The following is a 49,753-nucleotide window of genomic DNA, read 5'->3' as shown; positions in this document are numbered from 1 at the left end:
TACGTTCCCATCTATTTTTAAATGGGAACTTCGCATCTCACTTATTTTCAAGCAACGTGTGAACAGTCCACGCTTACGCCTTACACTACTTTTCACAACCGTCAGGCAATAAAAAAGCGCCCGCAGGCGCTTTAAAGTAACAATATTGCTATATCGCCAAAGAGTCGCAGAACAACCCCTAGGCTTGTTTAACCTTTAGTTAACCCAAACTCGGGCATTGCGGAACATTCGCATCCAAGCGCCATCTTCATCCCACTCTTCTGGTGCCCAGCTATTGGTTACCGCACGGAACACACGCTCAGGGTGAGGCATCATAATAGTCACTCGGCCATCGCTGGTAGTGACACCACTGATACCTTTTGGAGAACCGTTCGGATTCGCAGGATAACTTTCTGTTACCTTGCCATAGTTATCCACATAGCGAAGGGCCACGCTGTTAGACGCTTGCAAATTAGCCAGATGGGTTTGATCGGCAAATTCAGCCCGTCCCTCACCGTGAGCCACGGCGATCGGCATCCGCGAACCCGCCATGCCTTGCAAGAACACAGATTGACTCTGCTGCACTTCAACCATCGCCACCCGTGCTTCAAATTGCTCCGACATGTTGCGCACAAAATGCGGCCACAGATCAGCACCTGGAATCAGCTCATGTAAGTTAGACAGCATCTGACAACCGTTACAGATACCTAACGAGAAAGTATCGTCGCGATTAAAGAAGGCCTCAAACTGATCACGAGCACGACCATTAAACAGTATTGATTTCGCCCAACCTTCACCAGCGCCCAAAACATCACCGTAAGAGAAACCACCACAGGCAACCAGACCTTTAAAGCGGTCTAACTCAACCCGTCCAGCGAGAATATCACTCATGTGCACATCAACCGCCGCGAAACCAGCCCGGTCAAAGGCCGCCCCCATCTCAATTTGGCCGTTAACACCCTGTTCACGAATGATCGCCATCTCAGGACGGCTACCCGTCTGAATGTATGGCGCAGCGATGTTGTCATTCACATCAAAGGTCAGTTCAGCATTCAGGCCTGGGTTTTCTTTATCCAACAGCGCATCAAACTCTTGTTGCGCACAGACGGAGTTATCCCGCAGTGATTGCATCCGATAAGACGTTTCAGCCCAAATACGCTGTAAGGTGGTACGCGATTCCGTGTAGATCTCTTCATCATCGAAATGTACACGCAATTCATCATCCAGATTAACCGAACCGATCACCTTAGTGACTTCAGCAAGGCCTGCCGCATTAAGCTCGGTCAGCACCTGCTGAATATCAGCTCGTTTAACCTGAATAACCGCGCCGAGTTCTTCAGCAAACAGCGCTGCAGCAAACTCAGATGCATCGGTCGCCAACATATCCAGATTAATATCAACACCGGTATGACCCGCAAACGCCATCTCAGCCACCGTGGTCAACAAACCACCATCGGAACGGTCATGGTATGCCAGCAGCAGACCTTGCTCGTTAAGCTCTTGAATCGCAGTGAAGAAAGCCACCAACTGATCTGCATCATCAACATCAGGGACATCTTGACCCACTTCGTTATAGACCTGCGCCAATGCAGACAGACCCAGACGATTTTTACCGTTACCCAGATCCAACAGGATCAGGTCGGTTTCGCCAGCGTCAGTACGCAGTTGCGGCGTCAGCGTTTTACGCACATCTTTAACTGCCGCAAAACCGGTGATAATCAGCGAAGTCGGCGCGGTAACCGATTTTTCATCACCGTCATTCCAGACCGTACGCATCGACATTGAGTCTTTGCCCACCGGAATCGTAATACCCAGTTTTGGACAAAGATCCATACCGACCGCTTGAACCGTATCGTAAAGTTTTTCATCTTCGCCCGGATGACCAGCAGCACACATCCAGTTAGCCGAGAGTTTAATATCGATAATATCGCCGATCCGCGCCGCCGCTAGGTTGGTCACGGTTTCACCGACCGCCATCCGACCGGAAGCGGGGGAATCAACCAGTGCCAGCGGTGTACGCTCGCCCATCGCCATCGCTTCACCGGCATTGGTGTCAAAAGAGGCGGTGGTTACCGCACAGTCAGCCACCGGCACTTGCCATGGACCAACCATCTGATCACGAACAACCTGACCGGTAATTGAGCGATCACCAATGGTAATAAGGAAGGACTTAGAAGCCACTGCCGGCAATGTCAGAACCCGCTTCACGGCATCTTTCAGTTCAATAGCAGAGGCATCAAAGGCAGGCACTTCATAGCTAATACGTTCAACTGAACGGTGCATTTTAGGTGGCTTACCAAACAACACGCTCATCGGTAGATCAACAGGTTTGTTGCCAAAGTGAGCATCACTCAGAATCAGGTGTTTCTCATCAGTAGCCGTACCCACGATGGCATAAGGGCAGCGCTCACGAGCACAGATTGCCTCAAAACGCGGCATATCTTCCGGCTGAACTGCCAACACATAACGCTCTTGTGCTTCGTTACACCAGATTGCCAGCGGCGACATACCTGGCTCATCATTATTGATATTACGCAGTTCGAAATCACCACCACAACCGCCATCTTTGACCAGCTCAGGGAAAGCATTGGACAGACCACCGGCACCCACATCGTGGATAAAGGCGATAGGGTTGGTATCCCCTTGCTGCCAGCATTGATCAATCACTTCCTGACAACGACGCTCCATCTCTGGGTTGTCGCGCTGTACTGACGCAAAATCCAGATCCGCCGATGAACTACCGGACGACATAGAAGAAGCGGCACCGCCACCCAAACCAATCTGCATGGCTGGCCCACCGAGGCAGATCAGCTTAGCACCGACCTCGATTTCGCCTTTATCCACATGGTCGGTACGAATGTTACCGTAACCTCCGGCGATCATAATCGGCTTATGGTAACCACGCATCTCTTCACCGGCAGCCCCGTTAACCTTCTGCTCAAAGGTACGGAAATAACCGTTCAAAGCAGGACGACCAAACTCATTATTGAAAGCCGCACCACCGATTGGGCCATCAAGCATGATGTCTAATGCGGATACGATACGCTCTGGCTTGCCGTAATCAGATTCCCATGGCTGAACAAAACCGGGGATTTTCAGATCAGAAACCGTGAAACCAGTCAAACCCGCTTTCGGCTTAGACCCTTTACCGGTCGCACCTTCATCACGAATCTCACCACCGGACCCAGTCGCCGCACCAGAATGAGGAGCAATTGCGGTCGGATGGTTATGGGTTTCCACTTTCATCAGGATCTCAATACTCTCCTGATGATAGCTATATTCTTTGGTCTCAGGGTTAGGGAAGAAACGCCCCGCTTCTGACCCCACCATCACAGCGGCGTTATCTGAATAAGCCGATAAGATATTCTCGCCACCCAACTCATTGGTATTACGGATCATCGCGAACAGTGATTTATCCTGCGCTTCACCATCAATATCCCATGAGGCATTGAAAATTTTATGACGACAGTGCTCTGAGTTTGCCTGAGCAAACATCATCAGCTCGACATCCGCTGGGTTACGCCCCAGCTCGGTGAAGCTGCTAACGAGATAATCAATCTCATCATCAGCCAAGGCCAAGCCTAAATCGATATTTGCTTTTGCCAACGCCTCGCGTCCACCGGATAGCACATCTACCAGCGTTAACGGAGCAGGAAGGTCGGTACGGAATAGCTGTGCAGCGTCATCGACACTCTCAAATGTCGCCTCAACCATGCGGTCATGCAGCTCTGTACGTACGGTTTCTAGCTCAACTTCCGTCAAGGGCTGGTCAGAATACACAAAATAGGCAGTCCCGCGTTCCAGTCGCTTAATGCTCTGCAGGCCGCAGTTTCTAGCGATATCAGTCGCCTTAGACGACCACGGTGAGATCGTTCCCGGCCGGGGAACGACTAAAACCAATTGACCTGATGGCTCTTCCGCTTTAGCTTTAGGGCCGTAGCAAAGGATACGCTCCAGCGTGTTACGTTCCTGATCAGACAGGTTTTTTTCCAAATCAGCGAAGTGCATATACTCACCATAAACGCCGGTGATATGAACAATTCGAGATTTCAGGACAGATAGCAGCTTTTCGTGTCGAAAAGCAGAAAGAGCAGGCGCTCCACGCAGTACCAGCATGTTAGTTTCAAGCCTCTTGAGTCTGTCTAACAGATAGGTTGTATGTAGGAGAAAATTAAGGCCGAATTTTACTGAAATAGCGGAATAGTTACCAGAAAAAGCCCACCATCTTATGCGAATAAATTCATTTCACGTTAAAGAGCTCGTTTTCCTGCTGATTTCAGTGTCCCTGTTTTTGGCTTTATTCCTATTTGATCAGAGCCATCGCACCCAAGTTGAAGCCATTCAGAAGACCGGCACACTGCGAGTGGCTACCCGTAACACCCCGACAACCTATTATCAGGACAACAACGGTAAAGCCACCGGATTTGAATATGAGCTGTTAAATGCCTTTGCTGACTACCTCGGCGTCGAACTCGAACTCATCATCCCAGACAGTTTCGGCGACATTTTCACCTTAGTCAAAAATCGCAGCGCTCATGTTGCCGCAGCAGGATTAACAGTCACCGAAGAACGTAAACAATATTTCCGCTTCTCTCCGGCCTATGCCTACTCCACACCGACACTGATTTACCGTGAAACCCAGGGCAAATCGATCCCGAAAACACTGGCTGATTTAGCAGACAAAAGTATTAAAGTCATTGCGAATAGTAGTCATGCCGAACTCTTACGCAGCTTAAAAGAAACCCATGAGTTTCTTAAATGGCAGGAAACCTCCACCAGCGGCGTGACAGAACTGCTTGAAGATGTTTACGAACAAGAGATCGACTACACCATCAGCGATGACTTTGTGTTTGATGCGCAAAAGTCGTATTTCCCCGGCCTAAAAAAATCGCTGGTGCTCAGCGAACCGAAACCGGTCGCATGGTTGTTAATCAAACAAAACGATCAAAGCCTGCAACGGGCAATGAAACGCTTCTTTGACCGTCCTGATACTCAAGACCTTCTGGTTAAGCTAAAAAAGAAATACCTTACTCGCCAAACCCGTCTTGGTTATGTTGATATTCAAACTTTTCGCCGTGATCTAGATGAGCGCTTCAGCCAACTAGAGCAATACTTCATGATGGCCGAACAGGAAACTGATATCGATTGGCGACTACTGGCCTCAATCGCCTATCAAGAGTCTCACTGGAATCCAGAGGCGGTCTCCCCTACAGGCGTTAAAGGCATCATGATGCTCACGAAAGCCGCCGCCAAAGAAGTTGGGGTCGTCAACCGAACCGATCCGGTTAAAAGCGTAATGGGCGGGGCCCGCTATCTTAAAAAAGTGATGGCTAAAATACCGGAACGAATCCAAGGCAAAGAACGCATCTGGTTTGCCCTTGCCTCCTATAATATCGGTTATGGGCATCTTGAAGATGCACGGGTATTAACCGCCCGCGCTAACCGGGATCCTGATAAGTGGAGTGATGTAAAAGAGTTTTTACCCCTGTTAACACAACCTAAGCACTTTTCCACCGTGCGTCATGGCTATGCTCGCGGCTATGAACCAGTGCTCTATGTAAAGAATATCCGCAACTACTATGACCTGCTCGACTGGGAATTACAGAAAGCGCGGATTGAAGCGGCCAAGCCACCGCTTAGTCCAGCCGCAAACGAAGGCGAAATTGTCATCCCCGGCAACGCCTTAGATAACGGTGAAGCAGCGGTTCAAGAGGTTATCGATTCCATCCCTTCAACCCTATAGAAAGCATCGACGCTATATTATATTTCGATGACAAATGCTGATTTTTTCATCAATTACGATGCCAGATCTCCACATCTACAAAAAAGCGCTTTACAATGACTGACTAAATTATCGGCGGGGTGAGTCTGGTCCAATGTTGCGACGCGTTGCTTTTATCTATCTATCCGGACTCAGTCTGTGTATCTCGCTGCCGGTACTCGGTGAACCCGAAGATCCGCTAAGCTACTATTCCAGTGAGCCAAATAGCACCGAAAACCAAGCGATTACCACCCAGCCCGAAGTCGATACAACTTCTCAGGCAAGCACAACCTCACCACTGGATACCCCTAGTCAGCCACTGCCGGAAAAAGCCGTGCCGGTTGTTATCCTTAGCGAGCCTCAATCCGCCAAACCAAGCGATAACGAAACTGATACTACACCGCAAGGCGATACAGCAACCGCGCTCATTGATCCTGAACCTAAGACAAACAACACAGAATCCGTTGTCGATAGCGTAAAATCACAAACAGAGAAAACAAACTCTACCATCGACGAAAAACCCAAGACAGACAACGTCGCTACTGACAGCGTAAAATCACAAACCGTAAAAGCAACCGCGACAACAAGTATCAAACCCGCAGCCGCCCCCGAGTCTAATAAAACAGCTCCCGTGGTAACCCATGTTCAACCACAGTCTGACAACGCCACTAAAACAGCCACCCGCAGTAAACCTCAGATAGAATCCACGCCCACTAAAACAGCCAAAGCACCCAATCAAGAGATCGTGACCATCTGTCATGAAATTGGTAATAAACTCGGCAGCGTTTCCAGTAAAGATTGTCTCGATGCCGCCTTTGATGCCCCTCGCTTCTACTCAAACAAACACCGTCCACTGCTAGAAAAACATTTCCACGCCAATCCAGGGCTAGAAAATGCGCCCCGCATTCTCTTTTTAGGCGGCATCCACGGCGATGAATACTCCAGTGTTAGCCTGTCATTTAAGTGGCTAAAAATACTCGAACAGCATCACAGCGGTATTTATGACTGGCACTTCATGCCACTCACGAACCCTGATGGTCTTTTGCAGAAGAAATCGACTCGGGTCAACGCCAACAACGTCGACCTGAACCGTAACTTTATTCCATCAGAAACATCCGTCGATCCCATTAAGCACTGGCAAACCTATGCCAAAAAGCGCGCCCGCTATTACCCCGGCACCAAACCACTTAGCGAACCCGAAACTCGGGCTATTCATGGGCTGATCAATGAACTTAAACCCGACATTATCGTCTCGGTTCACGCCCCTCACGGCATTCTTGATTATGACGGCAGCATCACACCGCCACAAAAGCTCGGCCCACTGCATCTAAAGCAGCTCGGCACCTACCCCGGATCTTTGGGTAATTATGGCTGGTTTGTGAAGCAAACCCCGGTGATGACCATCGAATTGAAACATGCGGGTATTATGCCGTCGAAAAAAGATATTGATCATATGTGGACCGATCTTATCCACTGGATCAAACTGCGCACCGAAGGTGACGGCACCCTACTAGCGCGAAAAGCGAGCAATGAGTAAAGGCCAAAAATAACTCATCGCCAAACAGACGTTTAAGACTCTGGTGCTACAGCCGCTTTCGCGGCTAATTTTTGCGCTTTTTTCTCCGCCCGCCGCCGTCTAAAAAATTGGCTAATCGCATCGCTACACGGCTTTGCCATTACCCCCGCCGTAAATTCGGGCCAATGATTCAGCCAAGACTGATCAAATAGCTGATTATTGCTGACCACCGCGCCCGCCTTTGGCTCAACGGCACCAAACACAACCCGCTTAATTCGTGCATGCACTATGGCCCCGGCACACATAGTACAGGGCTCAATAGTGACATAGAGGGTTGCCCCCACCAGACGATAATTTTCAGTTTTTGCCGCCGCATCACGCAGGGCCATAATTTCAGCATGGGCAGTAGGGTCATGACCTGAGATCGGCTGGTTCCAGCCCTCACCTATCAATTGATCATCGAGTACCACCACGGCACCTACCGGTACTTCATTCAGCGCCGCCGCCCGCTCTGCTAGCAGCAACGCCTGAGTCATCCACTGTATATCATCATTTTCATTCATAGGATGGAAATATACCAAAAGCCGAACAGAACAAGGAGATTTATCACAGGATAAAGTCGTCACCGCTAAGCCTTTGCGATATCACTCGCCGCTACTTCCATAATGCTTGCACACTGCTTGCTTTTTCTCCAGTTAAGCTAAGTTTAAAATCGATCGGTAATCTAATGCCGAAGACCTAACATCCGTCATAACCGTTTATTGGAGTCATCATATGAAACATCTCCCTCTCACAGTAGCAGCGCTGGGATTACTTTTAACCACCGCCGCCATGGCGGCACCTGAACGTCGCGGCCCACCAAAAGAAGCGATTGAAGCGTGCGCATCGATAAACCAAGGAGATAGCTGTCGTTTTAAGGGGCGACAGGGTGAAACACTCACTGGCGTCTGTGAAAGTAAACGTGATGATAAGCTGATCTGCGCCCCCGAAAACCTTCCGCCACGGGACTAAGCAGGTAAGGCTCAGTAGATAAAGCCCTGACCTTATATCGCCAGACAACGCTACTAATATACCCCATAGAACAAAACTCCCAGAAACAACGTTTTCTGGGAGTTTTTGCTTGCATTCTATACAACCCATTTGGTATCAACTCACCCGAATCACAAAGGTAAAACTTGGTTTAATTAGCACTAATACGGGTTGCAATACAGATCGACATCAAGCCGTTGGATCATATTTATAACCGACCCCATAGACCGACTGAATCACATCCTGCCCCGGCAACAAGCCTTCTAACTTACGCCGCAGTTTTTTGATATGGCTATCGATCGTCCGTTCGCTCACGATACGACGGTCAGCATAAATACGATCCATTAACTGGTCACGGGAATAAATTCGCCCGACGGACTGACTAAGGGTCTGTAATAGATGAAATTCCACCGCAGTTAGCTCTATCGATTGCTGACCAACCACCACCAGTAATTGATCTTCGTGCAGCTGTAGCTGGGGAGTGCTCACCGCAGTTAAAGCGGTTTGCTGCACTCGGCGCAGCACCGCTCGTACCCGGGCAACCACTTCACGGGGACTGTAGGGTTTACAGATGTAATCATCAGCCCCCAACTCCAAACCTAATAGTCGATCAATCTCTTCTACCCGCGCCGTCACCATAATAATCGGCACATTGCTAAAGGCACGTACATGACGACAGATATCCAGCCCATCCATCCCCGGCAACATCAGATCTAACAGAACCAGATCCGGTTTATGTTGCCGAATCCACTGCGACGCCTCGAGGCCATTATGCAACTGCTGCACCTTAAAGCCGCCCTGCTCCAGATAACTGGCCAACAAGCGTGCCAGCTTGGCTTCATCTTCGACAATCAGTATGGTTTCGTTCATGCCGATTCTTCCATGATAAGAGGTAATTCGAGAGTAAAACACAGGCCGCCGAGAGGTGATAGCGTGACCGTTAAAGAGCCACTGTGGGCTTCGGTAATATTCTGACAAATAGCCAGCCCCAGCCCGGTGCCGCCGGTGTTACGATTCCGTGACGTTTCAGCACGATAGAGACGATCAAACAACTTCGGCAATTCCGACTCACTCACTCCCGGTGCCGAATCTTCCAAGGTTAAATAAGCCCGACCGCCCTGTCGTTGCAAACACATGCGCGCGCTCCCATTCGCATCGGTATAGCGCAGCGTATTCTGCAGCAGATTCGTTAATAATTGATCGATACGGTCCGGATCGGCAAACACAATTGCACTGACATCATCCAGCCCCGTCGTTGTCATCTGGATCGATTTTTCAGCTAACGCCGGGGCAAACCCCTCCAACGCATCCCGCACCGCCGCACCAAGATCAACCGGAACTTTGTGATAGTCGAGGGCACCAATATCAGACATCGACAACTCATAAAGATCATTAATCAACCGCGCCATCAATTGGGCCTCCTGATGTAACGAATTTAACGAATGAGTATCGAGCGCATAGATACCATCGCGCATGGCATCGATTTCACCGAGCAAGATCGATAAAGGAGTACGCAACTCATGAGATATATCCGCTACCCATCGACGTCTAAGCGTCTCATTCTGACTCAGCGTCAGTGCTAGTTCATTAAAATCCTGAGCTAACTGGCCCAACTCATCATGATTTTTATGGATAATACGTGGGCTATAATCACCCGAAGCTAAACGTCGAGTGGCGAGTGTTAACGCTTTAATCGGCCCCACTAAATGATGCGCCAATGGCAGCGCCACCCCGGCCGACAACAGCAACATAACCAAGGCGATAATAAAATATGCTTTAGTTTGCTGTTGAGAAAACTGAACATCCCGCGCCGCTAAAAAACCACTATTGTCTTTTTGCATACCGAGATAACCAACAAGATCCCCTTGGCGAGTTTGAATAGGATGAAGCTCAAAATCAGTCAATGGCTCATTCGCAGCTCCATAGATCATCCGCTGCTGCTGATCCAATAACCGAATACGCCACTCCAGTGGTCGAGGCATCCCAGCCGGCGGCTGCATCAATTTGCCCGGTGGCCAACCTTCGCGTCTCACCTGCTCCACATGATCCTGCAAACGCTTGCCCTTCATCGGCAGCGCTACAACGGAGGTAATCAGCTGCAACCAACGTGTGGGGGAATCGGCCAAAGCATCCCACCCCTCGTCCACCTCATAAACGGCGGCTAACTCATCGACCAGACGTTCAGTCACCTGATTCTCACGCTCTTCAACATAGCGAATAAAACCCGCATCGAAAGACCATTGCACGAACAGATACATCCCCCCCACCAGCAACAACGCAATCGATAACTGCGCGACAAAAATCTTTCGGGTAATGGTCATATTCAATCATCTAGGCTTGGCGAAAAAGTTAATCTCTAGTATGCATTGAAATGGGCAAAAAAAAAGGAAGCCGCCACGAGGGCTTAGCATCAACCTACGAATTTTAAGGCAGCGTAAAGCCCTGCTCTGATCTACTCAGCCAAGCTTTTGCCCATACCCTGTGTCCACCTCAATCAAAAGATGCCTCCCTAATAAATTGTCTAGGAAACATTAAACAAACCACCCTGCAAGCTTGCAAGGCATAACAGCCACCATTATAGTTGTCAGTAACAACATAAATCATCAAGGTTTACCTCTATGCCCGCTAATTTAGAGCGTGCTGAAGCGCTATATGAAGCCGTCAACCAGCTTATCCGGGTTCACCAATTCCGTGACCGGGATTACATCTGTTCCCACGATGTATCAGTAGCACAGTGTTATGCACTTGAAACCTTATTCAAACGTGGCCCTTTAAGGCTGCAGGCACTCGCCGATGAGATGTATCTAGACAAAAGCACCACTAGTCGTGTGGTCGATTCGTTATTGCGTAAAAAGTATGTGCTCAAGCTGTTAGATCCATTAGACCAGCGGGCGGTCCAATTATCTCTAACATCGACGGGGGAAGCGCTCTACCATACCATTCACCAAGACTTGATCCTGGAAGAGGCCTCGCTAATTAAAGATATTTCGCCAGAGGTTGTTGATGGAACCCTAACCCTTATTCGACAGCTAACCAAAGCGGCACGCGCGCGCCTGGGTTCATAGCTTAGTTTTTTTAACTTATTAGTTGTTACTAACAACATAAATCATGGAGGACAGACTTATGCACGATCAGTTAACCCATCTCCCAGTGGCCATTATTGGCGCAGGCCCCATAGGCTTGAGTGCCGCCGCCCAACTACTCAAGCGAGGCTTCACTCCCATCCTGTTTGAAGCGGGTAATCAAGCAGGCGCCAACATCGCTCGCTGGGGACATGTGCGGATGTTTTCCCCTTGGTCTTACAACATTGATGACGCCGCTGCCACATTGTTAAAGCAGCAGAACTGGCCTCAACCCGCAGCCCATGAGTTTCCCACCGGCAGCGAACTACTTGAGCAATATGTGACGCCATTAGCCGCTCACCCTGAGATCAACCCTCATCTGCATCTTAATACGCAGGTTCAATATGTAAGTCGACTCAACCATGATCTGTTACGCACCGAAGGTCGAGATCAAGCGCCGTTCGTGCTACGAGTATCAAGCCCTGAAGGTGAGCAGGATATAATTGCCCAGGCGGTTATCGATGCCTCCGGCACCTATCAAACGCCTAATTGGTTGGGTACACACGGCGTCCCAGCGTTAGGTGAAAGCGAGTCTACCGAGGCCATTGCCTACGGCGTTCCCAATATTCTCGGATCGGCGCGGGCACAATATATAAACCGCTCGGTACTGGTCGTCGGTGGCGGTCATTCCGCTTTTAACGCACTACAGGATTTAGTTAAGCTCGCCGATGAGCATCAAGATATGCGCGTGCTTTGGGGGGTAAGAAGCACCTCCGTAACTAACGTTGTTCGTTCACCCGAAAATGATGAACTGCAAGAGCGCCGACGCCTTGAAGTGCGAATTCAGAAGTTACTTGAACAGGGACGTATCGAAGTATTTACCGAACTTGAGATTGACACGATTCAACGTAAAAACGGTAAGTTAATGGTACAAAGTGGATCAAAAGCATTGCCGCCCGTCGATCGCATCATCGCCGCCACAGGCTTCCGACCAAACCTTAACCTACTTGCCGAGTTACGCACCTCGTTGGACCCCGCGACTCAAAGCCCCATACGATTGGCGCCATTGATCGATCCAAACTTACATAGCTGTGGCTCAGTGCCTGAACATGGTTTGGCTGAACTGTCGCATCCAGAACCCGGCCTATTTATCTTAGGCATCAAGAGTTATGGCCGTGCGCCGACTTTTCTGCTGAGAACCGGTTATAAACAAGTTGCCGCTGTTGTCTCTGCGCTGGGTACACCCGAAGCATTGACCATTAGTCAGACATTTACAGCAGCATCCGCAGTTACTACTTGCCAAGGGTGAATAGATTAACAGCCAAGCGCGGCTTTATTTCCGCGCTGGGCCTCAGTCAACTCGTCTCTTGGGGAACGCTGTATTACAGCTTTCCTCTCATCGCCGAAGCCATGGCCGCTGAGTTGGGATGGCGCCGCGCCGATATTTACGGTGCCGCAACACTCGGCTTAATAGCCTCGGCGTTGGGCGCCTATCCAATTGGTGCAATGATTGATCGCGGACATGGCCGCAAGCTGATGGTCGGGGCAACGATTGCGGCCTCTGCGGCCTTGGTAGTTTGGTCTTACATAGACACTATCTTGTCATTGTATGCCGTTGTTATCACATTGGGCGTACTGCAAGCAGCGTTATCCTACGAACCCGCCTTTGCGGTCACAGTGCGTCAACTGGGTACGCAACAAGCACGCTCCGCGATCACCGCCATTACCCTCTGGGCGGGATTTGCCAGCACCGTATTCGTGCCTCTATTACAATTCATGCTCGATCATTGGGGTTGGCGAGATGCGCTACTGGGCTTAGCGGTGATTAATATCACCATCGCCGCACCGCTCTATCATTGGGCCATCTGGCCGGCAGATATTAATCGCTATCCTGTACAGCAGACATCAAACCCTGAAGAAAGCGCCATTCGACCGATATTACGCAGCCCTAGGTTCTACCTACTCACGGCATCTTTCTGTGCCTATATGGCACTCTTTTCTGGCTTTACCTATCATATCTATCCACTGCTGATCGCCCTCTCCTCGGACACTCAATCAGTGGTCTTTGCGATTGCCCTTATCGGCCCTGCACAGGTGGGAGCACGTCTACTATTGCTATTATTCGAGGAGATCACCATAAAGCGCCTTGGTTTACTGGCCGGTATCGCATTCCCACTGGCTATCCTGCTGTTAAAAGCGCCGTCCTCTAGCCTCACCTTGGCAGGTTTATGTATTCTTTATGGCGCAGCCAACGGTATCTTTACCATCGTTCGAGGCATGGCTGTACCCGAGCTTCTTAGTCGTCAAAACTACGGCACCATCAATGGCATTATGCTAGTGCCAATGTCACTGGCTCGCGCCGCTGCCCCTTGGGCTGTTGCCGCATACTGGACCCATTCAGGCACACCCCATAGCGCCATACAGTTGCTACTTATTTTGGCGATATTAGTGCCCCTACTCTTTGGTGCAGCGATTTACGTAAAGCGCACTCGTTAGGCAGACTCTCACTACCGGTGGCCTTTTAGATACTCAAATTAATGGCGTTCAACCGAGAATTTTTAATTCATCTACTGTGGGTAACGATTAAAAACGCTATCGACATGGCTAGCGATAAAAAAGAAAAAGCCCGCAACAATGCGGGCTTAGATATTTTTAGCTAGTCAACCTAATAACTCGGTCGAGCTCTTTACAATCAATCATTGTTAAAATAAAAATTTTAGCAATCTAAAAAATCATCAACATATACCATGAAGTTTCAACAGCACGACACCTAAAACTTGCAAGAATCATTATTTTTGCTATAAAAATTTCTATAATGAGCTGTAATGTTTATTCACGCATAGACAACTGTCATATCAATAATCTGTCAGCTAAATCTCACTCAGTATTTTACATTACCACTACAGATAGTTATATCTAATTTATTCACTCTCACATTAACTTATAATCACGTCACGTATCCTAGTCCAATCCGACTGACACTTCCTCCGACACGCTGGATGAAATTAAGCGCATATTCATATCTCAATTTCGCCACAACTTCTGCCTTTTTGAGCTCAGATTTAAGAGAATCATTTTCAAGTTCGAGCTGAATTTCGAGCAGTTCTAACTTACCATCGGTTATCACCCCGCCGTTCTTTGCGATCATTGAGCGCCAAAAGACTTTAGGCTCGGCTGGTTTTTCCACATCCATCTTAGGGCTTCGGATACCTAAACCAATGACACTACCTTCGTATTCGATATAACAGTACGAACCACTATTGATATGGTTGGAAGTAAGCTGAGCAAGGTTTGAAACCTTTTCTAGTTTCAGTGCAGTAAATGGCCTTAGCGTTGAATCTCTGCCCTTGGAGAAAGCAATAGTATTCTGTCCAGGCTGTAAATCACAAGCAGGTGTTGCGCACACCCACCAGCCATCACCGAGTTTAAACACATGCCCGCTATCAAGCTGCTCATTTACAGTCTTACCATCCACCGGTAACTTTGATGGCAAACAACACACATGCTTATTGTATTGGCTTACGGCTTTAGCACCTTCATCACTTTCATCCAGATTGACATCATAATGATTTTTAAACTGGAATTCCGACAAACGATCCGCCTCAAAAATTCGTGAGCCAAAGTCTACAATTTCCTCCTCGATAAGAAATGAGAGCATTTCAGATTGACGACTGACATGTTCGCGCAACTTTTGTCTTCGTAAAATATCAATTTGAGTATCTTCAAGCTTTAGTTCACTCGGCTTAAGAATAGTATCGTAGAATTTTGCAAATGCATGCTTTTGACTAAGAGACTTATCTTCGACATCTGCGCCCATTCTACTTATTTCATCCCGATACTTGGCTGATAGAAGCCTAGATGGAGTAGGTTTCCAATCCACCAACGCATTTTTTAATTCGGTTATAAGAGTTTCAGGACCTTTTTTAACAAAGCAAACAAATCCTCGTGAAGTACGTAACCACTTACAGCTCGATTTATTTTCCCAACCTAATCCAGCAAAGGATTCTCCGAAAAACAATTCAGCTTTGATTACCTCAAACTCAGATACAGCCCAAAAAAGAAACGTCCTCTCTTGAGCTGGGTTAAGCCCTAAACTGCCAGCCCAGCGGTGAAGCTCGGACAACTCGCCGCGGCCTCTCATAAACTCCCCAACGATAGCTTCTTTAACACTCCCGTCAGGCGTACGTAATTTTAAGTATGATGCTAGATCCATTTTATGGATCAGGTCGGCCCGACGAAATTCATCCGCATCCTCAGCCTCTTCGATAACACCCTTCAGTTTATCAATACTATCCCAGCATTTTTTGTCAAATCCTGAAGAACATGTTTGCATAAGTGACATCACGCACTCATGAAACACGTTATCTAAATTCTCACTTGTATGAATTACGACCAGATTAAAATGTTGGTTACTTAATACAGATGAGAGAATTCTTCTCGCCGCATTCCCGCCAGTTCCTACCTCCGTACCTTCTAAATTGTAATCTAATATCAACAGGTCAGATTGATGCAGATGGTCTGCTAACTCTTGCGGAGTCTCGCTCCCAGCAGTTTTATTCTCATTATTAGAAAACACGCCATCATGGATGTCGATAATAAAACCAGGATTCTGGCGACGAAATTCCCTAACGAGGCTAGATACCTCTTTAGCTGTAGCAGACTGATACCAACTCTTTCTTGTAGATTGGATTTCAATTTCATCAGATTTATCAACCCCCTCCAGCTTGGAGTTGAAAATTTCTTCCCACGTTGGATATTGATCATCAACAATTAGAACCGAGCGAAGCGGTTTTATAAATGCCTCATGAACCAAATCAGCAAAGCCAGTTCCATTAGCCAAATTTAGCCTCCTTAAAATCAATTACAAAATTTGCACCGTCTAACCGTCGATATTTCCGTTCAGTCGAGAATTGAATTGAATGTCCTCCAGCCATTAAGTTCACGCGACTTAGATACAAACCAATCCCACGGCCGCCACTCGATTTTCGGGTAAAAAACATTTTAAAAAGGCTTTCTTGGTCTACTGGATTGATGCCAGGCCCATTGTCTGAAATGATGATTTTTTGATCTTCGACCGACAAAAGTACTTCTGGATCGTTTGTTTGAGAAGTTACAAGCCAATAGACACTGTTGTTGACTAAGTTAACAAACACAGGGTACAACCGTGATGGTTGCTCATAAACCGAAAATGATTTGAATTCCTCTGTGGCAGTGATTTGTATCCGCCGATTACGAGCTACGGCATTAAAGAAACCACTTAGATACTCGAAGACTTGCTCTCCAGTAATTACCCGACGCGTTCGAGCTCCGGAAACTTTAAGTGGGGACAAAAACTCAAGCTGTTGCGCTAAAGCATCAAACCCAGCTTCAATCAACTGAGTACCAGGAACGTCTCCGGCTTTGCGGATTTGCCGAATTCCTTCTCGGATCATTCTTTCATTTGAATTGAGTTCATGCCCCAAAATTTCAACCGTTACACCAAGCTGTGCAACCTGATTTAAACGATTTAAATCATCTTTTAGAACAATATTATCCGCAGTACCCTGACGAGCAATTAATTCAATATTAATATTCTCACTCATCACTTCAAGGGCAGCTAAGTATGATTGAAAGGTATCTTCATTCTCAGCTTCGAGTGTCTCGTAAAGCAATTTCATCTGTTCCAACGCATCATCTAACCCCAGTTGCCCCTGTTTTACCCGTTCAACAAGCGGCATTGCATCTTGGTGGAATACCTTATTTCGTTCGTTGAATAGCGCAGCAACACGTGCTCTTTCAGAACCCTGTAATTCATCTATCGACTTTCGCCACGAACGCAGACGAGCCTGAAGACGGCTTGCATGACTGCTTAATTGCTTTTGTGCAAGTTCTTCTGGTTTGGCAGGACTGATGCTTTCAATTGCTTCTGCCCGCTTCTCCTCGAGTGTTTTTATACAACCCAAAACCTCTGCATACATCGATCGGTACGCTCGATAATCGTCTTCAGCAGTTCCAAGATTCGCAGGAGCACCAGCGACCCGCAATTCGTTGAGTTCTAATGTTAAATCAGAAATCAGCTCTTGTAGATCACTAATGCCTCTCTCATCCTTGACATCTGTGTCAGAAACGAAAATAGCCATATTGCTGTAGAGCGTTTTCAGAGTTGGCAGACTCTTTCTCAAGCGAGATCTGAATGTTTTGGCGTTTCTCTTCAAGAGCTCCTTACGTGCACGCTCAGCCTTTTCCTTCTCATTCCTAGATTTAATGTCGGGAAGAAGATCTTTCCTAAGTTCAGAGTTACTCCCGAAATAATCATAGGCTGCACGCTTCAAAATATTCATGACAAGCCCACGTAAAACCTTTGCTGCACGGTTATCGATGAAGCCTTCCCGGCCCGCCTTATCTCGTAGATTAGGATTTAGATCCCGCGAAAGTGCAATGCGTCCAAACATACGTCGCTTATTCCAAAATTCACGGCCCGCATTTACGCTCCGACGCGTTTCAATCTCAAAAAAATCATTTGCCTCTCGACCATAAGGAAGGACTCTGAGGCCATCTCGGAAAATCAAAAAGCCACTGTAGGCTTCCAGGTTTGAAAAGCGAGCAAAGTCTTCGTCAGATAATGTGGAACTGTTTCGCACCTGTTCAAAAGTTGCCACATGTATACTGAACGGACCGACAAAAGTTGTCAGCCCTTCTGGAATTTTCAGATCAGAAGGTGGTCTGATTTCATAATCTGTACCGAACTGACGCCATTCGCCGTATGCCTTAACCTGCCCATGAAAGACACCATGCTGGTCTACATTCCCAGATAAAACATGCTCCATTTGTTCGGTGACCTCACGGCTCACCAAAATCAGATCATCTTCAACAACATTATTAGAAACACCCGCTTCCCACGTTTTAACTTCGTAGGAAAACTCAAGGTCAACTGCATTGAATTCAGTGGCATTCGAACTAACATAGGGATCCGTAAATGCGTAAAGAGTCGAAATAAAATCATCTTTTGTTTTACTAGTATTGCTATCTTTCTCGCCAGAAGACAGTAAGGCTCTCAGATCAAAGTTAATGTCCGAAACAACAAGAGCAGTTCCCTTTTCCGAAATACCTTCCCAAACAGGCCAAGACGCAAGATGATTCTCTTCAAATCGTGCCTCTACGATTGTCTTGGCGATGAGTTCTGACGGCTTTTCCGAGAACAGATCACTATCATCAGCCAGTTTATCGTAGGTTTCCCACGCGACCTTCAGTCGGCTGCTTCTCTTCTCATCATTTGGGTTGCCCCAAATATTATCGGTTAAGCGATCGAATAGCTCTGGTAGCCTCTGAAACAGCTCATCTTTTTTTGCGAAGGTCACCACAGGCACTTCTATATCGGAAAGAATCAAATAAGGATTTTCAAAAATTCGCCAATCAATCAGCGCAGCAACAAAATCATTCGTCCTGCGCTTGCTGACAATTAGCAAAAGTGGCCCAAGATTCGCTGACGACAGCCTACCAATACCCTTTTGCCCTTGCTTCGTTCGTCTTGCTAGACCATCACGATCATCCGAATCAGATACTTTATTATCAAACTTTGAATCGGTTCCCACCACTAACCAACGATTGACAAATTCGTCATAACTCATACCATGCCCATCATCGAATACTGCCGCAACAGGTTCTGGGCCGTCAAACACATGCAAACTGACGTTTCGCGCATATGCGTCATAAGCATTTTTCCAGAGTTCCGAAATAGCAGTTGGACAATCGGCAATTTGTTCTCGACCTAGGTGATCGACTGTTCTGGCTTGGGTGCGAAAGGCAAGTGTTTCAATCATGCTATCTCACTTTTGTGCTCTTCAAGGCTCATGGAAGCGTGAATTTTGGCTTGGTTATTTTTTTTATCAAGCAAATAAGTTTTTATATGTTGGATCAAATATTTCCCTAGATCAACAGGCACTGCATTACCAATTTGCCGCCCAGCAGCAGTAAGCCCTCCGAGAAATGTGAAGCTATCAGGGAATGTTTGTATCCTTGCAGCTTGCCTTAATGTAATTCCATGATGCTCTGTCGGATGAACAAAACGACCTTTAGATGGATTAATGCATGCTGTAGTCATAGTGGGTGCAGAGGTAGCTGGATTGATTCGACCATATACGTCTTTATGTCCATCATGTTTTTGATGGCACGGAAGAACTCTACCTGAATCTTTGCGGCTTCCTCCATTCGGAGGGGTATTACGAAATGCATTCACCAAATCATCTCCATGATTCATATGAATATTGTTTTCATCGTTCTCAGGTGCAGGTTTAAATACTTCCTTACATGGAACCCAAGGTTTTTGTACCAAATCTGCCTTTTCTGGCGCTGAATGTGTTCCTTTTGGTGGCCAGACAAACTCAAGCATATCAGCTCTATCCCTAACACCTAAAATGAACACTCGCTTCCGTCGTTGCGGCACACCAAAATCTCGGGCATCCAAGACAACGGGAGCCATGACATGATAACCAGCCTTCTCCCCCTCCTCGTAGAACTTATCAAGATAGGGTTTGTGGCGCTCCCAAAGGATGCCTGGGACATTTTCCATGAGAAACACACGTGGGCGAAACGCTTTGACAAATCGAAAATAAGCAAGAACTAGCTGATTACGAGGATCATTAACACCCGCATCCAAAATCCTATGTGTTGAAAAACCTTGGCATGGAGGTCCCCCAAGTAGCAAATCACACTCGTCACTGCCAAGGTTTTCAGCACGTACTGTATCAGGAACATACTCTAGTATACTTTGATCTAAAACCTTTGCATCTCGCGCCAATTCGTATTTTAGCAAGTTAGCTTTATAAGTCTTAACCGCATAAGGGTCGTTTTCAATAGCAATTGCTATTGAACAGCCAGCTTGGACAGCAGCAAGCGAAAAACCACCCGCTCCCGCGAACAAATCGACAACGATAGGCTTAGCTTTACATTTCTTTTTGTCCATTACAGTTTTAAGCGCTCAACTAAAGTTAGCTTAATCAATATGTCAATTGGGCAAATACTTGAAGCACAACGACGATAAAACAATTTTAGTAGGCCAAACCTACATATCCATTTCAGTGTCATAAACTGTGCAATTCCATTCACACTTTACCTCGCGAGTCTAACGTGTGATACAAGCGAAAGATAGTCCAAAAAACTGATTTAAAAAGCGAAAAAGGCATACCAACTTACCCGTTAAATTACACAGGCGAACCCTACTTGATCTTATAAAATACCTGTCTGTATATTTAAGAATTCCGGTTACATCAAGACACAAGTAGGAAACCATCAATAACATAAATGATTTACTCATTATTTATGTAGAAAAAAATAACTTTTACGAAAACTGAATAAATATTAATTTAAAGCCCCTAGCAGTCCTGCTCTAGCCACAGCCTAAATTATCCTAAAAGAACTAAATAAAAAAAAGAAAAAGCCCGCAATCATACGGGCTCTAAAGTGTTTCTTGCTAAACAGTGCAAGGTGCTACTTAACGGTTAATTATTCCCACTCAATAGTCGCCGGTGGCTTAGAGCTTACATCGTAAGTCACCCGAGAAACGTGGGCGATTTCATTGATGATTCGACCTGAGACGGTTTCCAGCAGCTCATAAGGCAGGTGCGCCCAACGAGCGGTCATGAAGTCGATCGTTTCAACGGCACGCAATGCGATCACGTACTCATAACGACGCGCATCACCCACAACGCCTACCGATTTAACCGGCAAGAAAACAGCAAAAGATTGGCTGGTTTTATGATACCAATCGGCTTTATGCAGTTCTTCCAGGAAGATCGCATCGGCTTCACGCAGAATGTCCGCATACTCTTTCTTCACTTCACCCAGAATACGCACACCCAAACCTGGGCCAGGGAACGGATGACGGTAAACCATATCGTATGGCAGACCCAGTTCTAGGCCGATTTTACGCACTTCATCTTTAAACAGTTCACGCAGTGGCTCAACCAGATCCATCTTCATATCGTCTGGCAGGCCGCCAACGTTATGGTGGGATTTGATCACATGCGCTTTACCATTTTTAGATGCCGCCGATTCGATCACATCCGGGTAGATAGTGCCCTGCGCTAAGAAGTTAACCTCCTTCAGCTTTGTGGCTTCTTCATCAAAGACTTCGATAAAGGTGTTGCCAATCACTTTACGCTTAGCTTCTGGATCGCTCTCGCCTTTTAGGCGTCCGAGGAACAGCTCTTCCGCATCAACGCGGATCACCTTGACCCCCATGTTGCGGGCGAACATTTCCATCACCTGATCGCCTTCGTTCTTGCGCAGCAGGCCGTTATCCACAAATACACAGGTCAGTTGATCACCGATCGCTTTATGTAACAGTGCTGCGACCACGGAGGAGTCAACACCACCGGACAGACCTAACAATACTTTCTGAGTACCGACCTGTTGCTGAACTTTTTCGATCAGATCAGCAATGATGTTGGCAGGATTCCACAGCGCATCGCATTCGCAGATTTCACGTACAAAGCGTTCTAGGATACGGCCGCCCTGTTTGGTGTGTGTGACTTCTGGGTGGAACTGAACACCGTAGTAGTTTTTACCTGGATGGCACATAGCGGCAACAGGCGCACTCGCGGTGCTAGCGATAACATTGAAGCCTTCTGGCAGATCACCCACTTTATCACCGTGGCTCATCCAAACATCCAGCATCAGCGAGCCGTTATTCGCAACCTGATCTTCAATACCTTCCAACAAACGGCTAGGGCTGTCCTCCAAGCGAACTTTGGCGTAACCAAATTCACGCAGATCAGAAGAAACTACACTACCGCCCAGCTGTTCAGCCATCGCCTGCATACCGTAGCAGATGCCCAGCAATGGTACATTCGCCTCGAATACCACTTCAGGTATGCGGGGCGAGCCAAACTCGGTAACCGATTCAGGGCCACCGGCCAGAATAATACCTTTAGCGTTATATTCACGGATCGCAGAGTCATCCATATCCCATGGATGAATCTCACAGTAGATCCCAATCTCACGCACCCGACGGGCAATCAATTGAGTATATTGTGAACCGAAATCCAGAATCAGAATTCGTTGAGCATGAATATCTTGTGACATTTCGATGACTCCGAAATCATCGCCGGTACCTGCTTCAGGTTAACCTCGGCGATTGGCTGTTTTAGCCGCGTGTTAAAAAAGAAAAAGTGGGAGGGCCGAAGCCATCCCACCTGTTTTAGTCATGTAAAAAGGATTATCCAACGCGATAGTTCGGCGCTTCTTTAGTAATGCTAACATCGTGTACGTGGCTTTCCGCCATCCCAGCACTGGTGATACGCACAAACTGTGGAATAGTACGCATTGCCAAAATGTCAGGGCTGCCAGTGTAACCCATCGAAGAGCGCAGGCCACCGATTAGCTGATGCACAACACCACCCATCGGCCCTTTACAGGCAACGCGGCCTTCAATACCTTCGGGCACTAATTTCTCAGCACCTTGCGAAGCGTCTTGGAAGTAACGGTCAGAAGAACCTGAACTCTGTGCCATCGCACCAATAGAGCCCATACCACGGTAAGACTTGTATGCCCGACCTTGATACAGTTCCACAGCACCCGGCGCTTCATCCGTACCGGCTAACATTGAGCCGATCATCACTGCTGACGCACCCGCCACGATCGCTTTAGATAGATCGCCGGAGAAGCGTACACCACCATCGGCGATACAAGGGATATCATAGGCTTTCAATGCTTCGGCAACATTCGCAACCGCTGTAATCTGTGGAACACCAACACCGGCAACGATACGGGTAGTACAGATAGAACCTGGGCCAATACCCACTTTAACACCATCGGCACCGGCTTCGGCCAGCGCAATAGCGGCATCAGCAGTAGCAATGTTACCGCCAATCACCTGAACATCTGGGTAAGTTTTCTTCACCCAAGCCACACGATCAATAACGCCTCTTGAGTGACCATGGGCGGTATCAACGATAATCACATCAACACCGGCCTTAACCAATGCGTCAACGCGATCTTCTGTTTCAGGGCCGGTACCGACAGCAGCACCAACAATCAAACAACCATCGCCATCTTTAGCGGCATTTGGGTGTGTCAGTGCTTTGTTCATGTCTTTAACGGTCATCATACCGCGCAGACCAAAGGCTTCATCGACAACCAGAATTTTTTCGATACGGTGCTTGCGTAGCAGATTACGAACATCATCGGGATCGGCGCCTTCAAGCACAGTCACCAAACGATCTTTAGGGGTCATAATAGAGGCTACAGACGCTTCCAGTTTCTTCTCGAAACGAGCATCACGGCCAGTCACAATACCGACCAACTCACCTTTATCAATAACGGGGAAACCAGAGAAACCAAGACGGGCTGACATCGCATTCAGCTCACCGACGGTCATATCAGGACTACAGGTAACAGGATCGCTAACGACACCTGCTTCATATTTCTTAACTCGGCGGACTTCTTCAGCCTGCTGTTCAATCGTTAAGTTTTTATGAATGATACCAATACCGCCTTCCTGGGCCATTGCGATAGCCAGGCCAGATTCGGTAACCGTATCCATTGCAGCAGAGACCAGAGGGACGTTTAGCGCGATACCTTTTGTTAGGCGTGTCTTCAACGAAACGTCTTTAGGCAGAACCTCGGAGTAACCGGGAACCAGTAGAACATCATCAAAAGTGAGGGCTTCTTCAGCGATTCGCAACATGAGTGAGATTGCCTGTAGTGTCTAAAAAAATAAGACGCGGGATTATAGCCTTTTGTCGCACGTCCGACAATCAAAATGCTGTTATTCCCAACCATTTTTATCCATTTTGTTAATTCTACCAAACAGTCGTTACAAACCGATGTTCGCTTGGTTTAAGATGCGCACTATGCAATCGTACTCACACAGCCCAAATTTATCCCGCACTAGCGCTACACCACTGGCGCTGAGCGTTACCGAACTGAACCGTCAGGTAAAGTCGCTATTAGAGAGCTCCTTCTTGACCATTCATGTCGAAGGTGAGCTGTCGAACGTCGTCAAAGCCAGCTCAGGCCACTGGTATTTCACACTGAAAGACCGTGGCGCTCAGGTGCGCTGTGCGATGTTCCGTAACCGTAATCAATATCTCAAATACCAAGCCAAAAATGGCGATAAGGTGGTCGTCCGTGCCAAAGTCAGCCTTTATCCTGGCCGAGGTGATTACCAACTCATCTGTGACTATATAGAAGAGAGCGGCATCGGCTCACTACAACAAGCCTATGAAGCACTGAAACAGAAACTGCTTCAGCAGGGCCTATTCGATCCCGCCTTTAAAAAGCCAATCCCAACTCACCCGCAACACCTCGGGGTGATCACCTCCCCCACCGGCGCAGCGGTGCATGATATTCTAACGGTACTAAGAAGACGCTTTCCATCTCTGCCGGTGACCTTATTTCCAACCGCCGTCCAGGGGGCTGAAGCCGCCACGCAAATCGCCAACGCAATACAATTGGCCAATGAAGATGGCCGCTGCGATGTACTCATCGTCGGCCGAGGCGGCGGTTCACTGGAAGATCTATGGCCTTTTAATGAAGAAGTAGTCGCCCACAGTATCTTTCATAGCCATATTCCGATTATCAGTGCTGTCGGTCATGAGGTCGATGTCTCGATCGCCGACTTCGTTGCCGATCTACGGGCCGCAACACCTTCGGCGGCTGCCGAACTGATTAGCCCCGATCAACAACAAATACTGCTACGACTGCAACAGATACAACAGCGACTGATACAGGCTTGGAAACGCAATCATCAGCAGCAACAACAGCGACTCCAATGGACTCGCTCGCGGCTTCGTCATCCCGGTGACAAACTAAAAGAGCAGGCTCAGAAACTCGATGATCTTGAACTACGCATGCGCCGTGCGGTCAGACATACCATTGAGCGTCAGCAACAGCAGTTCAGCCAGTTGCAGCAACGCTATCAACGCTGCTCACCTAGCCCGCGTATCGTCGCTGGACAGCAACGCAAAGATGAACTGGAACACCGCTTAGTTAGCCTTATGCAGGGGCTGCTAAAACAGCAGCAACTAAAACTTAGTGGGCTTGCGGCAACGCTCAACAGTGTCAGCCCGTTGGCAACACTTGATCGAGGCTATGCCATTGTTCAGGATGACGCAGGCAAAGTGATACAGGACATCAACCATATCGTCATGGATGGCAGCATTGAAACCCGACTCAGCAATGGTCGCTTTCTCAGTACCGTCACCCAGGTCATCAAGGAATAAGGACACCCTATGCGTTTCATCAGTTTTATGTTTACCCTATTATTCAGCCTTTCAGCGGCAGCGATCGACCTGCCAACAGAGTCCAGAGTACCGGGGGGTATCGCCCTCATACCACTCAGCGGGCTAGATACTCCGGCGGCTCCGTCAGCTTGGTATCGTGGCAACCGCGTTATGGTTATTCCCGCCCAAACCACGCCCTATGCTGAACAGGCCACTTGGCTCGCCGTGGTTGGCATCCCACTATCAGCCAAACCCAGCCAAGAGCAGTTAATGAAAGCCGATGGCAAGCGCTATCCTTTTAACATTCAAGATAAAGCCTATAAAGAACAGCGCCTGACCATCACCAATAAGCGTCATGTGAATCCCAATACCCAAGACCTCGCGCGCTATAAAAGAGAAAAAGAAGAGATGGTTGCTGCGTTTAAATCTTGGAGCACACCCGCTATATCTACTGCCCAATTCAAGCTGCCTGCTACCGGTCGTTTTAGTAGCCCGTTCGGCCTAAAGCGTTTTTTTAATAACCAACCTCGCAACCCTCACAGCGGCCTCGATATCGCCGGCGGACAGGACAACCCTATTCACGCCCCCGCACCGGGAAAAGTCGTCGCTGTCGGTGAGTATTTCTTCAACGGCAATACCGTCATCGTGGACCATGGCTACGGCTTGACTACTATGTATTGCCATATGAGCAAAATCAAAGTCAATATCGGCGATCAGCTCAATACCGGTGACACCATCGGCGACATCGGTAAAACCGGTCGAGTGACCGGCCCCCATCTGCACTGGAGTGTTAGTCTCAATAATACCCGCGTTGACCCACTGCTGTTTGTACAACAATAAATGTACAACATAGTGCAACTGAGGCCGATGTAAACAAGCTATAAGCGGGCGAATATGATAGGCTTCGCCGTTCTTTAAAACCGAACCGACAGAGTACTCATGTCTGATATTAAATTTGAAACAACTGAACAGATCGCCAGCTACGGTATCGGCCGTCAGATGGGCGATCACTTGGCGACCCAAAGCTTCGACGGCGTAGAATTAAATGCTGTTATTGCCGGTATCCAAGAATCATTTGCCGGTGAAGCACTGAGCATTGAAGGCGAAAAGATCCAGGCTGCATTTAACGAGATTCAAGCTCGCATGCAGGAAAAAGCTGAACAGCAAGCGAAAGAAGCTGCTGCTGAAGGCGAACTGTATCTCGAGAAGAACGCTCAGCGTGAAGAGATCTTCGTTACCGATTCAGGCCTGCAGTACGAAATTATTACAGCGGGTGAAGAAGGCGGCGAAAGCCCAACAGCTGAATCAACTGTACGTACGCATTACCACGGCACATTCACCGACGGTAAAGTATTCGACAGTTCTTACGAGCGCGGTCAGCCTGCAGAATTCCCAGTCGGTGGCGTGATTGCCGGTTGGACTGAAGCCCTGCAATTAATGACTAAAGGTGCCAAATGGCGTCTAACAGTACCGTATCAACTAGCATACGGTGCTCAGGGTTCTCCCGGTGGTATCCCTCCTTACTCAACACTGGTCTTTGATGTAGAGCTGCTGGATATCCTGTAAGCCGCTAGTCACATCTGATGTAACACAAAAGACCGGTCGCATATGCCCCGGTCTTTTTTATGGAGCGCTATAATGCAATTGAACGTTCAGATCTCCGGTGACGGAGCCCCGCTTATCATTATCCACGGCCTGTTCGGCACCCTGTTAAACTGGAGTGGACAAACCAAAGCATTGGCCGAGCATTTTACCGTCTACGCGGTAGACTTACGCAACCATGGCCGCTCCCCCCACACCGATGACATCAGCTACCCTCTGATGGCCAATGATATTATCGAACTGATGGATCAACAGGGGCTGACTAGCGCTCATATCTTGGGCCACTCCATGGGCGGCAAGGTCGCGATGCAAGTGGCGATGAACAATCCCGAACGGGTCGACAAACTGGTTATTGTCGATATCGCCCCAGTACAATACCCCAATCATCATGGCGATGTATTCAAAGGTCTTAACGCCGTTGACTTACAGCAGCTAAAATCTCGCAGTGACGCAGATAAACAACTAAGCCAATATATTCCAGAATTAGCGGTCCGCCAGTTTCTCCTGACGAACCTTTACCGTAACGAAGAGAAGCAGTTCGCCTGGCGCATGAATCTCGCGGCACTGGAGGCGGGTTATGACAATATCAGCGCGGCCCCTAGCGGCACGACTTTCGACAAATCCGTACTGTTTATTAAAGGGGAAAACTCCGATTACATCACCCCCGAGTATCGTGAACCTATCTTAACACTCTTCCCTAAAGCCGATTATCGAATGATCCAAAACTCAGGCCATTGGCCCCATGCGGAAAAAGCTGCTATTTTCACCAAACTGGTGTTAAATTATTTACTTAAATAGACCGACAGTAAGTTAGGCCGTACAGGCATGGGAGCGACCCAAATGCTCCCCACAAAAATAACAATATCCCTGCCTTAGTTGCACCACTAACCACTTAACTTTATCTGTTCCACGGCGAGCGCTAAAAACTGAAAAACAATTCTTCTCATGGATTGGTTATACCCTCAAGCGCCCCTATATAGACAACGAGATAAACCACAAGCAGTATGATTCGAGCAACGGTGTGTTGAACTCCACCCCGCTTATTCGGACTAATAGATAGCAGGTAAGCTGGCAGGTCCTCATACAATTCGCAGGATTTTAGCCCCTTCACACTAAAGGACGCCTAATGTTCCCCATTGACCATCAAATTCTTATTGCGGCGGTATTACTGTTTGCCGGTGTAATCACCAGTAAACTTTCCCCCCGCATCGGCCTACCGGTACTGGTTATCTTTCTCGGTATTGGCATGCTGGCAGGTGAAGATGGTATTGGTAGAATCCAGTTTGATGATGTGGATACCGCCCATGCACTGGGCACCTTAGCACTGGCGATCATCCTCTTTGATGGTGGCTTACAAACCTCACTGTCCTCAATTAAGCTCGTCTGGAAACCCGCCAGCGCACTAGCAACCTTAGGGGTTGCCATTACCGCCGGAATAACCGGTGCCGCGGCGGCTTTTATATTAGACCTGCCCCTGCCCGTCGGCTTTCTGCTAGGTGCCATTGTTGGCTCAACCGATGCGGCAGCGGTATTCACTATCTTACGTAATGCAGGCATCCACCTAAGCCCCCGGCTTAAATCCACTCTAGAAATAGAAAGCGCATCCAACGATCCGATGGCAATCTTTCTCACCATCGGCTTGCTGCAACTGGTCACCACCAATGCAATGCCCGGCACTGAGTTATTAATACTCTTCATCCAGCAGATCGGCGTTGGCTCCATTATCGGCTTAGCGATCGGCTATCCTGCGGTGAAACTGTTTAACCGCATATCGTTACAGGCACCGGGGCTTTATCCAGTGATGGTATCGGCCTGTGGATTACTCTCCTTTGGTGTTTCAGCTACCCTTGGCGGCAGTGGTTTCTTCTCTGTTTTTATTACCGGCGTCATTATTGGTAATGGCCGCTTTGTTTATCAACGGGCCACTTTCTTGTTCCACGACGGGCTCGCTTGGTTAAGCCAAATCGGCATGTTTGTGATGCTCGGTTTGCTAGTAACCCCCACCTCGCTGATCCATGTTTGGCGCGAAGGATTACTGATCGCCTTGGTGTTAATCTTTGTCGCCCGTCCGCTAGCGGTTGCGCCCTTATTGGCCTTCTTTGGCTTCAACAAACGCGAAATAGGCTTAGTATCCTGGGTTGGCCTACGAGGCTCAGTGCCAATTATTCTAGCCATCTTCCCACTCATCTTTGGCTTGCCTCAAGCCCCCCTGCTGTTCAACGTGGTCTTCTTCGTGGTGTTAATCTCCGCCACACTGCAGGGTTCAACGCTGCCCTGGATGGCAAGAAAATTGAAACTGATTGTGCCGCCTCCCGCGACCCCCTCGGCAACATTGGAAATCGCGGCGCTGGCCAACGTTGACACCGAAATTGTCAGATATACCTTAGGGCAAAATGCCAAAGTGCTCGACCTGACGATCTCTCAGTTAGCCTTACCAGAAGGCGCTGTCATCGCGATGATCACCCGTGGCAGCGATGTATTTCCGCCTAGAGGCTCAACCAAACTAGAGGCCGAAGATCATCTCTTTATTGTCTTAAAACCCGGCCTGCGCCGATTCGTAGACTGCATTTTTTCAACTATATCTCCGAGCTTGGCAACCGACCTGCCCGATGCCGAATTACTGCTGAAAGGCTCCGCTACGCTAGAAGATGTCTTCAGATCCTACGGTATCATCATCGGCCCCACCGATAGCACCAGCCTGAGTGACTTTGTAAAGCAGGAGGTTAAAACCTTACAGGTCGGCGGCCAAGTCATCATTAACGCCGGCACCTTGACCATACAGAGCCTACAAACCCACGACGTGGCCACCATTAGCTTTGTGCGCAATCCGTTGATTCAACCAAGCGACAGCTAATCATTAATAATCAGGAGAGGTTATCAGTTGACCCCTCCTGACCGACATAACGCACACACGACGCTCAGCCATACAATGCCACCATCAACGCGACGCCTCCGTTTTAACACTATTTTTAGCGCTCAAACAAAAATAGCACCAACTTGGTTCGCTTATTGCTTAATAGATAAGCATTAATATTGAGTTTTCGACTATAAGGGTTACCACAACCCGTACCAGCAAAAATCCACTGTAACAATTTGGATAAAAAGGGGAAGAATATGAGCAGAAATGAAACACGTTTGAGTGCGGTTAATGAAATCACTAACGCAGCACCATACACAACGACCATGACAGCCCCGCTGACTCAAATCTGGGCGTCAGATGTTTTTGGTCTGCAGCAAATGGAAGAGTCGCTTTCAAAATCTGCTTTTAAATCCATCAAACAGACAGTACAAACCGGTTCTGAACTAGACCCTGCCGTGGCTGACGCAGTGGCTGCAGCCATGAAAGACTGGGCCATGTCCAAGGGTGCTAAGTTCTTCTCTCATATCTTTTACCCAATGACCAATGCTACCGCAGAGAAGCACGACGGCTTCGTTGTAACTAACTCAGATGGCGGCGCGATCACCGAATTTACTGGAAGTTTGCTGATTAAAGGTGAGCCGGACGGTTCATCTTTCCCGAACGGAAGCCTGCGAATGACTAACGCAGCACGCGGCTATACCGCATGGGATCCAACCAGCCCAGCCTATATGATGCACACCGCTAACGGTGCTGTATTGATGATTCCAAGCGTCTTTATGTCTTGGACCGGTGAAGCGCTGGATAAGAAAATCCCACTACTACGCTCAAATGCCGCCATGGACAGCGCCGCACAGAAAGTACTGTCATTGATGGGCGAAACAGAGATCGCAACCCTGAACTCAAGTTGCGGCGCTGAGCAGGAATACTTCCTCATTGATGAGAAGTTTGCCAACGCCCGCCCTGACCTATTGCTCGCAGGCAGAACACTGTTTGGTGCATCGCCGGCCAAGGGCCAAGAGTTCGACGATCACTATTTTGGTGCAATCCCTGAAAGAGTGCAGGTTTTCATGCAGGATCTGGAAGATAGACTCTATCGTCTCGGAATTCCGGCGAAAACACACCATAATGAGGTAGCTCCGGGCCAATTCGAGATCGCACCGTACTTTGAATCGGCTAATATTGCCTCCGATCATCAGCAATTATTGATGACTTTGCTGAAGAATACCGCCAAACGTCACGGCTTTGTCTGCCTGTTACATGAAAAGCCTTTTGCAGGCATAAATGGTTCAGGCAAGCATGTTAACTGGTCTGTAGGCAATTCGACCCAAGGTAATTTGCTCGATCCTGGCTGCACTCCGAATGAAAACCTAAACTTCCTGCTCTTTTGTGGTGCAGTAATTCGTGGCGCGCACAAATTTGGACCACTATTGCGTGCAGTTATCGCTTCCGCTGCCAATGACCATCGCTTAGGAGCGAATGAAGCACCTCCAGCGATCCTATCTGTTTACTTGGGTGATCAGCTGGAAAAAGTTTTTGACGATATCAGAACCGGTGCACTTCACGTACCAACAACCGGCGGACAAATGGATCTAGGTCTGTCCCAGATTCTGAAGTTTGATCGTGATCCGGGCGACCGTAACCGCACCTCTCCGTTTGCCTTTACCGGTAACCGCTTCGAATTCCGCGCGGTAGGTTCTTCTCAGTCTGTTTCTGGCCCTCTCGTGGCAATGAATACTATCCTAGCTGACTCCCTAGAATGGATCGCCGAGAAGTTGGAAGTTGCACTGGCGGAAAATTCTGACAAAACAGCGGCGGTATTTGTTGTTTTACAAGAACTGATGACAGAACACGGCAAAGTAATCTTTGGCGGTGACGGTTACTCTTCCGAATGGCATAAAGCAGCGGTTGAAGAACACGGTCTGAAAAACATCCCAACGACTGCTGACGCTTTACCCGCCTTCAAATCACAGGACGTTATCGACCTCTTCGCTAATACCGGCGTATTTACACCGGCAGAGCTGGCGAGCCGCTTCGAAGTCTATGCAGAGCAATATGTGCTCTCTATTGAAGTAGAAGCTAAATTGGTTGTCGAAATGGCCACCACCATTATCTACCCAGCGGCGATTAACTACCTATCGAATATTGCCGCAACCGGTGTAGCACTGGCATTCTCGCCGGCGGACAAGATTACCGAAGCCGCTAATGCGATGATGGCCTCTGTTGAAGCACTCAGCAGCACGCTGGAAACTGAAAGCTTTGATTCTACCGAAGCGCATATGCAGTTCCTTGCCACTGAAGTCTGTGACCTCATGCTTAAAGTTCGCGCCGCAGCCGATAAACTGGAAATGCTGGTTGATGACCGCCTATGGCCACTGCCTAAATACCGTGAAATGTTGTTTATTAAATAACAGCTCCGGGCTACCCCAGTCAGCCGCTGCGCTCAATCGGGCGCAGACATAAAAAAGCACGGGCTAAAAACCCGTGCTTTTTTTATCTAACAGTATTGAGCGCTAATTAGGCTATAAATAGAACCTTCAGGCGAGTCGTCCTAACCACGCTATCAGACAATTTCATCGAAGATAAACCCTTCATCGAAGAGCTTTTTAAACACCCCGGCATCAATCAACTTTTGGTTGATCTCTGCAAGTTTAAGATTCACTTCCGTTAGCTGCTGATTAAATTCCTGTAACGTTTCCGCTTGGCTGTTTTCCTGCTCTTCCAACGCCTCTCGCTGCTTTTTCAGCTCTTCTGCTCGACGCTCATCATTCAGTTGCTCCGTATCGCCATCCACTTGACCCGCATCGCTATCATTGGTTTCCCGGCTCTCTCGGGCGAGTTCCGCTCTTGCCTCAGAAGCCATTGCCGCCGCTTGGGCCGCTACAGAGCGGTCTTGAGGCGAAGGATCAGCCACTGCCAATGCCGCCCGCATAATAATTTCAGCCTTCTCTAAAGTCGCTTGCGGGTCATCAGGCACCGACGAGGTATCAATACTCACTTCGCCACCCACCGCATAGAGTCTGCCATCAGGCCCTCGTTCATAGTCAAACGTCGGCGCGCCAGCGTATTGACCACCTGCAGCCGCATGGGTTAACTCATGCTGTCGCACTTCCATATCACGGGAGGCTAGTTCATTTATCAGTTGTTGCGATGCACGCTCTTCTTCAACGGCGCTGGGCGATTGATTTTGTTCACCGGATTGCGGTGGGTCACCGATACGCGCATTAGGGTTACTATCGATGGACGCGCCAGCAGCCGAAGGTTGCACGGGTGACGTTGCAGGAGAGGTAGATAAGGGGTCAGAAACAGATAAAGACAACGGGAGTGCACTACCTGTCGCTGCGGATTGGTTACGGCTCGCAGTATAGGGTGACTCATGAGTATTCAGAGTAAGTGAACTGGCCGTCAGCTGTAACTGCATCACGCCTACCTCCTGTCACTGATCCCGTCTTACGGATATAAGTCTTAAAATAGCAAATACTTAGATTAGCTATACACGCTAGCGAACGAACCGAGCAAACAACCACAGGTTAGTAGCGACGGCTAAGGCTCATATCTCTTCAATAGATGAACGGTACGCTGGTTATATCAGGCGCGAATATCAATCAGGGTGCCTAAGGTTTCATCCACTGATTGCACAACTTTAGTGGACGCCGCCACGGCATTTTTTTCAACGGCTAGATCAGCCAATGACTGATTCAAGTCGTTGCCGGTACCCTCTTCAGGCGTATCTGATTTACCTGCACCGGCGATATCAGACGCGGCTTTTTGCACCCCATCCAAACCACGGTTTAATCCTAAAACCCCAGTATTCAGTGCTGATGAAACATTCATAAAAACACCTGCTGCATCCTTTGTCCGACGGCTTGTTAACCTGCGCGACCGACAATTATCCTATTAACAATTGATCATATTACATTGCTATGTAGGATGATTATAGACCACTCTAGCGAATAGTTCATTTATTGATCAGCTAACAGCGGCCCTAAATCAATATATTCAGCGATATTTTCAGGCGAGCAGTCCTCAATATGAGGAATTTCCGCCAACAACGGCGCTGACAGCATCCCCTTCAATGTCTCTAGGTTTTCGTCATAACAACTCATCTGCGGCTCGGCTCGGTTAGCAATCCAGCCGGCTAATCGCAAACCATCTTTAACAATCGCCTCGACGGTTAGCAGGGTATGGTTAATACAACCGAGTTTCATCCCCACGACCAAAATCACGGGAATGCGCAACAATTTGGTCACATCCGCCAAGGTTTGCCGGTTATTCAACGGTACCCGCCAACCACCAGCGCCCTCAATGACCATAAAATCGGCGGGCTGCATCATTGCACCACGGCACAATGCAGCGATACGATCCGCATCCAACCGACGGCCCAATAATTGCGCCGCGATATGAGGCGCAATAGGTGGCTCTAGAGCGATGGGGTTAACCTGTTCATAACTCAGTTTGATGGAGGCCGTCTGTTGTAATAATAATGCATCACTATTACGCAACCCCTGCTCGGTTTTCTCACATCCAGCAGCTACCGGCTTTAGCGCGATAGTCGATAATCCACGCTGATTCACTGCGGCTAATAAGCCCGCCGACACCACGGTTTTACCCACATCGGTATCGGTTCCAGCAACAAAGAAGGTCCGTTTAGCCATTGATATACTCGCCATAAAATACTTGATAGGTTGCCGGTAGTTGCCCATCCGGCCGTCTGAACTGCTCATAAGCGGCTTTAAACGCCACGATTCGCGCCTTTCCCGTCAAACCACTGGGCCGTCCGGCACTGATATTATGAGCACCAATCCCCTTTAACTCAGCGGTTAGTTCGCGCAACTGATCATACAGCAGCACTTTGTGTCTCTGCTGCAAACGGACTTGCCGCAGCTGTTTTTCTGCGCTCACCTGCAGACAACTCAAACTAATAAAACGGTTCACATGTTGAAAACAGTCAACGACTGACCAAGAGTCCCGTAACTCGTAGAGTGTCTCGGGCCCTAGCGTGCTAAACAGAAAACGGCCACCAGGTTTCAATACCCGGGCAACTTCGCTAAACAAGGCCGGCAGGTCCTCGCACCACTGTACCGCTAAACTGGAAAAAATTAGATCGACAGACCCATCAGCCAACGGCAGCTTTTCTGCATCCCCACACAGCCAAAGTGTATTAGGGGTCGCCCTGTGCTGGCGGGCGTATTCCAACATGCCCAGCGCTAGATCTAAGCAGATCAGTTGCTGTGGTTTAAGGTGTTCAGTTAATAAGGGGGCAAAATAACCGGTGCCACAACCAAGATCCACCACGACATCGGCGGATGAGGTGGGCAGTTGGCTGAGGAGTTCATGGCCTATCTCCCGCTGCAACTGCGCCACACTGTCGTAGCTTACCGCAGCACGACTAAATGATTCAGCGATCTGGGGCTTCAGAAACTGAGCACTCATGGGCAAAACTGCCTAATTCTATCAGCTAAGCACTGTGGCGCGGCCAGAAAGCCTACATGGGATTGCTCGGCAAGCACCGTAATATGAGCATCGGGCTGCAGTTGCGAGAGAGCATCGGCCATAGCTGCCGGCGCGAGCGTATCCAGCTCGCACAGTAGGTGCAACGAAGGTATGTCGATAGCCCGATACAGCTCCCGATAGTCCTGTCGTAGTAACGCCAAACTAGCAATTAAACCACGATCACTCGGTTGCACATCCGCCACAATCTGTTTGAGTATTTTTAGATCCGTGCGGGCGGTGGCGCTACCATGCACTTGCAAGCGATTAAAACGCTGCAGGGTTTTCGTCGGATTCGCTTGCAGGTCGGCTTCAAACTGAGCGTAAGTCGTCTCATCCATCCCGAAAGACCAATCATCACGGGCAACAAAACAGGGGCTGCTCCCCAGCGTAATCAACCGCGAGACTCTGTCGGGATAACGCCGAGAAAATGCCAATGCGATAATGCCACCCAACGACCAACCCAGCCAAATGGCCGAGGCGGGAGCCGCATCAGCGATAGCTGCCACCACCGCTTCGAGATCATAATCTTGGGGTAGACACTCAGCACTGCGCCCCAATCCGGGTAGATCTATCACCGTAATCTGATAATGTTGCTGCAGTTCGGGTATCAATGTTTGCCAGATATCGCTCTGCATCCCCCAGCCATGCAACAGTACCAAGGGTTGAGTGTTAGACGTCGTGGAGACGTCGGTATCCGTATGAGAAAAGAGTGATTGCAGGCCAGCCGCTTGAGAGGGTTGCATTAACTCGCCGCTCCGTTCATCACGTCATCTAGCGCATCCAACAAGCGGTCAAGCTGCTCATCGGTATGGGTCGCACTGAGTGTAACCCGTAATCGTGCAGCCCCCTGAGGAACCGTTGGCGGTCTGATGGCGCCGATAAAGATCCCTTTGGCTTCTAAGGCGGCACTGATCGCCATGGCCCGATCAGCAGCGCCCACGAGGATCGGCTGAATCGGCGTCGGCGAAGCCATCAAAGGCAAACCTAACTGCTCACAACCCTGACGAAAACGCTGAATCAGATGGTTGAGTTGTTCCCGACGCCATTCATCTTGCCGTAACAATCTCAAACTAGCACGGGTGGCTGATGCCATTGCCGGTGACATACTGGTGGTATAGATATAAGTTCGGGCATGCTGAATCAAGGTTTCGATCAGCTCTTCTGAGCCAGCAACAAACGCGCCGGAAGTGCCAAAGGCTTTACCTAGAGTACCAACGAGTACCTGTACCTGATTGCTGCCTAAACCAAAATAATCAACCGTGCCACGCCCCTGTTCACCAAGACAACCAAAGCCATGGGCATCATCCACCATCACCCAAGCCTGCTGCTGTGCAGCGGTATGACAGATCGCCGGTAAATCCGCCAGATCGCCGTCCATACTGAAAACACCATCGCAGACCACTAACTTACGTCGCGCCTCGGTCCGTTGTAGTCGGGTATTTAGATTATCGGCGTCATTATGCAAAAAACGCTGAAAGCGCGCACCACTGAGCAGCCCCGCATCCAATAACGAGGCATGATTGACCCGGTCTTGAAATACCCCATCCCGTTTATCCAACAACGCCGTGATCGCGCCAATATTGGCCATATAACCGGTAGAAAACAGCAATGCCCGGGGACGACCGGTAAAGTCAGCCAGTTCCTCTTCGAGAGCGTGGTGAGCCTGACTATGGCCATTTACCAAATGGGATGCCCCACCACCGACGCCATATCGATCGGCGCCGGCTTTGAGCGCGGCAATGACTTCAGGATGATTCGCTAAGCCGAGATAATCATTAGAGCAAAAAGCCAGACAAGCCTTACCGTCGACCATTACTTGTGGTGACTGCGGGCTTTGTAATATACGGCGCTGACGATACAGAGACTGCGCCTTACGCGCCTGCAGCTCAGCCTGTAGCTGATCAAAAGACATAGTCAGATCCTCGATGGGCTGTCAATGACAGCCCGGCGGGTAAACGCGAATCAAGCTTCGTAGAAAAACGATTCGTCTTGCTGTTTTTGCAGATTGTTAATGATCGCCTGCTCCTGAGTAGCATCGGCTTCAGAAATACGCTGCTCTGGATTAATGCCCAGACGTTTAAATAGCTGTAGATCGCGGTGGGTCTCAGGGTTTGGCGTAGTCAGCAAGCATTCACCATAGAAAATGGAGTTGGCACCGGCCATAAAGGTCATCGCCTGCATCTCATCGCTCATATTTTCACGACCTGCAGAAAGACGGACATGAGATTGAGGCATCATGATCCGCGCCACCGCGATGGTACGAATAAAATCGAGGTTATCTAAGGTTTCTGCATTTTCCAGCGGTGTGCCTTTCACTTTAACCAACATATTGATCGGCACACTTTCAGGCTGTTTTGGCAGATTTGCCAATTGGCGCAACAGGCCGATACGATCGGTGGCGGTTTCACCCATGCCTAAAATACCGCCAGAGCAAATTTTCATACCGGACTCTCGCACATGATGCAGGGTATCAAGACGGTCTTGATAGGTACGGGTGGTAATGATATTGCCGTAGAACTCTGGTGAGGTATCGAGGTTATGGTTGTAATAATCCAACCCCGCATCGGCCAATTGACCGGCCTTGTCCTCATCTAACATACCCAAGGTCATACAAGTTTCTAGCCCAAGCGCTTTCACCCCTTTCACCATCTCAACAACGTAAGGCATATCCTTATCGGCAGGATGTTTCCAAGCAGCCCCCATGCAGAAGCGAGTGGAGCCTGATTCTTTCGCTTGCTTTGCCTTTTCCAGCACCGCATCAACCTGCATCAAACGCTCTTTCTCAAGTCCGGTATTGTAATGACCACTTTGCGGACAGTATTTACAATCCTCAGGGCAGGCACCGGTTTTAATCGATAACAATGTACTGACCTGCACCTCATTCGGATTAAAAAATTGACGATGCACCAGCTGAGCCTTAAATAGCAGGTCATTAAATGGCAGTTCGAACAACGCCCGTACTTCTTGCTCGCTCCAGTCGTGTCTGATCTCTGTCTGGTTTTGTTGCATCGCTGTGTATATCCTGTAATAGATCCGAATGATAAGGATTTCATGAAAGGCTAATTTTAATCGGACAGAAGGATCTGTCAACCTATGATTACACAATACAAAAACAGATGGTTATTACTTAACCAAAGCAGCCATTGCATACTCTGCGGTTTACAACCCGCTGACGACCGCCAAATCTGCCAGGCCTGCCTGGTCGATCTACCTTGGATAGGCAATACCTGTCAGCGTTGTGCCGAACCCATGCACCACGCGAGCGGTTCATTTATCTGCCCTCAATGCCAGCAGAAGCCACCACCCTATGAGCAGGCCATCGCACCATTTGAGTATCGTTTTCCTATTGATCAGTTAGTCCAACTCGCTAAATTCAATGGCCAGACACACTATCTAAGACCATTAGCCGAACTGCTCAGTCTACGCCTGCAAACTGAGCCTCGTCCCGAGCTAATCATCCCGGTGCCGCTGCATCGAAAACGTTTACAGGAGCGCCAATATAATCAGGCCGCTATCGTGGCAAAACACCTAGCCCGGCGATTAAACATCCCTTTCAGTAACAAATTACTTCTGAAAACCGAAAACACCCAACATCAAGCCGACCTCAACCGTAAAGCTCGGCGGAAGAATCTGCGCAACAGTTTTCAATGTGTCAGCGCACCACCTACCTCGGTTGCGATTGTCGATGATGTCATGACCACAGGCACCACCGCTGCAGAAATCAGCCGAGTATTAAAGCAAGCAGGTTGCCAACAGGTGTATATCTGGATCATTGCGCGCACTGCAAAAGAGTTGCATTTATCGTAAATTGACGCTTTTATTATTGTGTTATCGAAACCTGAAGACGATGTTTTATAGGCTAACTGATTAACCGCAAGACGTTGATAATAATAAATCTATCCATTATCCCGCCGTAAGGAGCCCAGCATGGATCTGAGTAATATTGGTGACCTGATCGGAGGCATAGGACTTTTTCTGCTCGGCATGCAATTAATGACCAGCGGCTTAAAACGGGCTGCCGGTCACTCGCTACGAAAGGCCCTAGAAGCGGCAACTCGTTCTCGCTTTAGAGGACTCATTTCCGGCGCGGCCATTACCGCACTGGTGCAGTCATCCACCGCGGTCACAGTGGCCACGATTGGCTTCGTCAATGCGGGTTTGCTTAATTTAGGACAATCGATCGCCGTTATTTATGGCTGCAATATTGGCAGCACCATGACCGGCTGGCTGGTTGCCACCATTGGGTTTAACTTTAATATCAGTGCGTTTGCACTGCCCATGATCGGCATCGGTATGATCATGCGTCTGATCGGCGGCGAAAAACGCTATGCTCACTTAGGCACCACACTTACCGGCTTCGGCTTGTTTTTTGTTGGTTTATCGTTTCTTAAAGACACCTTTAGCGGTCTTGAGAACAGCATCCCCTTTGAAGCGATTAGTCAGACCAGCTATGGTTTGGCGCTGTTTGTGCTGGCAGGGTTTATTCTCACCGTACTGATTCAATCATCCGGCGCCGCCATGGCTATCACGCTATCGCTGGCGGCCAGCGGCGCAATTCCACTCGCAACCGCCGGTGCACTGGTGATTGGTGCTAACCTCGGGACAACCTCTACCGCCGCCCTATCAGCTATCGGTGCCACTTCCAATGCTAAACGAATTGCCTGCGCCCATGTTTTTTTCAACCTGATTACCGGCGCTGCAGGTTTACTCTTACTGATCAGTTTATCCAGTATCATTAACGGCTCAAATCTCACCCGGTACTTTGATCTGGTTATTCTGCTGGCCCTATTCCACACGCTATTCAATGTCGCAGGCGTGCTGATCATGTGGCCTCTAACGAATCCGATGGTGGCGTTTTTGGAGAAACGTTTTCGTCGCGGTGATGAAGATTTGGCCAAACCCCGTTATCTGGACAATAACATTCTAGAAACCCCCGCTCTGGCCACCGAAGCGATGGCCAGAGAGTTAAGTCGTGTCGGACAGATGGCCATCACACTGGCGAAACAGGCACTCAGCTCTGAAGTGTCGGACAGCGCCCATATTCGCTCGCAAGCACTCATCGTGAATCAACTAATTGTTGAAGTCGGTAAGTTCAGTCAAAAGTTAGGCCAGCAACCGCTCAGTGAAGAGATTGCTCAAATATTACCCAGCAGCATGCGAGTCGCTCGCTATTTCAATGAGATCGCCCGCCTTTCAAGTTTAATCGTGGAATACAGTGAACGTTTCCATCAGATCAGTGATAGCAATACCCAGAAAGATATTTATGAACTGAAAAAAGTGACCAACAGCATGTTGGATGCAGCCAATATCGATAACGACTCATATACCTCTTCCGACGACAGCCGCAAGCTGCTGCATCAATTGGAAAAGAAATACCAGAACATCAAGTTACATGTGCTGGATGCGATGATCGCCGGACGTCTGAGCCCCGATGAAGGCACTGATTTACTTGATTCGCTTAGCCATGTGCACCGTCTCGGTCAACAGGCGGAAAAAAGTGCACGCTACTGGAGTAGCCTGACCCCCATTGAGCACCGCTCTCCTCTTATCGATAAAAAAACCGATAGAGAGAGCGATCGCAAAGCCGATAAAACGGATAGTTCAGATAATATCGCGCCGCCTCAAGAGGCAAGCTCACAAGAGAAGGCCGCCAACGCCAAAGAACCACTGGCAGTTAACTAGCACAGGAGGCAGAATAGCCGCACCCCACACAGCGGATCGTATAGCCGATGCGCTGTTATTGCTCACCCTGCGACTGATATATCAACATGAACTCACCTCTAATATTTGAACCTATCGCCATTATACACAGCGGCTACAAGGAAAAGTTTGGCATTCCCCGCCAACCAGGATTGGCCCGTTCAATGGCGGCGACGATCGAACTACTCCCTCCCTATAACAGCGCAGATGCCGTCAGGGGCTTAGAGCAGTGTAGTCATATCTGGCTGCTATTTATCTTTAGCGCCTGCGTCGGTAAAGGTTGGTCGCCGTTGGTCAGACCACCAAGGCTCGGTGGCAATGAAAAACTAGGGGTACTGGCCTCTCGATCCCCTTTTCGTCCCAACCCGATCGGTTTATCCCCGGTAAAACTAGAAGGCATTCGCTGCGAAGGCGGTCAAGTGTTGCTCGATGTTACTGGTGCCGACCTACTGGATCAAACCCCCATTGTGGATATCAAACCCTACCTACCTTATGCCGACAGTATTCCAGAGGCTCATTTTGAACTGGCCAGCCAGAGCGAAACACTCGACCTGCCGGTGGTATTTTCTAGCGAAGCGCAGACTGCCCTGAATCAACACACTGCTCGGCTGAAGCAACCGCTGAAACAGCAGATAGAAGAGGTATTACTCTGTGACCCTAGGCCCGCCTACCATAAACAGAAACCCCAGCAACGGGTCTATGGCATTCGCCTACATGACCTAAATATCCGTTGGGAAATCAGTGATCAAGCGGTTCTGGTTAAACAGATAAATATGGAACCAAGCCATGATGTCCAATAAGACAGTCTCTAAAGCAACGTTTCTCGAGGCGTAACAGCGTTCCCTTGGGCCTATGTTCACTATAAGATAGCTCGGTAATCCCAATCGCTAATAAACAAAAAACATTCGATTTTAATGTATGAATAATTTACTATATTAGAATAATCTAATTTAACAAATTAGCACTTAATTTTATAAGCTGGCGATTTAACCAGCTTGTCAGTGAACCTTCGGGAATCATCACATGAGTAACGTGTTAGAACAGACCGCCGCATCAAAGCTGCAACACTTTCCTATTACCTTTTTTGCCATGATTATGGGAATGACCGGATTAACACTGGTCTGGGAAAAAGCTAGTAGCGTGTTTTCCACTCCGCCCATTATTGGCCACATCTTACTGACACTCACCGCTTGCTTGTTTTTAATACTGGCGGTCATTTATCTTTTAAAAATCATGCTTAAAACACCAGCCGTATTAGAGGAGTTTGCTCACCCGATTAAACTCAGCTTCTTCCCTGCGTTCAGTATCAGCATGATCTTATTGAGCGTCGCCACACTGACGGTGTCTAAGCAGTTATCCTTTATACTCTGGAGCTGCGGTAGTGCTATTCACCTAATGCTAACTGTCTATATTTTGAATCAATGGATCCACCATCCAAAATTTCAAATTATTCATATGACTCCCGCTTGGTTTATTCCGGTTGTGGGTAATATTCTGGTGCCGATTGCGGGTGTAGAACATGGTTACCCTGAAGTCAGCTGGTTCTTTTTCTCAATCGGGATCACCTTTTGGGTTCTATTAAAGACACTGGTGCTCAACCGGATGATGTTTCACGACCCCATCCCCCATAAGCTACTGCCAACCATGTTTATTATGATCGCCCCACCAGCGGTCGGGTTTATTTCCTATATAAAACTCAATGGAGCACTGGATAACTTTGCCCACATCCTCTTCTACACAGCGATGTTTCTGGTCATCCTCTTATTGGCTCAAGCACCACGCTTTACCCGCATTCAATTCTTTATGTCTTGGTGGGCGTATTCGTTCCCTCTCGCGGCGGCCGCTATTGCCGCTCAGTTGATGTATAGCATCCAAGGGCAAGCATTTTTTTACTATCTATCCTTGGCGCTTATCGGGCTATCCAGTGTCGTGATTATTTTACTGCTGTTACGTACCCTACTGGCGGTTATTCGAAATGAGTTCTGCCAACCGGAATAAAGCATCGGCGGTTATTTGCTTTCTCCTTAAAACCGGGCTGTAATAGCCCGGTTTTTTTATTGATATTGTTTAATCACCGCCATTAACAACCTCGTTGATCAGCGAGTCTATGGCACGTCTTCGGAGTATCAGCATGAATATTGCCAGCGAACAGATCCGTTTTGACCAACAGCATATTTGGCATCCGTACTCGTCCATGATCAATCCACCGGCCGCTTATCCAGTGGTTTCCGCTGAGGGCGTAAGGCTAACCTTGGCGGATGGTCGCGAGCTGATCGACGGCATGGCCTCTTGGTGGTCGGTGATCCATGGTTACAACCACCCGGCACTCAATGCCGCCGCCCATGCACAGATCGATCGGGTATCCCATGTGATGTTTGGTGGGCTGACCCACGAGCCAGCCATTGAGTTGTGCCGGCAGTTGGTGGAAATGACGGCAGAACCACTACAAAAAGTGTTCCTAGCCGATTCCGGCTCGGTGGCCGTAGAGGTCGCGCTAAAAATGTCGATTCAATATTGGCATGCCAAAGGAAAACCAGACAAACACAAGTTTCTCACCATTCGTAACGGCTATCATGGTGATACCTTTGGTGCGATGTCCGTCTGTGACCCGATCACCGGTATGCACGAAATCTTTAGCGGCGTACTGCCCCAGCAATTTTTCGCTCCCGCTCCACAAGTAAAGTATGGTCAGCCCTGGGATCCGCGCGACTGTGATGAACTAAGCCAGTTGCTGGCGAAACACCATAACGAGATAGCCGCATTAATCCTCGAACCCATCGTTCAGGGTGCGGGTGGCATGCGTTTCTACCACCCCGACTACCTAAAGCAAGCGAGGATCTTGTGTGATCAATACGATGTATTACTGATTGCCGATGAGATTGCCACGGGGTTTGGTCGTAGCGGGAAGTTATTTGCTTGTGACCATGCGGATATCACTCCCGATATACTCTGTCTCGGGAAAGCCATAACTGGTGGCTATATGACCCTCGCCGCCACCCTCACTACCACCGACGTCGGCGAAACCATCTCCGCTGGCGGGGCCGGTTGCTTTATGCATGGACCGACCTTTATGGGTAACCCTCTGGCCTGTGCGGTGGCTAATGCCAGCCTAAAACTGCTACGTCAATCCGACTGGCAAAGTAATATTGTCCGTATTGAGCAACAGCTAAAAGCCGGATTAGCCCCCTGCGCTGAGCTCGATACCGTTGCCGAAGTACGCTGCCTTGGCGCTATTGGTGTAGTTGAAATGAAACAAGCCGTTGTGACTGCCGATATCCAGCCCCTGTTTGTTGAACGTGGCATTTGGATTCGACCATTCGGTAAACTGATCTATGTGATGCCTCCTTACATCATGTCCGATGAAGACCTACAGGCACTGACAGCGGGCATCTACGCCGTTATTTGTGCTCACTCTTCCACTGTCTAGGACAGACTGTGCATAAATCGCGCATAACTTAACGGATCACTAAGAGTGGGATAACGCAGCCAACCCATGTTATCCACTATCGTAATCAGCATCCTCATTAACTAGGCGGCCCTCAGGCGTTACAGACGCTTTGGTCGCGACACCCGAAATAAGCTGCCCGACTAAACGGGGGAAAGAGTGATGCTGATAACGTTCATAGTACTGCAAACTGAAACCGGCTTGCTGGATCAGTTCGGCGGTCTCCCGGTTTAGCTGGCAACCACCAGCACAGCGGTGCCAAAAGGGATTTAAACGATGCTGCCAACGTTGCACTTTTGGGTCATCCGCCAACACATGTTCAAAAAACAGCAACTGTCCATCCGCTTTTAGCACCCGGTGCATCTCGGCCAAGGCATGTTGCGGTTGCGGTACGGAACAGAGCACTAAAAAAGAAACCAACGTATCAACACTGTTATCCGCTAACGGAATAGACTCTGCATCGGCAAGCAATAATTTGGTTTTCACTTGGGTTGTTAAAGACATTTTGCCTAGCTGCTGACGTGCTAAACGCATCACCGAAACATCCGGCTCTAATGCGATTAAAGTATCCACAGCCGCACTATAGCAATGAAAACTGCTGCCCGTTCCCGCACCAATTTCTAATACCACCCCCTGCGCTTGAGCTAACAGGTCACGCCGCTCATCGGCAACTGCCGCAGACACGCGATCTAGCAGCCAAGGAAACAGCCAACGATAATAGGGGTTGTATCTACGTAGACTCATCACTCGGCTTCCACTATTCTGTTGTATGTTGCAACTGCGTACTTTATTTTGTTTTACAGGAGTTTTACCTATGGCACGTATCAAAATTGATATGCCCGAGAATTATAGCTTTACCACTGAAATTCCCGTTCAGATTCGGGATATTAACTACGCGGGTCATCTCAGCAACGATTCGGTGTTATCAATCGTACACGAAGCCCGCCTACGCTACCTAAAATCACGTAACTACACCGAGCTAGATATCGAAGGAAGAGGCATTATTATGACCGATTCCGCCATTGTATATAAGGCTGAAGGTTTTCATGGCGATCTGGTGCAGATCGATGTCACCGTAGGTGATTTTAATAAATATGGCTGCGATATCTATTATCTACTGAGTAATAAGAAAACTGCGGTCGAGATGGCCCATGTGAAAACTGGGATTGTCTTTTTTGACTACAGTGCCGGAAAAGTCGTGCCGGTTCCTGAGAAATTTAAAGACAGCATTATGAAAGTCGTCGAATAACTGTTTAAAAAATACTCAAAAACATCGTTATAAGCGTTTGAAAAATATACACAAACGCTACACTGAACGAATTTTAACCCACCGACGGAAAGCCCCGTACAATGGGGCTTTCAGAGAGTTATCCTCGAGTTACACACAGTCTTGTGACACTATTTCTGTTTATAAGATACAACATGACACCTGCGCTACACCTGTGCGTAATCCAGCGCTCAAGGCTGGTTCTTTTTATCTTGGCTAAACACCTCATCCCGCCACTCAGGCCCTAGCTTTGCTTCGATATACTCTCGTATCAACTTACGCACCATCTGTGATGGGGTGACATCGTCCGCACTACAAAGCTTCTCAAACGTCGCTTTCTTTTTTGGATCGATCAGCAGTGTTAATCGTGCCGTTCTCTGCTCCATTACAGCTCCTTAACTTAGTTTATGTTAATCATATTAACATTGATTTATATAGCAGTTAACATGTAATGTTACATCTCTATAGTAACGACCCCACTCAGCAGAGTCAGAGGCCACTTCTCATTTCAGGCCGGAAAGCCGTCCGTCAGCTGCCGCGCCTCAGCAAGAGCAATTGTTCATGTCGCATCGTTTACATCTGCATAGTATTCGGCCCTTTAGTGCCTTACGTGAAACCTTTCAAGAGGGCTACGGTCTCGCCGATCTTTATCGCGATATCATGGCCGGCATCACCGTAGGCATTATTGCCATTCCCCTGTCGATGGCCCTCGCCATCGCCAGTGGTATTCCCCCTCAATACGGCCTCTATACGGCGATCATCGCAGGGATATTAATCCCACTGACCGGTGGTTCTCGCTATAGCATCTCAGGACCTACAGCAGCCTTTGTCGTGATTCTCTATCCGGTGGCTCAACAGTTTGGCTTGAGTGGTCTGCTCATCGCCTCGCTGATGGCGGGTATGATGCTGATAATCATGGCGGTCAGTCGCTTAGGCCGACTCATTGAATACATTCCAGAACCGGTGACCCTCGGGTTCACCTCAGGGATTGCAGTGGTGATTGCTACCCTGCAAATGAAAGACTTTCTAGGTCTGCACCTTGAGGAGATGCCAGAAAAGTATATCGATAAGGTCGCGGCACTCAGCCACGCTCTGCCAACCCTGACGTTGTCTGAATTTGCCATCGGCGCGACCACCCTGCTCGTATTAATTTTATGGCCACGCTTACGCATACCCGTGCCGGGACATCTGCCGGCAGTAGCGATCGGTGTGATCTTGTCTTTAGTACTCACCTCTACCGGTGCCGATATTCAAACCATTGGTTCGCGCTTTAGCTATGAGCTGCTCGATGGCACCGTCGGCCAGGGTATCCCGCCCGCACTCCCCGAATTTAACTGGCCGTGGCTGCAACCCGGCCCGGACGGTGAATTGATCGATTGGGATTTCCATAAACTGGCAGAGCTGATGCCGATCGCCTTCTCTATCGCGATGCTTGGTGCCATTGAGTCACTGCTTTGCGCCGTGGTACTCGATGGTATGAGTGGTACCCGTCATCACTCCAACGTTGAATTGATGGGACAGGGAATAGGTAATCTCATCACCCCTTGGTTCGGCGGCATCACCGCCACTGCGGCTATTGCCCGCTCAGCAGCCAACTATCGCGCCGGTGCTAAATCACCTATCGCCGGGGTGATACACGGTTTAGTGGTACTTGCCAGCTTGTTAATTTTAGCCCCTTGGCTGGCCTACATTCCGATGGCATCGATGGCGGCAATGCTGTTGATGGTGGCTTGGAATATGAGCGAAGCACCGAAGGTGGTCGAACTGCTCAAAAAAGCACCGACTGGCGATATTTTGGTGCTGCTCACCTGCTTTTCGCTGACTGTGATGATCGATATGGTGGTCGCGATATCCTTTGGTATTATCCTCGCATCGATACTCTTTATGCGTGATATCGCACAGATGACGCGGGTGACTGACGTGAGTGATAACAGGAAACACGTGCCCGAAACGTTACCCGCCGACTGGGGAGTCTATAAAATTAGCGGACCACTGTTCTTTGCCGCCGCCGACCGGATTTTCTCGGAGATACTGGAGATCTCTAAGGATAAACGTCATATCGTACTCTACATGGATGCAGTGCCGATCTTAGATGCCGGTGGATTATCGTCGCTCAACCATTTTCTGGACGAAAAATTTCAAGCAAACACCTTTGTGATTATTGCTGACCTGCAGTTTCAACCATTGAAAAATATCGCCAAAGCGGGACTCAAACCGATCGACCAAAAATTGGTCTTCACGCCCACGCTGGCAGAAGCGGTCGAATTGGCTAGCGCCAAAGTGATTAGTGATAATACGACACAACAAGCGGTCGTATAGTCGCCTATCGTAGGATGCGGTGAGCTGTGCGAACCGCATCATAGGCGCGTTGATAAAGGCAATATCGCCGCCAAAGGCGGCTCCTACAGGGAAATTTGGTGCCGTAATTGACAGTCGGTGTAGGAGCCTCTTTTAGAGGCGATAAGACGCAGTCCCGTAGGATGTAATAAGGAACAAACCGCACCGATACAATCAAACAGTTATCGCCGCCAGAGGCGGCTCCCACACCAATCACATGGCGACGCTAGCCGCTTATTCGTACTCTTGATAACCCATCGGTGCTAGGTTTTCAAACTTGGTAAACTGACCAATAAAGGCCAAGCGGTTACTACCGATAGGACCGTTACGCTGCTTACCGATAATAATCTCAGCGATACCTTTATCTGGCGAGTCTTCGTTATACACCTCATCCCGATAGATAAACATGATTACGTCGGCATCCTGCTCGATTGCACCGGATTCCCGTAAGTCAGAGTTAACAGGTCGTTTATTAGGCCGTTGCTCCAACGCACGGTTGAGCTGCGACAACGCAATCACCGGACACTCAAGTTCTTTCGCCAACGCCTTAAGCGAGCGGGAGATCTCTGAGATCTCAGCGGTACGGCCTTCACTATTACCGCCTTTGAGCTGCATCAATTGCAGGTAATCGACCATGATCATAGCGATATCACCATGTTCACGCACGATTCGTCGGGCGCGGTTACGCATTTCCGTCGGGCTGATACCAGCAGTATCATCGATAAACAGAGGCTTATCCCGCAGCATATTCACCGCCGTGGTGAGGCGAGGCCAATCATCCTCTTCCAACTTACCAGAACGTACTTTGGTCTGGTTAATCCGCCCTAAGGATGACAACATCCGCGTCACGAGCTGATCGGCGGGCATCTCCAAACTAAACACCAAGACAGGCTTATCCTGCGCCATCAAGGCGTTTTCCACGAGGTTCATCGCAAAGGTCGTTTTACCCATCGATGGACGCGCAGCAACGATGATGAGATCCGAGGGTTGAAGTCCACCGGTGGCTTTATCAAGCTCATCAAAACCGGTGGTTACACCGGTCATCGCCCCTTCAGAGTTGAACAATTCATCAATCTTATCCACAGCCTTCTTCAGCAATGGATTCACGCCGATAGGCCCACCTTCATTCGGTCGGTCTTCAGCGATCTGAAAGATCTTCTGCTCGGCTTCACTTAGAATATCGGTACCGGCACGCCCCTCGGGCATAAAGGCATTCTCAGCGATCTCATGGGCCACAGTGATCATCTTGCGCAGTAATGCACGGTCCCGGACGATCTCGGCATAGGCGCGAATATTTGAAGCACTGGGCGTATTTCGCGCTAGCTCGACCAAGTAATCCAGCCCACCCGCAGCATCGAGATTACCGGTGCGATCCAATTCTTCAGAAATGGTTACCACATCGATCGGCTGCATATTACTGACGAGCTTCTCAATCGTGCGGAAAATCAGCCGGTGATCATGACGATAAAACTGATCCTCCAGCACAATCTCTGAAACCGTATCC

At 48.8% G+C, this 49,753-nt stretch carries 38 protein-coding genes (1 of these 38 running past the window's edge); 19 read left to right on the top strand and 19 right to left on the bottom strand.

The genetic code is table 11. From position 1 onward, the window contains the following. Positions 1 to 195 precede the first annotated feature (195 nt). On the bottom strand, positions 196 to 4,095 hold the full coding sequence (purL, locus tag ACN0T0_RS05365; RefSeq protein ID WP_417224009.1) for a phosphoribosylformylglycinamidine synthase: 3,900 nt from the start codon (positions 4,093 to 4,095) through the stop codon (positions 196 to 198). 112 nt (positions 4,096 to 4,207) lie between these two features. Between purL and mltF the strand changes: the two genes are divergently transcribed. Beyond that, positions 4,208 to 5,722, top strand: coding sequence for a membrane-bound lytic murein transglycosylase MltF (gene mltF / locus ACN0T0_RS05360; protein ID WP_417224007.1), 1,515 nt, complete (start codon positions 4,208 to 4,210; stop codon positions 5,720 to 5,722). Positions 5,723 to 5,855: 133 nt separating this feature from the next. Beyond that, on the top strand, positions 5,856 to 7,277 hold the full coding sequence (locus ACN0T0_RS05355; protein ID WP_417224005.1) for a M14 family zinc carboxypeptidase: 1,422 nt from the start codon (positions 5,856 to 5,858) through the stop codon (positions 7,275 to 7,277). Positions 7,278 to 7,309: 32 nt separating this feature from the next. On the opposite strand, the gene tadA is transcribed toward ACN0T0_RS05355, so the two are convergent. After that, positions 7,310 to 7,819, bottom strand: a complete 510-nt coding sequence (gene tadA / locus ACN0T0_RS05350) for a tRNA adenosine(34) deaminase TadA (RefSeq protein ID WP_417224003.1) — start codon at positions 7,817 to 7,819, stop codon at positions 7,310 to 7,312. Positions 7,820 to 8,030: 211 nt separating this feature from the next. Here tadA and ACN0T0_RS05345 point away from each other — a divergent pair, with 211 nt between their 5' ends. Continuing rightward, positions 8,031 to 8,267 (top strand): hypothetical protein, encoded by a 237-nt coding sequence (locus ACN0T0_RS05345; RefSeq protein ID WP_417224001.1) that lies wholly within the window; start codon positions 8,031 to 8,033, stop codon positions 8,265 to 8,267. A gap of 207 nt (positions 8,268 to 8,474) precedes the next feature. Here the strand turns inward: ACN0T0_RS05345 and ACN0T0_RS05340 are convergent, their stop codons facing one another. Both ACN0T0_RS05340 and ACN0T0_RS05335 read right to left on the bottom strand, forming a co-directional pair. Continuing rightward, a complete protein-coding gene (locus ACN0T0_RS05340; protein ID WP_417223999.1) occupies positions 8,475 to 9,155 on the bottom strand; it encodes a response regulator in 681 nt (226 codons plus the stop codon). Next, positions 9,152 to 10,606, bottom strand: coding sequence for an ATP-binding protein (locus ACN0T0_RS05335; protein WP_417223997.1), 1,455 nt, complete (start codon positions 10,604 to 10,606; stop codon positions 9,152 to 9,154). Before ACN0T0_RS05335 ends, ACN0T0_RS05340 begins: the two co-directional genes overlap by 4 nt. Before the next feature lie 297 nt (positions 10,607 to 10,903). On the opposite strand from ACN0T0_RS05335, the gene ACN0T0_RS05330 reads away from it, so the two are divergent. From ACN0T0_RS05330 to ACN0T0_RS05320, 3 genes are read left to right on the top strand one after another with little or no spacing between them, the layout of a single operon-like run. Further along, complete coding sequence (locus ACN0T0_RS05330; RefSeq protein ID WP_417223996.1) at positions 10,904 to 11,350, top strand: MarR family winged helix-turn-helix transcriptional regulator; 447 nt, start codon at positions 10,904 to 10,906, stop codon at positions 11,348 to 11,350. Between the two features lie 58 nt (positions 11,351 to 11,408). Then, entirely contained in the window at positions 11,409 to 12,656 is a 1,248-nt protein-coding gene (locus ACN0T0_RS05325) for an FAD-dependent oxidoreductase (protein ID WP_417223994.1), read from the top strand. Next, positions 12,653 to 13,843, top strand: a complete 1,191-nt coding sequence (locus ACN0T0_RS05320; RefSeq protein WP_417223993.1) for an MFS transporter — start codon at positions 12,653 to 12,655, stop codon at positions 13,841 to 13,843. The genes ACN0T0_RS05325 and ACN0T0_RS05320 overlap by 4 nt, the downstream gene beginning before the upstream one ends. Positions 13,844 to 14,294: 451 nt before the next feature. Here ACN0T0_RS05320 and ACN0T0_RS05315 read toward each other — a convergent pair whose 3' ends face one another. The 5 genes from ACN0T0_RS05315 to guaB form a co-directional block, all read right to left on the bottom strand. After that, positions 14,295 to 16,187 (bottom strand): response regulator receiver domain, encoded by a 1,893-nt coding sequence (locus tag ACN0T0_RS05315; protein ID WP_417223992.1) that lies wholly within the window; start codon positions 16,185 to 16,187, stop codon positions 14,295 to 14,297. Continuing rightward, the gene (locus ACN0T0_RS05310) at positions 16,180 to 19,146 is read right to left on the bottom strand and encodes an ATP-binding protein (protein ID WP_417223991.1); all 2,967 of its coding nucleotides are present in this window, start codon (positions 19,144 to 19,146) and stop codon (positions 16,180 to 16,182) included. The genes ACN0T0_RS05315 and ACN0T0_RS05310 overlap by 8 nt, the downstream gene beginning before the upstream one ends. Continuing rightward, the gene (locus ACN0T0_RS05305) at positions 19,143 to 20,288 is read right to left on the bottom strand and encodes a DNA cytosine methyltransferase (protein ID WP_417223989.1); all 1,146 of its coding nucleotides are present in this window, start codon (positions 20,286 to 20,288) and stop codon (positions 19,143 to 19,145) included. The genes ACN0T0_RS05310 and ACN0T0_RS05305 overlap by 4 nt, the downstream gene beginning before the upstream one ends. 539 nt (positions 20,289 to 20,827) lie before the next feature. Continuing rightward, entirely contained in the window at positions 20,828 to 22,408 is a 1,581-nt protein-coding gene (gene guaA, locus ACN0T0_RS05300) for a glutamine-hydrolyzing GMP synthase (RefSeq protein ID WP_417223987.1), read from the bottom strand. A 133-nt stretch (positions 22,409 to 22,541) separates the two neighbouring features. Next, positions 22,542 to 24,011 (bottom strand): IMP dehydrogenase, encoded by a 1,470-nt coding sequence (gene guaB, locus ACN0T0_RS05295; RefSeq protein WP_417223985.1) that lies wholly within the window; start codon positions 24,009 to 24,011, stop codon positions 22,542 to 22,544. A 166-nt stretch (positions 24,012 to 24,177) separates the two neighbouring features. Between guaB and xseA the strand changes: the two genes are divergently transcribed. The 6 genes from xseA (at position 24,178) to ACN0T0_RS05265 (ending at position 32,418) form a co-directional block, all read left to right on the top strand. Next, a complete protein-coding gene (gene xseA / locus ACN0T0_RS05290) occupies positions 24,178 to 25,548 on the top strand; it encodes an exodeoxyribonuclease VII large subunit (RefSeq protein ID WP_417223983.1) in 1,371 nt (456 codons plus the stop codon). 9 nt (positions 25,549 to 25,557) lie between these two features. Continuing rightward, positions 25,558 to 26,388, top strand: coding sequence for a peptidoglycan DD-metalloendopeptidase family protein (locus tag ACN0T0_RS05285; protein ID WP_417223981.1), 831 nt, complete (start codon positions 25,558 to 25,560; stop codon positions 26,386 to 26,388). Between the two features lie 99 nt (positions 26,389 to 26,487). Then, positions 26,488 to 27,114, top strand: a complete 627-nt coding sequence (locus ACN0T0_RS05280) for an FKBP-type peptidyl-prolyl cis-trans isomerase (RefSeq protein ID WP_417223979.1) — start codon at positions 26,488 to 26,490, stop codon at positions 27,112 to 27,114. A gap of 72 nt (positions 27,115 to 27,186) precedes the next feature. Beyond that, the gene (locus ACN0T0_RS05275; protein WP_417223978.1) at positions 27,187 to 27,948 is read left to right on the top strand and encodes an alpha/beta fold hydrolase; all 762 of its coding nucleotides are present in this window, start codon (positions 27,187 to 27,189) and stop codon (positions 27,946 to 27,948) included. A 328-nt stretch (positions 27,949 to 28,276) separates the two neighbouring features. Beyond that, on the top strand, positions 28,277 to 30,004 hold the full coding sequence (locus tag ACN0T0_RS05270) for a potassium/proton antiporter (protein WP_417223976.1): 1,728 nt from the start codon (positions 28,277 to 28,279) through the stop codon (positions 30,002 to 30,004). Positions 30,005 to 30,264: 260 nt separating this feature from the next. Further along, positions 30,265 to 32,418 carry a glutamine synthetase III gene (locus ACN0T0_RS05265; protein WP_417223974.1) on the top strand — a complete coding sequence of 718 codons (2,154 nt, stop codon included), beginning with the start codon at positions 30,265 to 30,267 and terminating at the stop codon, positions 32,416 to 32,418. Positions 32,419 to 32,570: 152 nt separating this feature from the next. Here the strand turns inward: ACN0T0_RS05265 and ACN0T0_RS05260 are convergent, their stop codons facing one another. The 7 genes from ACN0T0_RS05260 to bioB all read right to left on the bottom strand — a co-directional run bounded on the left by ACN0T0_RS05260 (position 32,571) and on the right by bioB (position 38,509). Continuing rightward, positions 32,571 to 33,428 carry a putative metalloprotease CJM1_0395 family protein gene (locus tag ACN0T0_RS05260; RefSeq protein WP_417224020.1) on the bottom strand — a complete coding sequence of 286 codons (858 nt, stop codon included), beginning with the start codon at positions 33,426 to 33,428 and terminating at the stop codon, positions 32,571 to 32,573. Positions 33,429 to 33,595: 167 nt separating this feature from the next. Next, positions 33,596 to 33,841: a hypothetical protein gene (locus ACN0T0_RS05255; protein WP_417223972.1), complete on the bottom strand. Its 246-nt coding sequence runs from the start codon at positions 33,839 to 33,841 to the stop codon at positions 33,596 to 33,598. Between the two features lie 128 nt (positions 33,842 to 33,969). Continuing rightward, entirely contained in the window at positions 33,970 to 34,662 is a 693-nt protein-coding gene (gene bioD / locus ACN0T0_RS05250; protein ID WP_417223970.1) for a dethiobiotin synthase, read from the bottom strand. Next, complete coding sequence (bioC, locus tag ACN0T0_RS05245; RefSeq protein WP_417223968.1) at positions 34,655 to 35,440, bottom strand: malonyl-ACP O-methyltransferase BioC; 786 nt, start codon at positions 35,438 to 35,440, stop codon at positions 34,655 to 34,657. The genes bioD and bioC overlap by 8 nt, the downstream gene beginning before the upstream one ends. Further along, positions 35,437 to 36,243 (bottom strand): pimeloyl-ACP methyl ester esterase BioH, encoded by an 807-nt coding sequence (bioH, locus tag ACN0T0_RS05240; protein ID WP_417223966.1) that lies wholly within the window; start codon positions 36,241 to 36,243, stop codon positions 35,437 to 35,439. Before bioH ends, bioC begins: the two co-directional genes overlap by 4 nt. After that, positions 36,243 to 37,412 (bottom strand): 8-amino-7-oxononanoate synthase, encoded by a 1,170-nt coding sequence (bioF, locus tag ACN0T0_RS05235; protein WP_417223965.1) that lies wholly within the window; start codon positions 37,410 to 37,412, stop codon positions 36,243 to 36,245. Before bioF ends, bioH begins: the two co-directional genes overlap by 1 nt. Before the next feature lie 50 nt (positions 37,413 to 37,462). Beyond that, positions 37,463 to 38,509, bottom strand: a complete 1,047-nt coding sequence (gene bioB / locus ACN0T0_RS05230; RefSeq protein ID WP_417223963.1) for a biotin synthase BioB — start codon at positions 38,507 to 38,509, stop codon at positions 37,463 to 37,465. 84 nt (positions 38,510 to 38,593) lie between these two features. Here bioB and ACN0T0_RS05225 point away from each other — a divergent pair, with 84 nt between their 5' ends. From ACN0T0_RS05225 to bioA, 5 genes are all read left to right on the top strand, one after another. After that, positions 38,594 to 39,307: a ComF family protein gene (locus tag ACN0T0_RS05225; protein WP_417223961.1), complete on the top strand. Its 714-nt coding sequence runs from the start codon at positions 38,594 to 38,596 to the stop codon at positions 39,305 to 39,307. Positions 39,308 to 39,427: 120 nt separating this feature from the next. Beyond that, positions 39,428 to 41,182, top strand: coding sequence for a Na/Pi cotransporter family protein (locus tag ACN0T0_RS05220; protein ID WP_417223960.1), 1,755 nt, complete (start codon positions 39,428 to 39,430; stop codon positions 41,180 to 41,182). A gap of 86 nt (positions 41,183 to 41,268) precedes the next feature. Beyond that, a complete protein-coding gene (tsaA, locus tag ACN0T0_RS05215; protein WP_417223959.1) occupies positions 41,269 to 42,000 on the top strand; it encodes a tRNA (N6-threonylcarbamoyladenosine(37)-N6)-methyltransferase TrmO in 732 nt (243 codons plus the stop codon). Between the two features lie 223 nt (positions 42,001 to 42,223). Further along, positions 42,224 to 43,198, top strand: a complete 975-nt coding sequence (locus tag ACN0T0_RS05210; protein ID WP_417223957.1) for an SLAC1 anion channel family protein — start codon at positions 42,224 to 42,226, stop codon at positions 43,196 to 43,198. Positions 43,199 to 43,331: 133 nt separating this feature from the next. Further along, positions 43,332 to 44,627, top strand: coding sequence for an adenosylmethionine--8-amino-7-oxononanoate transaminase (bioA, locus tag ACN0T0_RS05205; RefSeq protein ID WP_417223955.1), 1,296 nt, complete (start codon positions 43,332 to 43,334; stop codon positions 44,625 to 44,627). Between the two features lie 69 nt (positions 44,628 to 44,696). On the opposite strand, the gene ACN0T0_RS05200 is transcribed toward bioA, so the two are convergent. Beyond that, a complete protein-coding gene (locus tag ACN0T0_RS05200) occupies positions 44,697 to 45,389 on the bottom strand; it encodes a class I SAM-dependent methyltransferase (RefSeq protein WP_417223953.1) in 693 nt (230 codons plus the stop codon). Between the two features lie 70 nt (positions 45,390 to 45,459). Here ACN0T0_RS05200 and ACN0T0_RS05195 point away from each other — a divergent pair, with 70 nt between their 5' ends. After that, positions 45,460 to 45,894, top strand: coding sequence for an acyl-CoA thioesterase (locus tag ACN0T0_RS05195; RefSeq protein WP_126159213.1), 435 nt, complete (start codon positions 45,460 to 45,462; stop codon positions 45,892 to 45,894). A gap of 209 nt (positions 45,895 to 46,103) precedes the next feature. On the opposite strand, the gene ACN0T0_RS05190 is transcribed toward ACN0T0_RS05195, so the two are convergent. Beyond that, complete coding sequence (locus ACN0T0_RS05190; protein WP_417223951.1) at positions 46,104 to 46,298, bottom strand: CopG family transcriptional regulator; 195 nt, start codon at positions 46,296 to 46,298, stop codon at positions 46,104 to 46,106. Between the two features lie 175 nt (positions 46,299 to 46,473). Here ACN0T0_RS05190 and dauA point away from each other — a divergent pair, with 175 nt between their 5' ends. Beyond that, the gene (gene dauA / locus ACN0T0_RS05185) at positions 46,474 to 48,231 is read left to right on the top strand and encodes a C4-dicarboxylic acid transporter DauA (RefSeq protein ID WP_417223949.1); all 1,758 of its coding nucleotides are present in this window, start codon (positions 46,474 to 46,476) and stop codon (positions 48,229 to 48,231) included. 252 nt (positions 48,232 to 48,483) lie between these two features. Here dauA and dnaB read toward each other — a convergent pair whose 3' ends face one another. Beyond that, on the bottom strand, positions 48,484 to 49,753 hold the 3' portion of the coding sequence (gene dnaB, locus ACN0T0_RS05180) for a replicative DNA helicase (protein WP_417223948.1). 113 nt of this gene lie beyond the right edge of the window; only the last 1,270 of its 1,383 coding nucleotides appear in the window; the start codon falls outside the window, past its right edge; its stop codon occupies positions 48,484 to 48,486.

This window comes from Amphritea sp. (assembly GCF_048266285.1).
Lineage (GTDB): Bacteria > Pseudomonadota > Gammaproteobacteria > Pseudomonadales > Balneatricaceae > Amphritea.
This window is presented reverse-complemented; position numbering and strand designations above follow the sequence as displayed.

Coding starts and splice junctions, on each gene's coding strand:
- bioH (WP_417223966.1), bottom strand. CDS start 36,243: ATGCAACCCTCTCAAGCGGCTGGCCTGCAATCACTCTTTTCTCATACG.
- ACN0T0_RS05190 (WP_417223951.1), bottom strand. CDS start 46,298: ATGGAGCAGAGAACGGCACGATTAACACTGCTGATCGATCCAAAAAAG.
- ACN0T0_RS05210 (WP_417223957.1), top strand. CDS start 42,224: ATGAGTAACGTGTTAGAACAGACCGCCGCATCAAAGCTGCAACACTTT.
- ACN0T0_RS05280 (WP_417223979.1), top strand. CDS start 26,488: ATGTCTGATATTAAATTTGAAACAACTGAACAGATCGCCAGCTACGGT.
- ACN0T0_RS05285 (WP_417223981.1), top strand. CDS start 25,558: ATGCGTTTCATCAGTTTTATGTTTACCCTATTATTCAGCCTTTCAGCG.
- ACN0T0_RS05355 (WP_417224005.1), top strand. CDS start 5,856: ATGTTGCGACGCGTTGCTTTTATCTATCTATCCGGACTCAGTCTGTGT.
- ACN0T0_RS05305 (WP_417223989.1), bottom strand. CDS start 20,288: ATGGACAAAAAGAAATGTAAAGCTAAGCCTATCGTTGTCGATTTGTTC.
- ACN0T0_RS05340 (WP_417223999.1), bottom strand. CDS start 9,155: ATGAACGAAACCATACTGATTGTCGAAGATGAAGCCAAGCTGGCACGC.
- bioB (WP_417223963.1), bottom strand. CDS start 38,509: ATGCAACAAAACCAGACAGAGATCAGACACGACTGGAGCGAGCAAGAA.
- xseA (WP_417223983.1), top strand. CDS start 24,178: ATGCAATCGTACTCACACAGCCCAAATTTATCCCGCACTAGCGCTACA.
- ACN0T0_RS05335 (WP_417223997.1), bottom strand. CDS start 10,606: ATGACCATTACCCGAAAGATTTTTGTCGCGCAGTTATCGATTGCGTTG.
- ACN0T0_RS05200 (WP_417223953.1), bottom strand. CDS start 45,389: ATGAGTCTACGTAGATACAACCCCTATTATCGTTGGCTGTTTCCTTGG.
- tadA (WP_417224003.1), bottom strand. CDS start 7,819: ATGAATGAAAATGATGATATACAGTGGATGACTCAGGCGTTGCTGCTA.
- ACN0T0_RS05345 (WP_417224001.1), top strand. CDS start 8,031: ATGAAACATCTCCCTCTCACAGTAGCAGCGCTGGGATTACTTTTAACC.
- guaB (WP_417223985.1), bottom strand. CDS start 24,011: ATGTTGCGAATCGCTGAAGAAGCCCTCACTTTTGATGATGTTCTACTG.
- dauA (WP_417223949.1), top strand. CDS start 46,474: ATGTCGCATCGTTTACATCTGCATAGTATTCGGCCCTTTAGTGCCTTA.
- ACN0T0_RS05310 (WP_417223991.1), bottom strand. CDS start 19,146: ATGATTGAAACACTTGCCTTTCGCACCCAAGCCAGAACAGTCGATCAC.
- ACN0T0_RS05255 (WP_417223972.1), bottom strand. CDS start 33,841: ATGAATGTTTCATCAGCACTGAATACTGGGGTTTTAGGATTAAACCGT.
- ACN0T0_RS05220 (WP_417223960.1), top strand. CDS start 39,428: ATGGATCTGAGTAATATTGGTGACCTGATCGGAGGCATAGGACTTTTT.
- ACN0T0_RS05270 (WP_417223976.1), top strand. CDS start 28,277: ATGTTCCCCATTGACCATCAAATTCTTATTGCGGCGGTATTACTGTTT.
- bioC (WP_417223968.1), bottom strand. CDS start 35,440: ATGAGTGCTCAGTTTCTGAAGCCCCAGATCGCTGAATCATTTAGTCGT.
- ACN0T0_RS05225 (WP_417223961.1), top strand. CDS start 38,594: ATGATTACACAATACAAAAACAGATGGTTATTACTTAACCAAAGCAGC.
- bioA (WP_417223955.1), top strand. CDS start 43,332: ATGAATATTGCCAGCGAACAGATCCGTTTTGACCAACAGCATATTTGG.
- ACN0T0_RS05195 (WP_126159213.1), top strand. CDS start 45,460: ATGGCACGTATCAAAATTGATATGCCCGAGAATTATAGCTTTACCACT.
- tsaA (WP_417223959.1), top strand. CDS start 41,269: ATGAACTCACCTCTAATATTTGAACCTATCGCCATTATACACAGCGGC.
- ACN0T0_RS05330 (WP_417223996.1), top strand. CDS start 10,904: ATGCCCGCTAATTTAGAGCGTGCTGAAGCGCTATATGAAGCCGTCAAC.
- ACN0T0_RS05325 (WP_417223994.1), top strand. CDS start 11,409: ATGCACGATCAGTTAACCCATCTCCCAGTGGCCATTATTGGCGCAGGC.
- ACN0T0_RS05275 (WP_417223978.1), top strand. CDS start 27,187: ATGCAATTGAACGTTCAGATCTCCGGTGACGGAGCCCCGCTTATCATT.
- ACN0T0_RS05265 (WP_417223974.1), top strand. CDS start 30,265: ATGAGCAGAAATGAAACACGTTTGAGTGCGGTTAATGAAATCACTAAC.
- guaA (WP_417223987.1), bottom strand. CDS start 22,408: ATGTCACAAGATATTCATGCTCAACGAATTCTGATTCTGGATTTCGGT.
- ACN0T0_RS05260 (WP_417224020.1), bottom strand. CDS start 33,428: ATGCAGTTACAGCTGACGGCCAGTTCACTTACTCTGAATACTCATGAG.
- purL (WP_417224009.1), bottom strand. CDS start 4,095: ATGCTGGTACTGCGTGGAGCGCCTGCTCTTTCTGCTTTTCGACACGAA.
- bioD (WP_417223970.1), bottom strand. CDS start 34,662: ATGGCTAAACGGACCTTCTTTGTTGCTGGAACCGATACCGATGTGGGT.
- mltF (WP_417224007.1), top strand. CDS start 4,208: ATGCGAATAAATTCATTTCACGTTAAAGAGCTCGTTTTCCTGCTGATT.
- bioF (WP_417223965.1), bottom strand. CDS start 37,412: ATGTCTTTTGATCAGCTACAGGCTGAGCTGCAGGCGCGTAAGGCGCAG.